Below are 56785 nucleotides of genomic sequence, written 5' to 3'. Positions count from 1 at the left end.
ACGGTAAACCCGCCACGCTGGTAGCCAAAAAAGTCGATATTGGCCTGAGCAGCCGCCAGATAACCGATCCGCTGCATATGGACACCATCACCCTGTTCGACGGCACGCTGAACCTCTCTCCGCAAACCGCGCCGCTGCCTTTCCAGGCGGATCGCCTGCAGCTGAACAACATGGCCTTTAACAGCCCGAATACCGAATGGGACCTGAGCGCGCAGAAGGTCACGGGCGGCGTCAGCCCGTGGCAGCCGGAAGCGGGTAACGTGCTGGGGAACAACGCGCAGATTCAGATGAGCGCAGGCTCGCTGACCCTGAACGGCGTACCGGCCACCAACGTGCTGATCGAGGGCCAGCTTAACGGCAAGGAGGTGGTGCTGAAAACGATTGGCGCCGATATGGCCCGTGGCTCACTCACCGGCTCCGCCCTGCGCAACGCCGACGGGAGCTGGATTATCGACACCATGCGCCTGAACGAGATCCGCCTGCAGAGCGATAAAACGCTGATGGCGTTCTTCGCGCCGCTGGCCACCATCCCCTCTCTGCAGATTGGTCGTCTGGATGTGACCGACGCCCGGCTTCAGGGCCCGGACTGGGCGGTTACCGATCTCGATTTAAGCCTGCGCAACCTGACGCTCAGTAAAGGCGACTGGCAGAGCCAGGAAGGTCGCCTGTCCATGAATGCCAGCGAGTTTATCTACGGCTCGCTGCATCTTTTCGACCCGATCCTGAATGCGGAGTTTTCCCCGCAGGGCATGGCGCTGCGTCAGTTCACCTCTCGGTGGGAAGGCGGCATGGTACGCACCTCCGGCAGCTGGCTGCGTGACGGTAAAGCGCTGGTGCTGGACGATGTCGCCATCGCCGGGCTGGAGTACACCCTGCCTGAAAACTGGAAAACGCTGTGGATGGATCCCCTGCCGGAATGGCTGAACAGCGTGACGCTAAAAAAATTCGGCCTGAGCCGCAACCTGGTGATCGACATCGATCCCGCCTTCCCGTGGCAGATCACATCCCTGGACGGCTATGGCGCAAATTTACAGCTGGTGAAAGATCGCCAGTGGGGCGTGTGGGGCGGTAGCGCAACTCTGAACGGCGCGGCGGCAACCTTTAACCGCGTGGACGTGCGCCGTCCGTCGCTGGCGCTGAACGCCAACGCCGCCACGGTGAACATTACCGACCTGAGCGCGTTTACCGAGAAAGGTATTCTGGAAGCGACCGCAACGGTTTCACAGCTTCCGCAGCGTCAGACAACGGTGAGCCTGAACGGGCGCGGCGTGCCGCTCAACGTGCTGCAGCAGTGGGGCTGGCCTGCGCTGCCGATTACGGGCGACGGCAATATTCAGCTCACCGCCAGCGGCAGCGTGCAGGCGAATGTCCCGCTTAAGCCGACGGTGAGCGGCAAGCTGAACGCGGTGAATATGGATAAACAGCAGGTGCAGCAGACGATGACCAACGGGATGGTGTCGGCGGTGGCTCCGGCACAGTAAATAGCCGGGTGGCGGCTTCGCCTTACCCGGCCTACGATCCCATGTAGGCCCGGTAAGCGAAGCGCCACCGGGCATTTTTACGGCTCAGAAGTGAACCACCACCTCATTCCCGTCCGCTTTCACCACCACACCCCACTCGCTGCCCGAGTGTGAACCACCTTTTACGCCGCTCACCTTCTGCACGTTGCGCAAGCACACCGACCAGTTTTGCGCGTCTCCCGCGCCGGTAAAGGTCACGATGTCGCCCCGACGTGACGCCTTCAGCGTGAACGCCACGGAGCCGTCCGCCGCAGGCACTTCGCTCACCGCCGTTGCGCCGTCGTCCAGGTTAAACAGCTGGAAGGCCGTCCCCTCATTCCACGCGTAGTTCGGCTTCTGGTTATTGTTACCCAGCGCCAGCAGCGTGTTATCGCGCACGTAGACCGGCAGGCTCATGAAATCGTGCTGCTGCTTATGCCAGCGGCTGCCCTGAATTTCGTCGTTATGCCACAGGTGCGTCCAGCGACCTTCCGGCAGGTAAAACTGCACGTCCCCCGCCTCGGAGAACACCGGCGCAACCATCAATGAATCCCCCAGCATGTACTGGCGGTCGAGGTAATCGCACGCCGGATCGTCCTGGAACTCCAGCATCATCGCCCGCAGCATCGGCGTGCCGAACTCGCGGGCCAGCGCCGCCTGACGATACAGATACGGCATCAGCTGACACTTCAGCTGCGTGAAGTGGCGCACCACGTCGCAGGACTCGTCATCGTACGCCCACGGCACGCGGTAGGATTTGCTGCCGTGCAGGCGGCTGTGGCTGGAGAACAGCCCGAACGCGCACCAGCGCTTGTAGACGTGCGCCGGCGCGGTGTTTTCGAACCCGCCGATATCGTGGCTCCAGAACCCGAAGCCGGACAGGCCAATCGACAGCCCGCCGCGCAGGCTTTCGGCCATGGATTCATAGTTGGCGTAGCAGTCGCCGCCCCAGTGCACCGGGAACTGCTGCGCACCGACGGACGCCGAACGGGCAAACAGCACCGCCTCTTCTTCCCCCACCGTTTCTTTCAGCACGTTCCACACCAGCTCGTTATAGATGTAGGCGTAGTGGTTGTGCATCTTCTGCGGATCGGACCCGTCGAACCACTGCACGTCCGTCGGGATACGTTCGCCGAAGTCGGTTTTGAAGCAGTCGACGCCAATGTCTACCAGGTCTTTCAGCCTGTCGGCATACCACCGGCACGCCTCCGGGTTGGTGAAGTCATAAATCGCCAGCCCCGGCTGCCATTTGTCCCACTGCCACAGGGAGCCATCCGGGCGCTTGAGCAGGTAGCCTTTCTCTTTCAGCTCCCGGAAGATCGGGGATTTCTGGCCGATGTACGGGTTAATCCACACGCAGACCTTCAGCCCTTTCTCTTTCAGGCGGCGGATCATCCCTTCCGGATCCGGGAAGGTCACCGGGTCCCACTCGAAGTCGCACCACTGGAAGGCCTTCATCCAGAAGCAGTCGAAGTGGAAGACGTGCAGCGGCAGATCGCGCTCGGCCATGCCGTCGATAAAGCTGTTTACCGTCGCTTCGTCGTAGTTGGTGGTGAACGAGGTGGTCAGCCACAGGCCGAACGACCAGGCAGGCGGCAGCGCCGGACGCCCGGTGAACTGGGTATAGCGGTTCAGCACCTCTTTCGGCGTCGGGCCGTCGATCACGAAGTACTCCAGATATTCCCCTTCCACGCTGAACTGCACTTTGGAGACTTTCTCGGAGCCGACTTCAAACGAGACGTTTTCTGGGTGATTCACCAGCACGCCGTAGCCGCGATTGGTCAGGTAGAACGGGATATTTTTGTAGGACTGCTCGGTGCTGGTGCCGCCGTCGCGGTTCCAGGTTTCGACCGTCTGGCCGTTGCGCACCAGCGCGGTAAAGCGCTCGCCCAGGCCGTAGACCGTTTCGCCCACGCCCAGATCCAGACGTTCGAACACGTAATTGCGATCGGTATTGCTGTCCTGCACGTAACCGTTGTTTTTCAGCTGGCTGCCGGTAATGCGCTGCCCGTTGCGCAGGAAATCCAGCGCCCAGAACTCGCCTTTGGTGACGCGCACGCTGACGCTGCCGCTTTTCAGCTCGGCAAACTCCGCGTTGTTTTCAATCTCTACCTTCACGTCTTTCAGAACGTTCAGCGGATAGTGCGGGCCGTTATTCAGCGCGCCCTGGAAGTGCTCGATGCGCACCCCGACAATCCCTTCCTGCGGGGCAAACAGGCGCACCGTGAACATCAACGTGTCGAGCTGCCAGGTGCGTTCGCGCACGTCGCGCGGCGCAACAAACACCACCAGGTCATTGCCCTGCTGCTCCACGTCGAACACCTGAACCGGATACGTCACGTTCAGGCCCGGTTGAATGAGCCAGTTCCCATCACTGATTTTCATACTCTCGTCCTCTTAGTTCTGTAATTCTTTGCTGACCGGCAGTTTTTCAAACTCCTGCTGATTGCGGCGCGCGCCCTGCGCCAGCTCGCCCATGATTTTGGTCAGGAAAGGGGTTTTCAGCGTGTAGTAACGCTTGGCGATAATTGCGCTCAGCACGTAGCAGACCGCCGGGGCCAGGGTAAACAGGCCGATAATGATGCTGATGGTCGCGCTGTTCTGGGTTTTGGCTGCCGCGTCGTAGCCGCCGCCTGCCAGCATCCAGCCGATCATCGCCCCGCCCAGCGCCAGGCCAAGCTTCAGTACGAACAGCGTGCCCGCAAAGCTGATGCCGGTCAGGCGCTTGCCGTTGGTCCATTCGCCGTAGTCGACGGTATCGGACATCATCACCCACTGGATTGGCGTCACCAGTTGGTGCAGCACGCCGATGACGAAGATAAAGGCGAACATCAGCACGGTGGCATGCATCGGGACGAAGAACATCGCCACGCTGACCACCGCCAGCGCGGCGTTGGTCCACCAGAAAATACTGACCTTGCACCTCCAGTCGGTGAGCGGTTTCGCCAGCGCGGAGCCAATCAGGTTGCCGACGCAGTAGGTGGTGAGGAACGCGACGAACACCTCCGGCGAGCCCATGATCCAGGTACAGTAGTACATCATCGCGCCGCCGCGCACGCAGACGGCGAGGATGTTGAGGATGGTCAGCACGCCGACGATGCGCCACTGGTCGTTGTGCCAGATGTCGCGCAGGTCTTCCCGCATGGAGGTGGTGCTCGGCGGCACCTGGATGCGCTCTTTGGTGGTGAAGAAGCAGAACGCCAGCATCAGGAACGCGACCACCGACAGTACGGCGATCCCGCCCTGGAAGCCGAACGCCTTATCGTCGCCGCCAATCAGGTTCACCAGCGGCATCATCAGCACCGTGGAAAGCATGCCGCCCGCCGTCGCCAGCACAAAGCGCCAGGACTGAAGGGAGATACGCTGCGTCGGGTCGTTGGTGATCACGCCGCCCAGCGCGCAGTAGGGGATATTAACCACGGTATAGAGCAGTGTCAGCAGGGTGTATGTAACGGCGGCGTAAACCATTTTGCCGTTGAGGCTGAGGTCCGGCGTGGTGTAGGCCAGCACGCAGACGATACCGAACGGGATAGCGCCAAACAAAATCCACGGACGGAACTTGCCCCAGCGGCTGCGGGTGCGGTCGGCAATCAGGCCCATGCACGGGTCGGAGATCGCATCCAGCGCGCGCGCCAGCAGGAACATGGTCCCGACAAACCCGGCGGGAATGCCGAAAATATCGGTGTAGAAAAACATCATGTACAACATGACGTTATCGAAAATGATGTGGCTGGCAGCATCTCCCATGCCGTAGCCAATCTTCTCTTTTACTGACAATACTTCACTCATCTTTTTTTATCCTTCACGCTGTAGGGGGCGCTGAGACCGGTTACAAAGTTTTAAACCATTGTTTCAGGAGCGGGTATTGCGTTTTCTGGTTAGCAGATTACGTTTCTTGTTTTTTGTGATCGCGGTAAATGTTGAGAGCGCGAGGGGCTAACATGAGGATTTTCTTAGGAATTAACTGAAACAGGGGTGTACAGGTCAAAAGAGAGGTGAAAAAAGTGTGTCGGGGTATGTGGTAAATGCCTGAAAGTAGCTATAATGCGCCCCGCCTCCATGTAGCAATCGAGGCGCGGAAGATCGTCATCTCCGGTGAGGTGGCTGGACTTCAAATCCAGTTGGGGACGCCAGCGTTCCCGGGCAGGTTCGACTCCTGTGATCTTCCGCCAATTAGCCTCTACTGAACTCCACTGTCTCAAGTAAATCCCCTATAATACCCGAAATTACTGCTGATTATGTTCTCCTGAGGTCAACTGTCTCTACCAGAATCAAGTGCATTCTGGGGGCATAATGGGGGGCATGATTTATAGCCCCATTTTGAGATGCCCCCAATGAAGCTAACAGTCAGACAAATCGACACAGCCAAGCCCAAAGATAAGCCGTACAAGCTATCTGATGGTGGAGGCCTCTACCTTGAAGTAACCACCAACGGCTCACGCTACTGGCGTTTAAAGTATCGTTATGCAGGTAAAGAAAAGCGCCTCGCCTTTGGCGTTTATCCTGAGGTGTCTCTTGCTCAAGCCCGTGAAAAACGTGAAGCTGCGAAAAAGTTACTATCTGCTGGAAGCGATCCCGGAGAACTAAAGAAAGCAGAGAAAATCGCTCAAAAGCTCAACTATGAAAATACCTTCGAAGCTATTGCCCGGGAATGGCATCAACTGAGAGCGGATCGTTGGTCGTTACGTTATCGTGATGAAATTATTGATACCTTTGAAAAGGATATTTTTCCCTACATCGGTAAGCGTCCCATAGCTGAAATTAAGCCCATGGAATTGCTGGAAACTCTTCGCCGGATGGAAAAACGTGGCGCATTAGAAAAGATGCGTAAAGTCAGACAGCGCTGCGGTGAAGTATTCCGTCATGCGATCGTGACCGGACGCGCTGAATACAATCCTGCACCTGACCTCGCTACAGCCCTCGCTACACCAAAGAAAACGCATTTTCCTTTCCTGACTGCCGAAGAGCTTCCTCATTTTCTTAGAGATCTTGCAGGCTATACCGGGAGTGTTATTACCAAGACTGCAACTCAAATCATCATGCTTACAGGGGTACGAACTCAGGAATTACGTTTTGCCCGTTGGGAGGATATCAATTTTGAAAAGCGGCTCTGGGAGATCCCCGCTGAAGTGATGAAAATGAAACGACAACATATCGTTCCGATGTCGAATCAGGTTGTCTCACTTTTTGAGTCACTAAAGCCTATTACGGGGCTATACCCACTGGTTTTCGTCGGACGCAATGATCGAACGAAGCCGATCTCAAAGGAAAGCGTTAATCAGGTGATTGAGCTATTGGGATATAAAGGAAGGCTGACGGGGCATGGTTTCCGCCACACGATGAGTACTATCCTTCATGAAAAAGGCTTTAACTCAGCATGGATAGAAATGCAGCTTGCGCATGTGGATAAGAATGCGATACGTGGGACTTACAACCATGCTCAGTATTTGGAAGGGCGGAGAGAAATGATGCAGAAGTATGCAGATTATGTAGAAAGTTTAGCCTCTCGAGATATGTGAAAATTCAGCAGTATAAAGATTCTCAACCCCTATTAGCATTCTTATAATAGAGATCGAGAATCTTTTTTTTCCACCTAGCTTAAAAGCTAAATACTTTATATTTAACTTACCCGAGCCCTGGAACGCTCCTGCTCACGAATTCGTGCCTCAATTTCGGCATAAAGATTAGCTTCAGCGTTTTCTCTGTCCGTTGCAGTAACAACTAATGCATAAGGTTCATATTGGCTATTAAGTGGGGTGCCCCACTCACGATCATTTCTAGTTACAACCACAAACCACTTTTCATCTGGAGACCTTTGCTTAAAAGTCCAACTAGAGGATTGTACTGTACCATGATCACGTTGTTGTGCAGTAATAGAACGATTGCTTACCGCATCGTCATTCCTAGAATCCGTACCATCTTGTATATCATGATTAAAATATTGCTGAACATCTTGCAACGAAGAACCTTTAACAAGCCTGTAAGATATTTGTGTTGCTGTATAATCTAATCGCGTTGTCCTGACTGCTGGTGAATACGCTAAAGTAATGTGCAGTTCTCTTACTGCTCGCTGAGTTCTTAAAAAAGATGTAGGTAATGGAAGCTCAAAGAATTGATGAGTGTCATCAGAGATTTGCTCTTCACACATCATAACAACTACTTCCTCGGACGAGCGATATAAACCATCTTCCTCAACAATTCCATATCCAACGACATCTCGAATAACACTACGATTTCGGGTTGAAGGTTCAGATTTATAATGTTCTGTAACCTCTTCTGAGAATGTATTCTCCATCTGCGGTGTCAGCGCAGCGTGATTGACAAGCATAGCTCGCAACATATTAGCAGACATATCTGGATATTCATTGAGTAAACGTGCAGCAAGGTGCGTGATATAAGGTGCAGAAAAACTAGTTCCACTTTGTTCAGAGAAAAGAGTACTTCCTTGGAATTGATGGTGGCAGCTTAGCACACCAAGTCCTCTGGCATGTTGTCGCCATTGACCTCCAGCATTACGCATAGGTGCCGCAAAGTTTCCACCGTGCGCAACTATTTCTGGTTTAAATGCACCTTTTACAGAAGGTCCATGCCGCGTGAATGGCGAAGGTTGATATTCACCTGCAGGGCTTAAATGGCTAATTTCATCAGCACGACGTTGAGCGTCAAATGTTGCATTATGCCTTGCATAGCTTCCTGCCGTTAGAACATTGAGTGCGGGCGCTGGATCAATAATAACTGAGCTATCGTGCATTAAATAGCTGGGATACTCTGCCCGCCAACTTTCTACTGGAACATCAGGGTCACTGCTACCATTAAAATTACCTGCGGAAACTACGAAAAGAATATTGTGACGCCTCGCCAGCACATCTAGCACATAAGCAATACCTCGGATGTGCTTTCCATCGTAAGGCGCATTTGCATTGCCAAGTGATAAGTTAAAAATACGACATCCTAGACCAACGAAATATTCTACTGCTTCGGTCAAAGTTGTTTCAATCGTAGCAGTATCAAATTCCCCTTGGGCATTAAGAATTTTTCCATTATATAACCACATTGACGGTTGCCAGAAATTACTAGCATCGCAAGCCTCAACATCACCATATAGGGTAATACCTGCAACAGCAGTACCATGTCCAAAATGGTCAGATTCATCTTCATTATCCACGAAGCAGGCACTCTCAGCTATTGCACTACGCAATAGTGGATGTGCGGTATTAATTCCACTATCAAGGATGCAAACTTTTACTGCATTAGGTGATGGAGATGGGATATATTCGGGGATAAGATTGATATCCTTGTTCAGTTTCTCATACGAGATTCCACTGACAGGAAGATGGTCCACCATTCGAACATCACGGTGCTCAAGCAGTTTTTCAGCTTGCTCTAAATTTACTCTTACCCGGTACATCAGCAAACTATCAAGATTAATTCTATCCAAGCGAAAAATCATATTTTCACGGAGCCAGTTTTCAAATTCTCCGCAGATCCGAGCTCGAGAAGGATGTTGTGTCGTTTCTATCGGCCACAGCTCAACATCTAGACCGAAGGAATCTGAATCAGGAAACCCATACTGTTTCACTGACCAGCTTTTGCGATCCTCATTAGTCCAAACATCAACACTATCCAATGCGGTTAAAATTTGCTGGTAGGTTATATGAGCGTGACCAAGCTGTGAAAGGTGTTCCTCAAAAACAGCGATTCCTCGTTCATCAGCAAAGGCAATACATATTGTTTTATCTTCTTGACTGACGAACTCTATTCCATGCCTATCCATATGAGCAATATCTAACATCCCGGTATACTGTAACTTCAGCATATACCGACCATCATTATCCTTTCCTGGAATTTGTGGATTAGCTAATTGTGTAATACTTCGTAATTGCTCAGACAAAATGCGTCCATGTAAGCGCAAGTCAGCACGCTGTGTTCTCGGAATTTTGAACTGGCGTGTGCGTCTAGGGTTCTGAAGAGATTCTTTAGCAATACTAAGATGTTGATATTGTTCCGTCATTTATTATCCCTGACGAGTTTTGTTTATATTTTCCCGTAAAAGTGCATTCTTAAGATCTTTGAGAGTCAAAAACTCTTGGCTACGTAAAATCATTCTCTTGATTGCACGTCTTACAATCCGTTCTAAATCAGCACCACTTTTCCCAATGAATAGTGAGAGAACTTCATCGTCTTCAAGCTCAAACTGGCGGCGAATACCACGAAGTTTGAGTTTCATCAATTCTGACAACTGATGTTTATCGGGTAGTGGAAACTCGATAGCATCGTCAAAACGCCTCCAAATAGCACTATCCAGGATATGTTCATGGTTTGTTGCTGCAAGAATTAAGCTTTTTCCTTGGTATGCATCCATCATTTGTAAAACAGCATTCACAACTCGTCTTAACTCACCATGATCCCCACTATCCCCACGTTCTTTACCTATAGCATCAAACTCATCGAAGAGTACAACCATTGGGTATTGAGAGATAAAATCAAATATTTGGCGTAGGTTAGCAGCAGTTTCACCAAGATATGAAGAAACCAGAGTATCAAGCCTTACGATGGCCAACGGCATATCCAATTCACAAGCCACTACTTCTGCAGCAAGAGTTTTACCGCACCCAGGAGGACCAAAAAAAATAACTTTGCTGATAGCTTTCATTCCGTAAGTGCGTAACACATCAGCCCTACGATTTTCTTCAAGTATCTCTTCGACAGCATCTGAACTTGATTCAGGTAGTACGATTTCATCTAAAGAACGACTTGGCTGTCTAATATCTAGCAAGGGCAAGCCCCGCTCTTTGTCCACTGGCACTGGAGGTGCAGCGGGCACTCGAGAGGTTTGTATTGCGTGATCACCATAAAGAATATGTTCAAGATCATTGGCAAGAAGATGATGTTGTTTTTGTCGTTCTTCCTCAATGATCACTTCCGAAACACGACGGAAGGCCGCGACATCACCTGTCGCTCCAGCTTTTATAAGCTGTCTGAGAACCTTACCGTTAGCCATCTTTTTCCCCTGAGCATACCCATACAAATAAAACATTTGGTTCAGTTTAGCATCGGCATAACGCCATAAGAAGTTCGTTCTATCAACATTTCTTGAATCCCTGAAGATTTTATTTGTATATCAGAATGGGGGTTACATCCTTTAGGGAATATTATAAAAATATGAATATCAATAATTTTCTTAACTTATTGATATCATGATAAAAAAATCTACAACAAAAGTTATGTATGATTTTTCGAATGTGAGGTATTTAGAATGGAAACGTTAACGGTGTTTCACCCGGCAATATGTTGCAGTACCGGCGTATGCGGTTCAGATGTCAATCAGGTTCTGGTTGATGTGCAGTGGTTGAAAGGACGTGGTGTATAGGTTATCCGAAGCACACCAAAGTGCTTCGGTATGGCAAAAATTATTTCCAATTAGCCCTGTCTTCCCAGACGCTACGCAGCATTCCTGTTGTAGGAACTCTTACACTAAACCAGTCATAACTGAACACTGCCTTCTGATCGTCATCAAGCGAATTATCACCTGTCAACACGACTTCACTTCCCGGTACACGAGTACTTTTATTGACAACAATGCAGTTGATGGGCGGTAAGCCATTTTCAAGACACAAATTACCTAAGATGCCCAATTGTCTCGAAAGAAAAAAACCAGCATTCGGCTCCTCACGTTTCATGCGGGAAGCGACTTCACTGTATGTGATAGGTTGCACCCATCGTGGGCGAGGGTTACTGAGTTTGGAACTTTCGATATGGCTGACGAGTATTAGCCAGATTTGTTGAGCCTGAACATGAATCCTATCGCCTTTCACGAAATGTTTTAGTTCGTACAATTTATTCATAATAGCCGTACGCTCCCATTGAACCAACTGTCATATATGAGTCATTTTGTGCAATATTGCACAAAGTGTTTATTATCGCAACAAATGGAATAAGGCTCCTAAGGTTGTTTCTGACACGAAGGCTGCCATGCACCGGTATTGATTACATCTTCGTTCTTCAGCCCTTGTGTATATATAATATTTTCTGATTAAATCAATAATAAATGAGACTTTTACCTTATAAGATGAATTCCTTAACCTTGTGTTACAGCGAAGGAGAACACTCCTTTGACCATATAACCTAAGGATTAAGACCATGAAAATTATCAAAACTTTGTCAATCGTCGCCGTAACCACTCTTTCACTGATGTCAGCCTCAGTATCAGCGCAGAGCATTACCGCGACTGCGCTGACGCTCGACGAGGCTGAGGCTAAGATTGCTGCGCAGGCTCAGCAACAGGGTGCTCAATACACCATCACTGAAGCCAGCAGCAATGACGTCGTACACATGACCGCTAAGCTGCACAAATAAGGAATGGTCGTACAAGGAGGTGCCGGAAAGGGCCGCCCGACGGGCGGCCCTTTCTGCTTTTGAGACTGCGGTATAACTGTTTCTTACTGACCGGCTGCCAGGCAAGCACCGGTCCTGCCTGCGTCTGTCACTGTAAAAAGGCAGTTACCCGTTCAGCTGCGCGGAGATTTCTGCTGCCAGTTCAGTAAATGCTCGAGCAGCAAAGCTCTGATAAGCGTCCTTTCGACGCATCAGGACCGCTGTGCGCGTCAGGCGCTCGGGTTCCAGGGCGATCGCCACCAGATTATCCTGGGCCAGGGCCGTTCTGGCGGGCAGGAGCGTGGACAAAGATGTCCTGCGGACAATTTCTATTACCGCCCCGAGAGCGTTAGCTTCCATCAGCACCTTTGGATGAATACTGTGTCTACGGCAGTAACTGTCAATCTGTTCGCGGGTCGCGAATTCCTTGCTGAGTAATACCAGTGACTCGGTGTTCAAAGCCTGTAGCCCGACAGATTTTTCCTTCGCAAGCCTGTGCCCGCTGTTTACCACGAGGGCAAGCGTTTCGTCCAGCAACGGTATCGCGTCGATGTCAGGACTGTGAACATCCCCGAATGCTATCCCCACGTCCAGCTCCCCTTCCTGGAGAAGCTCTTCCATACTTTCCTGTGAAATCTCCCGTACATTGAGGGTGATCTCCGGGTAGCGAAGGTGGAATGCCTCGACCAGCGGCCCGACAAGATACGTTGTGAAGGTTGGCGTCACGGCTAAGCGAAGCGAACCACGGCTGAGATCGTTCACGTCGTGGATCGCGCGCGTGGCTTCCCGCAGCTCCTGAGATGCACGGCGTACATACTGAAGATAAGCGTGTCCGGTATCCGTCAGACGTGTTGTACGACCAGATCGGTCAAACAACTGGGTGCCGAGCTCTTCTTCCAGTTGCTTTACCAGCTGCGAGAGGGCTGGCTGAGAGACGTGCAGTGCAGCCGCAGCTTTGGTGAAGCTGAGATGTTCAGCAACCGCCTGAAAATACCGTATGTGACGTGCGAGCATAACTTACCATCATAAGATTATCTGAATTAATCCATAATAATATAGACTTTTACCTTATGCTACGGGTTGTTTAATCTCAGTCACACACAACCGACACTGAGATTGCAACCATGAAAGAGATTATTGAAGGTTTTCTGAAGTTCCAGAAAAACGCTTTCCCCGAGCGGGTCAAGCTGTTCAAAAGCTTGGCTAATCAGCAAAGTCCGAGAGCATTGTTCATTTCCTGCTCTGACAGCCGTCTGGTGCCCGAGCTGGTTACCCAGCGCGAACCTGGCGATTTATTCGTGATCCGCAACGCCGGTAACATTGTGCCGTCTTACGGCCCGGAACCGGGCGGGGTTTCAGCCTCAGTGGAGTATGCAGTCGCCGCGCTCCAGGTGAATGACATCGTGATTTGCGGCCACTCTGACTGCGGCGCCATGACCGCCGTTGCCACCTGTAAGTGCCTCGACCATATGCCCGCCGTATCGAGCTGGTTGCGCTATGCCGACTCTGCCCGTGTGGTCAATGAAGCCCGACAGCATTCCGACCAGTCAGCCAAAGTCGCAGCTATGGTGCGCGAAAACGTCATCGCTCAGCTGGCTAATATCCAGACTCATCCGTCCGTTCGTCTGGCGCTTGAAGAAGGCCGGGTGACCCTGCACGGCTGGATCTATGACATTGAGAGCGGTCGTATTGATGCTTTTGATGGCAGAACCGGTGCCTTCGTGTCCCTTGCTGAAAATCCAGAAGTTAACGCCGTTTCCTCACAATCCAGGCATGTTGCCTGAACCCCTTACCTACCAGGAGAAAAGACCATGATCCAGACTCAAGTTACCCAGGCCGCACGTCAGGCACTCACCGAAACCATCATTCTGGCTAAGGCCCGCAAGGACCTCTCTTTCGCCGAAATTGTTGACGGGACCGGCTTGTCGGAAGCCTTCGTTACCGCAGCTTTGCTTGGCCAGCATCCGTTACCTGCCGACGCAGCGGTCGTTGTCGGCAGGAAGCTCGACCTGAATGCCGATGAAGTTAAACTGCTGCAGTCGGTGCCCGTGCGCGGCAGCTTTGCCGATGGCATCCCGACCGATCCGACAATCTACCGTTTCTACGAGATGATGTCAGTGTACGGTCCAACCCTCAAGGCACTGGTTCACGAGAAGTTCGGCGATGGCATAATCAGCGCCATTAACTTCAAGCTGGACATCAAAAAAGTTGAAGATCCGGACGGTGGGCACCGTGCCGTGATCACCCTGGACGGCAAGTACCTGCCAACCAAGCCTTTCTGATCCCCTCATCACCCAGCCCGGTAACTGAAGTGCCGGGCTGCCTGCGTTTTCAGTCGCGATGCTGTGCTGCCGCTCCCTCGTTGAGCGCCTGAAAGCTTCTGTGTCAGCATCGTCACGGTGCCGGATAGCGGCAATGCCCGGTGTGCCGTCGTACCCCGGCTAATCCCGTCAAAACTCACCGGGTGTTACCCCCATAACTGCGCGGAATGCGGCTGAAAATGCGGCAGGCGAAGAAAAGCCAAGCTGCCAGGCAACCTGTTTAACTGATACGTTTTCGGAAAGAAGATCCAGTGATGCGTATATTCTTGCCCGCTGTTTCCATGTCCGGAAGCTGAACCCCGTATCGTGTAAAAACAGGCGGGAGAAAGACCTTTCCGACATGTTTGCTATGTCAGCCATATCAGATAACGTGGTTTCCCAGCGATGGCTGAGCATCAGCTCCCCTGCTGCACGTAATAATCGGTCATCCTGCGGCATCGGTAGCTCTGCGGGTACGGAGGGCGCTTCGCCGATGATTTCCAGAAGTAAAAGCGCCATTTTTCGCTTCGTGAGCGTGTGGTAATCATTGTTAAACAGACCAGCTATTAACTCCTTGACCAGCGGGACCACGTCGATCACGTGTACCCGGTTATTCTCTGAGAAATGTGTGCACTCAGAAATCAGGCTGCCGCTGAGGTAAACCGCGCGCAGCTCCGTATACGACAGAAGTCTGTAAGAGTGTTCCATCAACGGTGGGAGCCAGAGCGCCCGCTGAGGGGGAATAACCCATCGCCTGCCTGCAGCCTCAACCAGCAGAACGCCACTGCTGGCGTATAAAAGTTCTCCTTCCAGGTGATAATGAGGGGGATCCTCTTCCCCGCGCTGGTAGGAAATGGCCGTGGCTGACCAGCCCGCTGATTCATCGTGTCTTGGCGCTTTATCGATGCTTACTGGCATTTCAGATTCAAACCTCACGTCTATCATGATCCGACTGGCGTCACCCGACCGGTATTTCGCGGGGGGAGTGCACCTGACCTATTACTCAACAGGACTCAGAAGGATATAAGCCTATGCAAGTACATTTTATTGTGCATGAAGATTTTGAAGCACCCGGGGCGTTTGAAACCTGGGCTATGGCTCGTGGCCACAAGGTAACCTTTTCGCGCGTGTATGCGGGTCAAAAGCTTCCTGGTGATGTACGGGATATCGATCTGCTGGTAGTGATGGGAGGGCCACAGGATCCGTCCGTCACCCCTGATGAATGTGCACATTTCGATTCCCTTGCCGAACAGGCGCTTATTGCCTCTGCAGTTCTTCTGGGTAAAGCCGTCATCGGCGTCTGCCTGGGCGCCCAGTTGATTGGGGAAGCCCTGGGGGCTCCGTTTGCCCACAGTCCGGAAAAAGAAATCGGTAAGTTTCCGGTATTTATGACCGCTGCGAGCGAGCACAACCCGTTGTTTTCTCACTTCGGCCATCAGCTTGACGTCGGGCACTGGCATAACGATATGCCGGGACTTACGACGGGGGCCGAAATTATCGCCTGGAGCGAAGGCTGCCCGCGACAGATAGTGGCTTATTCTGATCTGGTCTACGGGTTTCAGTGCCACATGGAACTCACGCGGTCCGTTGTTGAATTACTGATTGCGCATTCCGGCGATGACCTGAGCCGGGCGGCAGACTATCGGTTTGTCCAGTCAGCGGAAGAGTTAAGGACCCACGACTACACAAAAATGAATAATGTGTTGTTCACTTTTCTCGACAAGCTCGAGTCACGCTACCGTCGGACCGGGTTATGATTTCATGACCTGCAGCAGGATCACGAGCCGGGTTGATGACTGACAACGTTACTGAGTCGAAAAAAAAAGCCCCCGGCAGGCAACAGGTCGCAAGCTTAACGGGGGAAGTACAAAAAATGCTAAATAGTCCGGTTTCATAAAGTTCGTGCGGCAGTCCGGACAGTGGCAGAGGGCAAAAACTACCGGCCGATGAAACCGGCCGGTCCAGGCAGTTATTTCAGGTGTTCTTTGAGCTCATCGCCGGCCTGAGCAAGAGCGGTCCGCACAGCAGGCACGTTGCTCAGCGCGTTCAGCAGGCCGTAGTCATGAATTAACCCGTTGTAGCGTGTCACGGTCACGTCGACACCTGCGGCATCAAGTTTGCGGCCAAACGCCTCACCTTCATCGCGCAGCACGTCAAATTCGGCTGTCTGAATCAGAGTAGGAGGCAGCCCCTTCAGTTGTTCAGGCGTGGCGCGCAGCGGCGATGCCAGGATGTTGTTACGATCGCTTTCTTTAGTGGTGTAAGCATCCCAGAACCATTTCATCATATTACGCGACAGGAAATACCCGTTCTCATACTGGTTGTAAGACCCGGTATTGAAGTTCGCGTCAGTTACAGGCCAGAGCATGACTTCGTAGCGGATCGCGGGCGCTTTATGCTGTTTGGCCTGGAGCGCTACGGCTGCAACCATGTTACCGCCGACGCTGTTACCTACCAGCGCCAGACGACTGCCGTCAACGCCAATTTCGCTACCGTGCTCGGCAACCCAGCGGGTTGCTGCATAAGCCTGATTAATCGCAACCGGGAAATGCGCTTCCGGTGATGGCGTATAGTCGACGAAGACGGCCGCTGCACCGGACTCAGTCACCAGGTCACGAACAAGACGTTCGTGCGTCGCAAAATCGCCCAGTATCCAGCCGCCGCCGTGGAAGAACATAAAGACCGGCAGGGTACCCTGTGCGTTGTGAGGCTTCACAATGTGAAGTTTGATGGAGCCGCCATCAACGTTGATCGTTTTATCAGTGACGTCAGCAGCAGGCAGTTTCGCACCTTTCTGGGCGCTGACCAGCACCTGACGCGCGTCCTGCGGAGACAACTGTTCAATAGGCTTGCCGCCGGCACCGTTCAGGGCATTGAGAAATTCCTGCACGTGACGCTCCGGCTGAGACGCGTCGGCAAAGCTGTTGGCGGAAACGGCTGCCATTGCGGCAGTCAGCAACACAGATTTCATATTCATAGTATGACCTTAATAATATTGTTCGCTATAAAATAGTGCGCTATATAAATGGGCAAAGCACACCGGCTTTACCTGTTTCTGAATACCACGCACCGAGAAAAACTTAAGAGCCCCCGCCTCAACCAGCTCGCATTTTTACATCGACCGGTCGAGAAAAGCCCCGACCAGGACAGTGGTCGCGGGCCTTACGCGGGATAGCTGAATAACTTACAGGCCCAGGTCAGACAGGCTCGGATGATCGTCAGGACGGCGTCCCAGCGGCCAGAAGAACTTGCGCTCGCTTTCCTGGATAGGCATGTCATTGATGCACGCGAAGCGGCGCTTCATCAGGCCATCGGCCTCAAATTCCCAGTTTTCGTTGCCGTAAGAGCGGAACCAGTTACCCGAGTCATCATGCCACTCGTATGCGTAACGGACGGCGATGCGGTTCCCGGTAAACGCCCACAGTTCCTTAATGAGCCGGTACTCGTGCTCTTTTTTCCACTTACGGGCGAGGAACGCTTCGGCTTCATCACGATTATTCGCGAACTCCGCACGGTTACGCCATTTGGTGTCCAGCGAGTAAGCCAGCGCGACTTTTGCAGCGTCGCGACTGTTCCAGCCATCTTCAGCCAGGCGAACTTTCTCGATAGCCGTTTCCAGTGTAAACGGCGGAAGCGGCGGACGAACTTGTGTATTAGTCATGGTAAAACTCCTGTTAATTCGGGTTTGTAGTTAATAGCAATACTCTTCACTCAGGCCCCGGCGGAGACCCGTTCCAGCAAAATCTTCGCAACGTCCCGTGCGTTGTCAGCGGCATCCCGGTCGCCCATCACGTATGTTACGGTGATAGCCCCCTCCATCAGAATCAGCAGTTGCCTGGCCAGTTCCTCAGCGTGTCCGGTGTTCAGTTGCCCACTGAGCTCGAGCGCATAATCCAGCAGCTTCTGCTTATGCACTTTCGCTATCAGGCGCACGGGGTCATCCGGATCTCCCACTTCCCCGGCTGTGTTGATAAAGGCGCAGCCACGGAAGCCTTCGGACTCGAACCAGCTTTTCAGAACAGTGAACATGTTGAGAATGCGATCCTGAGGCGTTTCGCCTTTATCAGATTCGGTTCTGAACCACTGCATCCAGCGCTCGTCGCGCCCATTCAGCGCGGCCGATGCCACGTCCTCCTTGTTCGAGAAATGGCGATAAATACTCTTCCTTGCGACGCCTGAGGTCTTCACCAGAAGGTCCATGCCCATGGCGTGGATTCCGTTCTGATAGATCAGTTGTTCAGCGGTAGTGAGGATTTTTTCTCGGGTATCCGTTGGCTTCTTGTTCATGACCTTCTCGCTAGCCTCTTGTTCATGCCTTAAAGGTAGAACGATCGTTCTACCTGGTCAAGCACTAATTGGTGATTATTTTTTTTACGGGTGGAATAGTGGTTAAATAAGTCTTATAAATCATTAAATTGCCAATAAATTTATTTTTGCGATCGGCTGTTTTTTTGAAAAGAAATTGTTGACGGGGAAAGAGTATCCGGAATGAGGGCCCGGATTAGGCGGGGTATATATAACAAGGCAGCTTCAAGCTGCGCTGCTGGTTAACTCTGTACGATGGTTCTTACCTGATAAACCCAGATGCTTCCTGATAGCTCGTTCCATCTGAGCGCGGTCGAGAGAAATACTGGTGCGCTCACTGGCTACCGTCAACCTGTACCCGCCATTTAAGGGCATCAGGTTTATTACATAGCGTTTGTTATTAAGGATAATCCAGTTCACGTTACATTCATTGCGCGGAGAATAATGTGTCCGCAGACCCGGACACTGATGTTGTTACCTGCGTGTCCTGAAGCCGCACTTTCAGAGGTGCGGCCTGAGTTGCTATGTAGCTTTCCTGTTTCGGAATGCGGCCACTTTCATGCGATTGCCGCAGGTGGCCATGCTGCACCAGCGCCGGCGATGGGATTTACTCAGATCGTGAAAGAGTAAAATGCAGTTATGGGCTTCACACTGCCGCACATATTTGAACTTTTCATCCGTGACCAGCTTCACAAGTGCATCGGCTATGGGCCAGAGGAGGCCTGCCGGGCTGCCAGCACCTGAATAAACATCCACACGATAGCGTTGTGTATCCTGATCCCATTTCAGCCGCGTTTCAGGGCGTCCTATCTCGAGAATTCGGTTAACCACCGTCAGGTCTGACTCACTAGACTTCATGGCAGCATGCACGACCGCGCGGGCTGCACCGCGCAGCTGGCGAGCCTCCTCGAGTAGCCCACGCGGAGCCATAGTTCCTTTCGGCACAAGGCCCACCCTTTGCAGCCAGTCGATAACGCTCCGGGCGTCATCAAAGCAATCATGCCGGTCTTCGCCCGTCCCGTATTCACTGTTGATGAAGTCCAGCGCGAGATTATCGGCCAGGAAGAGAGGCGGGGAAGAAAGATTTTTGATTTCCATACGCACCTGTAACCCATTAAATAATTTTGACAGGTTACCAGAATTGTGTGTAACCTTCAATTAAGCACTTTAATGGTTACGCGATGATTGCTATGTCGCCTTCACATTCGGGATTATCGATAGCAGATAACACGACGGCGCAGATGCACTACCCCGACAGGCGGGCAGGTAACGTTAATGTCTTTTACCGCGAGGCCGTCCGGGAATTTCCTGACCGCCATGTCCGTCAGTCGAGTTGATCCACTTCAGGCATTCAGCAGCCCGGAGCCGGGCGGGCAGTAATGGCGAATAGGCTCGCTTAAAGAAATGGGTAGTCACTGTTTTCCCGATGAAAGGCACGGCTGTTCGAAGCTAAACAGAAATTTCACAAACCACAGGCGCGCTTGCCGGTTGACGATCGGGCCTAAACAGATCCATTAACAAGAGGACAGGAACAATGCCATTAACTCATGGTGTACAACATGTTGGTTTAGCCGTATCAAATCTTGAAGAGAGCGCAGCGTTCTTTACTGATTTACTGGGCTGGCAGGAAGTCAAACGACGCGACGATTACCCGGCCATCTTCGTGAAAGACGGTGCTGTGATGCTCACACTCTGGAAAACGCAAACAGAACAACCCATTCAGTTCAATCGTAAAAACAATGTCGGACTCCATCACTTGGCTTTGCAGGTGGAGACTAAAGAGGGCCTTTACCAGATCCTTGAAGTGTTGAAGGCAAATCAGGTTGAAATTGAATTTGAGCCCACCCTGCTCCGCGAGGGGCCGTCTATGCACATGATGTGCTACGAACCGAGCGGCATACGGGTTGAATTCTATTACCCGGGTTAAGTAGTTTCTGATGCCCTGTGCCAGGGACATTACCGTGATGCTATATCAGGGTAATGCCCCTGGCGGCTGTTGCCTGTGCGATTGCCGTCCTGTTAGCCGGATTGCTCACCGCAGGACGGGGGGCCGGGCTGCTCCTCTGCATGAGCCATACATTTAGAATGATGTGGCATGGGATCCGTGGGGCATTTGACAGGCTTTTTACGCCTACAGTGAAGGCAATTTTCTCGCTTCAGGTGCCAGTGATTATTTCGCTTCGTCGAAGCGGGTTCTGGCCTTACAGCAACGGTAAACGATCCCAAGGGGTGCCCCATGCAGCAGACACGCAGTGTCTTTCATGACGGTGAACGTGCAGTACAGGCACGTGCCGAAGTGCCAGAGGAATGGCTTAAGCAGGTGGAAGGTTTTGTACGCACCGAGATGCCTCTGCAACATCGTAACTTCTTTGAAAATCTCCAGATGCTGATTCTGGGACTGCTCGATTCAGACGGCCGGCCGTGGTGCGTTCCGGCTCTCGGATCGCCAGGTTTCCTGATTTCCCCCACTCCGGACACACTCGAGATCCACCGGGACCCCGCTCTTTCGCGTGAACTCGGCCTGGATCTGTCACCCGGCGCCAGCGTTGGCGCACTCGGGATTGACCTGTTCAGCAGACGGCGCAATCGAGTGAATGGCCGGATACAAAATGCCTCGACTGGTGTTATCACCATCGGGGTCGATCAGAGCTTCGGAAACTGTCCGCAATACATTCAGGCCCGGCAGCTGCCTCCTGGCAAGGGCGAGCCGGGAGATGTGAGTCGCCGGCGCGGCAGCCTGACCGATCCGGAAGTTCGTCGGATTATTGAGGCCGCTGACACTTTCTTTATCGCCTCCCGTGCGGCTGGTTCGCTGGATGGCGGAAGCGCCGGTGTCGATGCCTCGCACCGGGGCGGGCGTCCGGGATTTCTCGGTATCAACGGGGACGGCACGCTCTCCTTTCCCGATTTCTCCGGCAATCGCTTTTTCAACACGCTGGGGAACATCGAGAGCGACGGTCGGGTCGGCCTGTTCGTACCGGATTTTGAAACGGGTGAGGCAGTGGTACTCACGGGGCGCGGTTCCGTCGACTGGGACCCCGACCGTATCAGGTCGTTTGAAGGTGCCGAGCGCATCGTAGACGTGGTACCGGAAGAAATCTGGCATGCCAGTGCCGTGGTGCCGGTTATCGGGCCCGAATCCGAGCCGTGGCCCGGACTTGTTGCCACGGGTACCTGGAACGATGCGCGTCTGGCCGCACTCACAACAGGTGGCTACAGGCATTTCCGGGTAGCGTCGAAGATTAAAGAGAGCGATAACATCACCTCTTTCTACCTTACACCTGCAGATGGTGGTTCGGTTGAGATGCATCAGGCGGGACAGTTCCTGCCGGTACGGCTTCGAAGCAATGGTGAGGTAATTCAGCGTAGTTACACAATTTCGCAGGGACCAAACGGGCAGAACTATCGCCTTTCGGTCAAGCGGGAAGAATACGGGGTGGCGTCCCGGCTGCTGCACGACCATTGTGAAGCCGGGGACGTCATCGAGGTAGGGTCACCTGCGGGCAGCTTCGTGCTGGATGACAGCACCCAGCCGATCGTCATGCTTTCCGGGGGCGTGGGTATAACACCCATGATGGCCATGCTTGATGCGCAGATACTGGCCCTTGAAAAAGGGGCATCCCGGCGCATGGTTTACTTCGTCCATGGAACGCGGAACAGTGCCAGCCAGGCGTTTCGTCGCGAGCTCAGGGCTATGGCCCAAAGATACGACTGGCTTCGCCTCTTCACGGCATACAGTGCTCCCGGCCCGGAGGACAAACTGGGGGATACACACGACACTGAGGCGCGGCTCAGCGTGGGTGCTCTCAGCAGGCTGTTACCCTTTGGCGGCTATCAGTTTTACTTGTGCGGGCCGGAAAGTTTCATGCGATCGCTTTATGCGGGGTTACGTGAAATTGGCGTGGATCCTTCGCATATCCACCATGAATTCTTCGGTGCCGGCGAGCTCGGTGAACCCGGGGAGGTATTCCCGGCTGCAGTACTCCCTGAGAGTGCACAGATCACTTTTACCTCATCGGAAGTCAACGCCGAATGGACGAGTCAGAGCGGGACTCTTCTGGACGTTGCTGAGGCTGCGGGTCTCAGGCCCGGCTACAACTGCCGCTCAGGTAAATGTGGCTCGTGCGCCGCCCGGCTGGTTTCCGGAAGCGTGCACTATCCATGCCAGCCGGCGATCGCTCCCGCCGACGGCGAGGTGCTGGTTTGCTGTGCTGTTCCTGCGGAAGGGCACGTAGAAATAGAACTGTGAACGGTTCCGGTTTTTCGGGGACGGGTTTTGAGCGAGTCGGGCAGCCCCGCCTGACTCACTCAGGCGGTGGCAGTCTTCCTCTGTCCGTTTTGTGTGTATCTGCACAGGATGCGGGCCGGCCTGCTCGTTGACAGTGGCCGGTCACGTTTTTACACACCCTGAACCGAAAGCGACGGCACGCCGGCGGCCGGACTTGACCCAACAGGTTCCGTAATCCGGCGGCTTTGAATCCCCCTCAGACGGCCAGCGACCTCGCGCGCAATTCATCATTAAGGATCCGATCGTTCTCGCCGTAGTCGACCGGGCAGTCGATTACGTGAACGCCTGGGGTCTTAATGCAGCGTTCCAGCAGGGGGAGCAAGGCTCCGGCGCTTTCAACACGGTAACCACTGGCGCCGTACGCTTCTGCATATTTCACAAAGTCCGGATTGCCGTAGCCCACACCGAATTGGGCGTAACCCATTCTGGATTGCTTGCAGCGGATCATGCCATAACCGTCGTCACGCAGTATGACGACGGTTATGTGCATGCCTAAGCGCAGGGCGGTTTCAAGCTCCTGGCTGTTCATCATGAAGCCGCCATCGCCGCACACGGCAATCACCGGTCGATCCGGATAAACCAGATGCGCGGCCATTGCTGACGGCAGGCCAGCTCCCATGGTCGCCAGGGCATTGTCGAGCAGGACCGTATTCGGTTTGTGCGCCTTGTAGTTGCGGGCAAACCAGATTTTATAAATACCGTTGTCCAGTGCCACGATGCCTTCAGACGGCATTGCACGACGAATGTCGGCCACCAGACGCTGTGGGTACACCGGATAGCGGTCATCATCTGCGCCTTCGGCAATCTGCACTTCATTAGCCTCCCGAATCGCCAGAAAACGGGTGAAATCCCACTGTACAGTGTTGTTCAGTGCATCGCCGATCCTCCGCACAGCGTCAGCGATATCACCGGTCACTTCGAGCTGCGGAAAATACAGGGCATCGGCTTCGGCGGACCGGTAGTCAATATGAATGACTTCGGTACTGCCGCGAACCATCAGAAACGGTGGTTTCTCGCTCAGGTCATGACCTACATTGACGATCAGGTCAGCAGATTCGAAGGCCCGATGGACGAAGTCTCCGGTGGACAGTGCAGCGTTCCCCACGAAGCGCGGGTGACGCTCGTCCACGACCCCCTTGCCGAGTTGTGTGGTAACGAACGGGATGCCGGTCTTGTCGATCAGCTGCTTCAGGGCCCTTGCAGCCATTTTGCGGCTGGCCCCCGCACCGATCACTAGGATCGGGCTGCGGGCCTTCCGCAGTTTCTCTACGGCCGCGTCAATAGCGGAATGTTCTGCCAGTGGCCAGCGGTTGAGGCTGCGCGGGATCGGTATGCTGTCAGTCTGCTCAGCGGCGATGTCCTCCGGCAGCTCCAGGTGCACGGCACCCGGTTTTTCTTCTTCAGCCAGGCGGAACGCTTCACGCATGCGTGAAGGGATATTGTCTGCCGAAGCAAGCTGGTGAGTGTATTTGGTGATGGGGGCCATCATGCTGCATACGTCGATAATCTGAAAGCGACCCTGTCTGGGTTTTTTGATCGGTTTCTGACCGGTGATCATAAGCATCGGCATGCCACCCAGATACGCGTAAGCACCCGCAGTAGCCAGGTTGGTTGCGCCAGGGCCGAGAGTGGACAAGCTCACTCCTGCCCTGCCGGTCAGGCGGCCGTAGGTGGCCGCCATGAAACCGGCGGACTGCTCATGACGGGTCAGCACCAGCCTGATCGGCGACTTACGAAGAGACTCCAGCAAGCTGAGGTTTTCCTCACCGGGAATGCCGAACACATACTCAACGCCTTCGCTTACCAGGCACCGCACAACAATATCGGAGGCCTTAGCCATCTTGTTTAACCTCGGAGTCAGTTGTCAGGAACGACATTCAGGCTGCACCGCGCCAGTCTGCCGATATCTTTTCTCGTGTATAGGGCATAACCTGTAACATGAGCTTAATGTAGAACGGTCTGTCTACACCTTAACTCAAAGGTAGAATGATCGTTCTACATAGTCAATATTTTTACTGATTCATGAGAATGAAAAAGCTACTACGGGCCAGTTTCGTTCACCCGGGGATACTCCATAAATCACCCTGCGGTGCATGTAAACATGTAAAATCGTTGGCGATTCGGGGCGTAAGAGAAAGATCGATAAAATACCTGAATAACATCCCTTTCCTCTTGTTGCTGAAACAGTCTTATTTAGACTTGAATTTTTCTTTTTCTGCAGAGACTCCATTGGTGCAATAAAAAACGTTATTTATTGCGTTCAGTGCACTTATTTATCTTCTTCGCTCCGGAGATCCGAAAAAGGTAAAAACGGTTCTGTTGAGGTGGGTGGGCTGGTGAAATGAAGGAGGAGGCATCTGGTAAAAAATATCCTACGAAGGGGATGACTGCCTGGGCAGGTAGACTGTCCACCCTGAGCGAGGAGCGGACATTGCTAACAACGTTCTGTGTCAATCAAAGGGGTGCAGGTCACTTCACCCGTTGTCCCGGGAAGGCAAAGCGTAGGGGCGGGTATCTTGTGTTTGCTGAGGGCCGTCACAACAGCCATCTGCAGCCATAGTTATGCTGGTTGCCGCAATTATAATCCTCAGCGACAACCAGCACATTTGAGCGTTTTAATAATCGAAAGAATGCATGATGCTAATCAGACTAATACCGTTTTGTAGCGTTCAGCCTGTGCCGCAATTTCTCCGTCGGTGATCGTCGCACTTCCGCCGGTAATGAAAGGCTTGAGATAATGCATACCCAGATACCCGGAGATGGTTTCAAAGGACAGCAGATATTCGCTTACCGTATGACCGGCTGCGCCATCTGGCTGATACGCAGACTCAGCACCACCGAGCGAAACTGCCAGCATGAGTTGCTTGCCATGCAGCGCCTGTGTTTCGCCACCATGTGACCAGCCGTAGGTCAGTACATCATCAAGCCACAGCTTGAGAAGTGGCGGCGTGCTGTACCACTGCATCGGGAACTGCAGCACAATACGATCGGTATTTTCCAGCGCAGCCTGTTCAGCGGCCACGTCGATTTTACCATCCGGATACATGTCATACAGATAACGTACATTAATATCGGGCAGTGATGCTGCACTTTTTGCCAGCGCCGAGTTAACACGGGACAGATGAATGTTGGGATGTGTAACAAATACCGTTGTTTTCATTTCGATCTCTTATTTTTAAAAGAATGTTTCGTCAATTTGAATCCTGGATAAAGCTTCATTGATGTCATTTAATTCGGCATCACTGAGCTGAACATTTGCAGCATGAAAATTCTCTTCCAGCCGGTGTAATTTCGTTGTTCCCGGGATCGGCACGATATAAGGCTTCTGAGCCAGTTCCCATGCGAGGACAACCTGTGCCGAAGTTGCGTTGTTTCTTTCGGCAATGTCAGCGATTAGATTAAGAAGCGACTGATTATTTTCCATAACCTCAGGTTTGAAGCGCCCCATCATGCCCCGGTAATCGCCTTCCCCGTAGGTGGTATTAACTGTCACCTGACCACTCAGGAATCCATTACCCAGCGGGCTGTATGCCATAAAGCCAATATCAAGTTCATCGCAGACTTTAAACAGATCCTGCTCAGGCTTACGCCACATCATCGAATACTGATCTTCAACTGCGGTAACCGGGCAGACTGCATGGGCACGCCGTATGTAAGACGCTGGCGCATTGGATAGGCCCCAGTACTTTATTTTGCCTTCGGCGATCAGCTCTTTCATTAATCCCGCCACGACTTCCGGCTCAACTTTTGGATCAACGCGATGCTGATAAAACAGGTCGATATGGTCGGTTTGAAGGCGACTGAGTGAACCTTCCAGTTGCTTTCTGACAGACGCCGGACTGCTGTCTAACACTGGCACCAGTTGACCATCAATAGTTTCCATCCCGGTTACGCCGAACTTGGTCGCGATGACGACGCTGTCCCTGTGTTTTTTGAGCGCAATGCCCAGAAGTTCTTCATTTTCAAAACCGTAAATAGGGGCAGTGTCGAAGAGGTTGCAACCCAGCTCCACAGCCTTATCTATCAGCTTAGTTCGTTCACGGATTTCAACTGAATAGCCATAGCCATGATCCATGCCCATGCACCCCAGTCCCATTTCCGATACGAGAAGCCCCTGGCTCCCCAACCTTCTCATTTTCATAGTGAATCCTGACTTTTCTTAACGCTGTGATGATTTTGAGCGGTTAAGTATATGGCTGGATTTGTTGCTTAAAAATTGTTAGTTTTGAAAGTCAGAATTGCTAAATTGACAACAATCATGAATAAACTAGATGCGCTGAAATTTTTTGTTGCCGCTGCAGAAACGATGAATTTTCGTGAAGCAGCGGTCAGACTGGCCATTTCTCCTTCAGTGGTGACGCGCACTATTGCTGAACTGGAAAATCAGCTCGGCGAGCCACTTTTTAAGCGGAATACCCGATCTATTGTGCTGACCAGCTTTGGTGAGCTCTTCCTGCCGGGGGCCATGCGTTTGCTTGAGGATTCAGAAGCCCTGTTTCAGACGGCAAGAGATGACAATGAGATGAAGGGAATTGTGAGGATCACCCTGTTTCGCTTTCCCGGGCACGAACAGGTACTCTATGAGCTTCTGACTGCGCTTCGTCCTTATCCTGAGTTGTTTATAGACTGGCGGCTGGACATGATGAAGCTGGATACTGTTCAGAACCGCATTGACATGGGGATCCGTATTGAGCGGGAGCCAAATCCGAACTTCATTATCAGGCCCATTACGCTTGTTCATCACGCGCTGATGGCATCACCCGGGCTCATTGAGAGGCTGGGTGCGCCGGAAAATTTCGACGATCTGCGCCAGCGCTATCCTTTCAGTGGCCTGTTGAATCCTGAAACCGGCAAAGTATTCGAATATATGCTCGATGGCGTCGATACTTTTGTACCACGACATCTTGAATTTATGACTACCGACTCCCAGTCTGAGATTCAGGCTGCATTAGCCGGTAAAGTAGTGATCCAGTCGAGTAATCTGGCCTGCAGGGAATATCTCGAAGACGGCAGGCTGGTGAATGTTTTACCGGAACTAAAACTGGAAACCTGGCAGCTTTATCTTTACCGGCCCTATCAGACCCTTGTACCGCAACGCATCAGGACCGTTTTTCACATCCTTGAAGATATTTTACTCAGACATTTCAGTTAAAAGAGGCCCCGGATGCGGCTGGCGTTCTTAGCCGGAGGCGTTACTTTTAAAACGGAGAATTGAATTTTTGGGTACAGCTCTTTACCGGTGAAGCCGCCGTTCCGGAATGGACGCATCCGCGAAGCAAAGCCTGCCGTCCTGCCAGGTATCCTGAATACTGCTGACTTTTAATGTGCTCCGGGTGGCTGTAACAGACATATCAACTAAAGATTTCATCTACCCAGTCTGCAAATGCGCGTACGGCGGGTGAAAGAAAACGCTGATGGGGATAAAGCAAAGTGACAGGAACAGACGACGGCTGCCAGTCGGCCAGGACTTCAACCAGCGTTCCTTTTTGCAGGTGTTCTGCTACAACGTTTTCAGCAAGCTGCGCCAGTCCGAACCCTTCGAGGCACATTTTTATATAGAGTCCCGTCTCATTGACGGCTGCCTGCCCGCTGACGGATACAGACAGTGTTTCTGTTCCCTGTACAAAACGCAATTCGTCTGTACGTCGGCTTTGCCCTGAAAAATAATGAATAGCTTTGTGATGAGATAAATCCTGAGGTGACTGTGGAATACCATACTTTCTGAGATATTCAGGAGAGGCACAGGTGATCCAGCGGAACTGCCCAAGCGGACGGGCAACAAGTGTTGAGCTAAGCAACTCTCCGGTTCTGATCACGCAATCCACCCCCTCCTGAACCAGATCAACTTGCCGGTCACTGACACCGATCATCAGGTAAATATCAGGATACCGGCTGTAGAATTCTTTCAGATTTGGCATAACGATGAAATGGGCTATACCGCCGGGCATATCAACGCGTAAGCGGCCCCGGGGGCGCCTGTTCGAATCAGCCAGACTGGCTTCAGTATGTTCAATTAAGGCAAGGATTTCCTTGCATTGCGCCAGGTATTGCAGACCTTCAGACGTAAGGCTGACCCGCCTTGTGGTCCGGTTGAGCAGACGCACCTGCAGATATTTCTCCAAGTTTTTGATGGTGCTGGTAACAGTAGAGGAAGGCAGGGACAGTGTTTCCGCTGCCCTGACAAAGCTTCCGGCTTCAGCCACCCTTAAAAAAACCTGCATAGCCTGAATGCGATCCACCTGACTGCTCTCCTGAATATCGTGTAACGTTGTTAACCATTATTATTCGTTAATTCTGAATTATGAAAACACGTTAGTCATCTTTTTCATCTTAATCGGGAGGCGTATCGTTTTCCTTCTTAATCTGAAAGAGACGATTACAATGACCAATTACAACAGAAATATTGTTAAGAAACAGACGGAAAACCCGCCGGTAACGCTGATTCGCGGCGCAACCATACTGAGTATGGACGATAGCGTCGGTAATATTGAGCGCGGTGACATTCTCATCAACGGCTCAATCATTACCGCCGTTGGTCAGAACCTTGACGCGCCAGGTGCTCGTGTTATTGATGCCAAAAATATGATTGCCATGCCTGGGATGGTTGATTCTCATCGTCACGCCTGGGAAGGTCAGCTACGCCGCATCAACCCCAACGCCACCTGTCTGGACGACTACAGCAACGCCACGCACTTTTCGTTCGCTAAATATTACCGTCCTGAAGATATCTATGTCGGCAACCTGCTGACGGCGCTGGGCGCGATTGACGCGGGTATCACTACGATGATCGATAACTCGCATAACAGCCGTACCGCAGCGCATTCCGACGCTGCAGTCGAGGCTCTGCTTGATAGCGGCATTCGCGCCATTCATGCTTCCGGCGCACCGGTTGCGGGTGAATGGGATCGTGCACACTGGCCAGGTAACTGGCAGCGTCTGCAGGAAAAGTATTTCAGGGATAACCCAGAGGGTCTTGTGACTTTGGGGGTTATGGCTCAGCTGGAGCCAGAATTATGGGCTGAAGCGCGCAGGCTGGGGTTGCCGATCGTGACCGAATTCTTTGGTGCTGAGATGGCCTCCGGGCTTGAATCTCTGCATCGGCAGGGTCTGCTTGGCCCGGACAATATATTCAACCACTGCACGGCACTGCCTGATGAAGGCTGGGAAATCCTGCGAGAAGCCGGTGTCCGGGTGAACGTCTGCCCGCGCTCAGATTCCCACTATGGTATCGAAAGTGGGATGTTTGCAATAGAGGCCGCCCGGCGTCATGGCATCACCCCGGGCCTGAGCGTGGATAACGAAACGTCCTACAGCACCGATATGTTCATGGAAATGCGCGTCGCGTTCTATCTGCAACGAGTAATGGGTATGCATCAGCAGCACTGCTGTGATTCAGCGCATTCGCTGACCACACTCCCCGCTGCGCAGTTGCTTAAATCGGCAACCGTTGATGGTGCGGTTTGTGCCGGACTGCAGGACAAAACAGGGAGCCTGACGCCAGGCAAACAGGCTGACCTGATCCTGATTAACGTGGCTGACCTCAACCTCTATCCAAACGGGAATGCGTTTGGCACGGTGGTACATGCTGCTGAACGCAGCAACATCGATACCGTGATGATCGGTGGGCGCATCGTCAAGCAGAACGGCAAAGTGCTGGGTGTGGACAGCGAGCGCCTTCGCGCAGCCATTGATGAATCACGTGAACACCTTTTTGCGGCGGCAGGATATGAACCAGACATCTTTGCGGAAAAATTCCTGCCGATTATTCAGGCAAACTGATAGAGACGAACAGCATGAGCGCGATTTATTACGTGATAGCTTTTGCAGCAGGTCTGGGTATTACCCTGCAGACGACACTGAACAGTCAGCTTGCAAAAGGGCTCGGCGGGGATCCAGTCACCGCCGCGTTGTTTTCCTTTACGGCGGGGGCATTCAGCCTGGGAATTTACTCGCTGCTGCGAGGAGGGTTATTTACCTCACTTGCTGCCATTCCTTCTCAGCCTGTATGGAGCCTGGCGGGCGGACTGATCGGTGCCTGTGCGTTATTTAGCTATGTCGTACTCGCACCGAAAATCGGTTTTTCAGCCCTGCTCGGGCTGGCGATTGTTGGACAGCTACTCTCATCTCAAGTGATCGACCATTTTGGCCTGCTGGGCGCGGTAAGGCGGCCAGTCTCGTTGCTGAGACTGGGAGGTATGCTGGTCATGTTGGCCGGTCTGGCCATCATGCTTTTCGGCGAACGGCTATCTTCACGTTTTCTCCAGTAACATCTTTCCTCCCGTTTGCTACCACGCGGGCGGGGGTGATTTTGGCCTTGCGCAAAGTACGACCTATATTTATCTGAAGGATTAATATGTTTTCAATCGCAGCTGATATCAGGAATACGCTGGGGGAGTGTCCCCTATGGTGTGAAAGAACACGAAGGCTTTACTGGACTGACATTGAGGCCAGTGAACTGCTCGCATTAGAAGAAGGTAATGACGCTGTAATACGCTGGTCGCTGCCTGAACGCCTTGGTTCCTTTGCTCTGACTGAAAGAAGTCATATTCTGCTAATGGGGCTTGCATCCAGACTGGCTTTTTATGATCTCAATACCGGCTTACTTTCCACGGTGGCAGCCTCACCGGGAGGCTCGGGAAGCCGCATTGGGGATGGACGATGTGACCGTACCGGTAATTTTGTCTTTGGAACAATGGATGACGATTTTCCCGTGAAAGTTATCGGTAAGTTTCACCGGCTTAATGCTGCAACGCTGAAAGTTGAGACGCTTGCACTGCCAGATGTTGCCATTCCTAACAGCATCTGTTTCAGCCCCGATGGCGGCACCCTCTATTACTGCGACTCAATGCAGGGTCGGATAATGTGCTGCGATTATCCCTCGCTGCAAAACCAGCGCGTATTCACTAAAATCGAAGGTGAAGGTGCCCCTGATGGTTCCTGCGTGGATGCCATGGGCTATTTGTGGAATGCTGAGTGGGGAGGGAGTCGTGTTGTCCGTTACCGTCCGGATGGGAGCACGGACGCAATTCTGTCGTCGCAGGGAATTCAGAGTACCTGCCCGGCACTGGCAGGTGAGAACTTCACCCGCCTTTATTGCACCACAGCTTCTGTAGGACTTACTACGCTGTCTGAATATGATGGTAAATTACAGAAAGCTGAATCTGCTGTCAGTGCAGGGTTACCTGAAAGCCGCTTTGCAGCGCATACAATTTAACGGCTTAAAATTGGATGGCATCATATCTGCTTCAGCTCGTAAGGTGACGTTTGCTTTTGTCACAAAGTGACTATATGCAAGTAGACGTCCGTCATGAGCGCGATGTACACAACAGATGGTGAAATTGTGCTCAGACGACTGGAGTCGGAATGGCTGTTAACGCTTCGGCTGTCTGCCACAGGCGTGCCAGGTCGGCTTCCCTTACGGTTTTGGGTTGTTTTGCTATATGGGGATCTCCAAAAAGCAGAAAGCGCGGGCCGTAAAAATTTCCCTGCGTCGCCGAAGGATCAACTGCTGCTCTCAATAGCGATTCTGTTGCCCACTCTACACGCACTGAAGGCACGAGATAATACATCAGTTTTTTACGGGTCGATGCTGTTCCCAGGTTCGGGCCACTTGTCTGCAGATTAGTACGCGTATGGCCAGGATGCGCACTCGTACTGAGTAACGGCCAGTTACGCGTCCGTGCGATATTGCCAAGCTGATTAGCAAACAACAAACAGGCCAGTTTGGACTGTGCATACGCCGCAATGGGTTTGTAAGATCGCTCACAATGCAGGTCATCGAACTGAATTTTTCCCATCATTGCAGCGCTGCTGGTCATGGTTGTGACGCGGGGATTTTTTGCTTCCAGTAAAAGCGGCAGCAAAAGATTCGTCAGCGCGAAGTGGCCAAGGAAATTTGTCGCAAACTGCAGTTCAAAGCCATCTGCGGTGAGCTCACGACGAGGTGGTGCCATAATCCCCGCATTGTTCACGAGCAGATCCACCGGGCGTCCCTCTTTCAGTAGTTGTTGGCTGAACATACACACGCTTTCAAGACTGGAGAGATCAACGATACGAACTTCAAGCGAGGCCCCAGAAACTGCCTGACAAATTTCCCGGCGCGCCTCTTCCCCTTTCGCCTCATTTCGTACGGCCATGATGATATCGGCTCCCGCTGCCGCCAGCCTCTTTGCTGCTTCCTTACCCGTGCCGCTGTTGGCTCCGGTGATAATGACCCTGCGGCCCCGTTGAGTGCTGATTTCATACATCTGAGTTGCTCCTGTAGTGGATTGTAACAGGGCTGGCCCTGCTTCGACGCTATCCACTACCAGCCTAACCGGTAATGCCGGCCAGTACGCCTGCAATTGGCGCCACAGTTAATGCAATCAGCGCCATTTCGACGCTCACATTCCGTTTTCCACTTTGAAGCCATTGCTTACGGGTCAGAATATTATTTCCGGGGAAGACTCTGACGAGCGTGCCCGATCGTTTGTCCAGTCCAGTCCTGAAATGCGCGGTAAAAAGAATTGGGATCTGCAAAACCGAGCAGAAATGCGATTTCTCCACCTGACATTGTAGTGGTGCTGAGGTAATGGCGTGCCAGACGCTCGCGGGTAGAGTTAACCAGTTCGCGAAAATTGACGCCTTCTTCTGCAAGGCGGCGCTGGAGCGAGCGCTGACTCAGTCCGAGGCGGGTTGCCGCATTCTTTATCGTGGCCGTATTTCCCGGTAGCAGCTCCAGCAGGACGGCCCGTACCCGTTCTGCTGTTGCGGCGGTTGCTTCAAGTTCACTTAGTCTCTGTCGGAGATCAGGCTCGAATACGCGCCACATACCTTCACTGACGGTAAGAAACGGCCTTAATGCATCCCCGGCGGTGAAAGTGATGGAAGGTACGCTTCCTTTCATGATGCTGGTACCGAAGAATTTCTCATAGCGTCGGGCATGGGATTCGGGAAGACTGTCTGGCAGTACCACACGATGTGCGCGGACAGGCTCGCGGGTTGCGAGTCTGGCAAACCACAAAAAAAAGGCGATTTCCGCGATTTGTAGTGACAGCGGAGCCTCGGGCTGAAGCGTCAGCCAGTGAGGAGATACCGTCAAATCTCCCTCTCGTCCAACATCCAGTATTAGTTCCATTGGACAGACAAGCTTTTTGTACGTGGCGAGGCGCTTTGCAGCCTGTATAAGGTTAGGACTGCAAAGGGCGGCAAAAAGTGGTGGGCTGAAAGTTTCGGTCGTCAGGGTTTCGATAACACGTAAGGGAAACATTGCGTCACCTGACTCAATTTCCAGCGCGCGCCAGAAGCTGAAATAGTCGTGTGCAGAAAGGGGTTGTTTTCCTCTGGAAAGTAAATCTTCAGGAAGTGCGGCCCGACGCAAAACATGTGCAGGCCTTAGGCCCAGGTCTTTCAGTAAAGCCTGCCAGCCCACATCCACCGGAAAGGTTGCGCTCTGTACCATCAAATCTCCGTCGTCACGTTCTGGTATGAGTGACCAGGCTTTTTAATATAATGGCTGCAAAGCCAGACTAACAGACACGTAGCTACCAGATCGCACACCAAGTTTAATAATCTTATTAAGGTGCGTCTTTGGAACGTATATCCTCAATAATCACTTCTGCGACTACTTTTTACTTTGTCAGGATTAATACAGTGCATGACAAGCCCTGGTTTTATCACAAAGCGTCAAATCCCAGTCATGTTTTAAATTGTCAATATCCGCTTCTGGCACATAGCAGTCGATACAGCATCTTACGCATCAGTTGTATAAATCCAGTCAGCACATTGAGGACATATCTTCTCTCCATGCCAACAAACGTAGCACCAGCAGCATTGCCATTGCCGTATAGACGTGCTAACTGGTGGAAGGCGCTTTTGTGAAGGCGGTATAGTTTTTGATGAGGTTTGCTCTTGCACTGTCTGGTGCTTGTTGAATCGACATTTATTGAGTCGAGCGACATTGTTGATATGCCCCAGCTGGTGCACAAACTTTTTGGTCGCTGTCAGAGGGTCAAACTGAACACCGATCTGCAGTTTGCAGTAAATGCAATGCAATGAATCAAAATCACCCTGTTGAGCAGAGTCTGGTGTAACCCATTCACCATATACGGTGACGGCGTGAGTGGCTAAAACAAAGTAATTCATCATGAACTCCGAAAAAATAAAAAAAAGCCAGCATGGTTAGCTGGCTTTGTAGATAAATGGGGCAAGGAAGTAAGCGTCTGGCACAGCGGGTTAGATTTACCGGCTGCTTTTTGTTCTCCTCCTGTTTTTCAATGAACGTACTTCTCCGCGCCCAAAGGTCCTGGCATTTCCAGGGAGAACCAGCCGGGCGCAGGCATCGATCTTGGTAATGTAGCTTAGCGCCTTGAGCAACCCCTTATCCTTACTACTGTCTCCACGCTCCAGTTTGCCGAGGCCGCAGTCCTCATAACGCGTTTTGTTCGCGTTGCAGTTGTAGAAGATGCCTTTACCTTTAGTGATGGTGTCTTTCCAGTATTTCCCGAAAGCATGAGCAATCACGCCATCCTGCTGTGCCTTATTGCCATTTAGGATAAATAGCATGTGGTAATGAAATTTACGCTGTGGGCCGTATTCCAGTTTCCACACGGTCCCGAGAACATGGCGAAACAATGGATTTTTTTTAATGTTGCGAAATAGCTGTTGACGATGCTTACGAGCTTCATCAGCAGTGATGTCAGCCTTATGCTCATTTGCCCATGATAAATCAATCCGCAAGACCAGCAGTCGAGAATGACGCTCCTGCAGGTGACTGATGTAATTCATCACTCCCTTCAGGTTTTTAACCGAAGCTCGCTGGTATTTTCTGTAGGCCTGTTTAAACCCGGCCTGACTCACAGCGAACCGGTAATCTTGTACCAGTTTGTTCAGCATTTCTGCCGTGGTAACAGTATCTGCTCCTACTATTTTCCCGTTATGGATACGGGCATGTAAATCAGTGTTATTAAATAAATTCCGAAGTGTAGCAATACGTGGATTAGCTATTCGTACTTTCATCGCTTCTTGCGGCAGTACATTAAGATAACGGATTGCATCAAGAATGATGGCTGACTCTGCACTCTCTTTATAACCTGATCGGTTATACAGAATAGTGAAAGGTAACTTATGTCCTCTACTGATATTTTTAAGGCAACTATCAAGTTGTTCTAACCTGAATCTGAATTCATTGTCATCGGATATGGTGAGATAGGGAGTGTTATTCTCAATGTGATATTCAGCATGAGATAACAGGAATGATTTTGGTAAGTCCATAATGTATTTCTCTGAAGCCAGTCAGTAATGACTGGCTGGCAATGTATAAAGGTGGTTATTGGACGAGGGGCTTCATCTGATATGAAGCATGAATAGTAATATCAGAAATAGTGTCTGTGTGATAACAAAGTCTAAGTGTATGACGCCATTAATGAGTGTGATATAGCGTGTTTATATGAAGTGATATTGATTGGTGATTGAATGTGTTAATTAATCATTGGTAATGCATTAAATACAATAATAAATAAACCGACTATACAAATCACATTAAGGCCATGTGCCATAAGGCACGAGAGCATAAAATCATGGTGTGAAGTTAGTGACCTTTTCATCACTATCTTTGGAGTCTTTTATGCTCTTGACTCATTGACACGGGCTTCTAACCATTCTTTTATCTCACGTTCAATCCAGCGGGAACTGCGGCCAAATTTCACCGGTTTTGGGAACTTACCGTCCTGCGCCATTTTATAAAACCACTTATCGGACAAACCGGTTAGTTCAGTAATAAACTGCATGCTGACAAATTTATCCTCGTGAATATTAATCGTACTCATGACATGTCTCCAAAAATGTATCAGGAGGACACCGGATGGCATCCTTTCATGTCATAGGCCTCATATGTACAGATTTACTTTTCCCTGACGTTATTTCATAAGAAAAGGATTACCGGTCGAGACGGGGATAACTATCAACCACACATCAAAAATCTGGCGCAGCTACACTTTCACACAGTCAATTCATGGTGTTCTCAGAGGCAGTTTTTCACTAAAAAAGTGCCTAATTACAGGGGTTGCATTAGACTTCCACCCTACGATTTACACTATGATTATTGCTATGAATTACCCTATGAATTACTATACATGCATTGCAGTTCACATAATAAAAAGAGGTAATTCCTTGTGAGTGATGAGTTATGGATCGACATTAAAAGCTCGCGTGATATCAGGTTATTTCTGTGGCTAAACGGGGATGACGTCGCTATTTACAATTATCGTTTGAAAGATAGCAGCAAGAAATACAGCGCAGATCTGATTTATGGAGAAGATTATAGATTAGCAGCAGAGGCAATAAATAACGCGTTTCGTCTGTTTTATAAAGACCCAGATATACTTCGTGCGTATGCATCTAATTTTAAAAAAGCCAAAGATGCAATGTTGCCATTAAAAGAATTCAACTGGTTTAAACGCTGCAAGGATGCCTGTTACTTTACCTGGGTGTATATAAGGGCTCTCAGTAATAAAAATAAAGCACTTGGTAGTTTTAATATAAATGAACCGTGCACTGTTTATACCCGGACGTATTATCACCGGCTGATTAAAATTCAGTATCCTGTAAGCCATAGTGAACGCCTTGAGTGCATAAAAGATTTTTTTGACAGGTCATCGATGGATCTTTCATCAAAACTATTGATAATGTCGAAGATAAGATACGAGTGGGACAGACACTCTCCTTTAGTAAATAACCTCCCCCTAAAGAAATCTGAGAAAGTAAAAATACAATGGGCGTGGGACTATATTTCTAAGGACAAGGTTAACGTTATCATTGGTTCAATAAAGAGAGCGCAAGCTAAGATAGCAAAAGGAACTCAACCCCATCAGGACAATATACCTTCTGAGCATATTTTTAATGAGGCGTACAAAGCAGCTTTACAGGGATACGTCCACAACCCTCATTTCGTTAGCCTTTTCAGGCCATCAACGACAACTGAGAAGTATCTTGCACTACGTTGTATTTATATTTGCATATATTGTTACGACAATAAATTTTTATCCAGATTTAAGAAATCGTGGGAATCATCGGTTTACAGGAAGACAAAGAAGAAAGTCACGGTTCGCGAAAAATCAACGTCAGAACCAGTAGGGCGGGAATTCAGTAATGTAACTGATGCAGAGAAAATCATCGCAAAAATACCTTCAGAAGCTGAAAAGCTTCATGATAAATTACTCTTACAAACATCCAATGAAAAGCTAAATGAAATTACGCCTACTCCTGAAATTGATGCCGGAGAAAACAAAGAAGTCAAAGATGGCTCAGTAAATAACTGGTATGGCATTCCTTTTTAGAGTTTTCTATTTATAAATAAAAAAGGCCACGATGAAAGTGGCCAATAATTGTCAACATCACTCACTCCAGATTATTTCAAACCTATATCACCCCACTGAGAACACCGGCATATCTTTGTCTAGACGAATATCTCATTGATCATCAATACCGATCGATACTCAATTAAAAGATAGTATTCACCTATCAATAGGTGGGTAATTGATCGTTTTTATTATAGATAATAACGATCAATTTGTTGAAACTGATCTGTATTAACGATTATCCCATTCCCTCTCAAATGCATACGATCAGGTGGCCTTTTGTTCAGCAAAGGGCCATTTTTCGTTTGCAAAACAACAGCAAGGATTCTCTATGTTGAAGATAAGCTCCGCATTCTTTTTCAGTACGGCACTGTTCAGCGCAGCGGTGCACGCCATGGGCCAGGAGCAACAATGGGGCAACTGGTTTGGCACTGTTAATGCGATGGAGTTTGAACTGAATACCGACAATAGCGCCGGAGAACGCATGACGCTCACCTGCCGGGACAGTCATCTGATATTGAACTACAGCGGGTCTGATAAGAAACCCTTGGGTGTACCAGATGAAGGTCAGGAAGGCATGGGGATTAATATCAACGCTGTACATTACCTGCCAGGCAAGGCGGCTTTCATCGCACTCAAAAACACAGACAGCCATGGGCAGATTGAAATCACCCGAATCAATAAACCCTTATCTCACCCATTCAGTACCGCAGGACTCAAGGACGCTCTGGAGGACCTTAACTGGGAAGACTGCATCAGCCATTAATCACCCCATCCGGTAGCTCATGCTCCCACATTGTTAATCATCAGCAAGGATATCTGTATATGGCGACATTCCTTTCACGCCTGATTTTGATCTGTACCCTTTCAATCCCGGCCTTCAGTTTTGCCATCACCATTTCCGGTAACATTCATCCAGAGCGATACACGTTCTTTCTGACAGATAACGGCGGTGAAATGCTTCGCGAAATGAACGATGCAGCAGTCAGCGTAAAACTCAACAACAGAGTTGGTTTTAGCGCTGAGGCACAAAACAAGGCTGCTGCTGCGAACATATCTCCTTTGCTGTACGCAGCATCACCCCTTGAACAGAACTTTATCCGCTACGACAGTAAACCGGTTAAGGCTCTGACTTGTCTCGTAACGACCCGCACTATTCCGGGCCAGAATAAAAATTACACATGGGAGGAAACCTACTGCCTTGATGAAACCGGTGCTGCTTACATCGGCACAAAAGGCTGGCCGTCACGTGCTATCGTCGAAAAGAGTTGCGAGGTGGGTGTCCCCAGTTGTCCTGTATATCTTGGTCTGAACAATGATCCACCGACCATGCGGAATGATGCTGCGCAATATATTCCTTACAACAGCAAACGCGTAAGTAGGAATAAAGAAAGTAACTCTGAGCCAAAACCAGCAGCTGGAGAAATGGTCGCAGAGCAGGACGGTTATGTGGTGAATTATGTAAAAGGTAGCAGTTGTGCTGACAACAAACTGGTTGTTAAAAACACAAGCTCCGGGAAAACAGCCGAAATTGCAGGATTAAATGGTTGCTCTTTTGACCCGAAGAAAAATGCAGTAATTATCTTCCCTCAAAATGAATACGTCGGCGTTTACAGTGGCCCCACAAACGCTTCTGAGGAAATAGCCTCAGTCGATCTCCCCTAATTTCACTTCCAGTCCGGTATAAGCTTGCTGCGATACCGGACGCCTTTTGGATCAACCTATGAAAACTAAAAAATCCCCGGACGATACAACGCCAGATGCAGAATCATTTGGGTTGACCTGGCCCGTTGTTTTCAGCGTCGCAGGCCTCACTCTGCTGAGAAGTAAGTCGGTCGTATGCCAGACAATGGGAGCCAGCCTGATGACCTATAGCCTGATAAGACTCATAAAAAAACTCGCCACGCTTGCCTGAAAAGTCCCAATCAGGCAACACGGTTTGTGTTCTAACACCTGTACCAGACGTACTATCACCTTCCGAAGCTCGCCGGGAAGCTAACTCTCGACAAAAGCTGAAGCGTTCCTTTATCAAAGGGCTGGCTGCAATAGCAGAGGACAGAATCAATGATGATGCCTTTGTTTTATCGGTGTGCAGCAAAGCGTATGAACGCTTACCTCTGAACATAAGGCGAGTCGTTAAATACGAGTGGTGTCTTCGATACTTCCAGTACAGTAAACCCTTTATTCTGCAGCGATTACAACATCACCAGGCCGAAAAGCTAATACCATCGGCATTACCTGACAGAGAACTCTCGCCACAGCAGAGCCAGCCACCAGCCTCTCCCTGAACATTTTATCTTCCATCCAATGCCACTCTACTGGAGTGGCTTTTATGCCCATTTTAAAAGGAATCAACTATGACCCGTTTAGCCAGCCGCTTTGGTGCAGTCAACCTTGTTCGTCGTGACCGCCCGTTAACTCGCGACGAACTGGCCCATTATGTGCCCAGTGTCTTCAGCGAAGAAAAGCATGAATCCCGTAGTGATCGCTATACCTACATCCCGACAATTACCCTTCTCGATAACTTGCAACGCGAAGGCTTCCAGCCATTCTTCGCGTGTCAAACCAGAGTCCGCGACCAGAGCAAACGAGAGCATACGAAGCACATGCTGCGCCTGCGTCGTGAAGGCCAGATTACTGGCAAACAGGTTCCCGAAATTATTCTGCTGAACAGCCACGACGGCTCAAGTTCATATCAGATGCTACCGGGGTTATTCAGAGCAGTTTGCCAAAATGGGCTGATTTGCGGTGAGAGTTTTGGCGAAGTGCGCGTGCCGCACAAAGGCAACGTAGTAGAGAAAGTCATCGAAGGGGCCTACGAAGTACTGGGAATATTTGACCGGGTAGAAGAGAAACGCGATGCCATGCAGTCGCTTTTGTTGCCGCCGCCCGCTCAGCAGGCTATGGCGAAAGCGGCGCTGACATATCGCTTCGGTGAGGAGCACCAACCGGTGACAGAGACGCAGATACTTTCCCCACGCCGCTGGCAGGATGAGAGTAACGACCTGTGGACCACTTATCAGCGCATTCAGGAAAACCTGATTAAAGGCGGGCTATCGGGGAGAACAACCAAAGGAAAGCGCGCCCATACCCGAGCAGTGAAAGGTATTGACGGTGATGTGAAGCTCAACCGGGCCCTCTGGGTGATGGCTGAGAATATGCTGCAGCTTGCTTCATGATCTCTTCCACTATTTTCCTTTAAAGCCTTCCGAAGATTCGGAAGGGCTTTTCTTTCTAAGGAGCAACCATGTCTACGATCAATTTATCCCCGGTATTTCCTGCAAACGAGCAGCGAGTCATCCAGCGAGCATTACGTCTGCTGGAGAAATACCAGCGTCAACCGAGTGAGTCATTTACCTCTACCAGCCTTACAAAAACCTGGCTGCAACTGCAGATGGCTCACCTGGAGCGGGAAGTCTTCATCGTAATGTATCTCGACAATCAGCATTGCCTGCTGGAGCGAGAAATACTGTTTACCGGCACGCTCAGCCATACCGAAGTGCATCCCCGCGAAGTGGTTAAATCAGCCCTGAAACATAACGCTGCTGCGGTCATTTTGGCGCATAACCACCCGTCCGGCACGACAGAAATCAGCCAGCAGGATAAACATGTCACTCAGCGAATTGCTAAAGCCTTGGCTCTGGTGGAAGTTCGTGTGCTAGATCATCTTGTGGTCGGGAACGAAGTGGTGTCTTTTGCTGAATGTGGCTTGTTATGAGGTGCAGAATGAAAATCATCAGTAAGCGCCAGGCGATGCATATTTATCGTCAGCATCCCGAATCCAAGTTATCTGCCTTCTGTACAGGTCACTACCAGTGGCATGGCAGTGTCTGCCATTACTACGGACGTGAAGTTCAGGATATCAGCGGCGTTCTCGCTGTTTTTGTTGAACGTCGTCAGGACCGGGCAGACCCGTACGCAATTCTGCGCAGCGTGACAGTGAACTAATCAACCTACTCAGTCATTAAGGAATATATTAATGCAGTCGACCACCTTATCCGGCACATCGGCGGAGAACGCATCCTGCCTTCAGTGGGGTTTAAAACGTAATATCACGCCATGCTTCGGCGCTCGCCTGGTACAGGAAGGCAACCGCCTGTACTTTCTGGCTGACCGGGCAGGATTTAATGGCTCATTCAGTGACGATGAAGCTTTGCGTCTGGACCAGGCATTTCCACTGATGATGAAACAGCTTGAGCGGATGCTGACGACTGGCGAGCTTGATCCTCGCAACCAGCACTGCGTCACACGGCATCACAACGGACTTACTTGTGAAGCTGACACTCTCGGCTCTCATGGCTACGTTTACATTGCCATATATCCCCAGTCAGCTTTAACCAGATAACACCTTCCTCTTCTTTTATCAGGGACTCAACTCATGCATATTTCAACTGTACCGGCAACGGTGACGGTTTCGTCACGACTGTCTCCTGTCCAAGTTTGGCAAAAACTATTAATGTATATTTTAGAGCATCATTACGGCCTCACGATCAACGACACACCGTTCAGTAACGATACGACGATTCAGGAACATATAGAGGCGGGAGTGAATTTTACTGATGCTGTTAATTTCCTTGTGGAACGATTCGAGCTTGTGCGCATTGACCAGAAGGGTTTCTCCTGGCAGGATCAAGAACCCTGGATAACATCTTTGGATGTTCATCGGGCACAGTTCAACCTTGGGTTGAAACGCTCATAAATCAGCCAACTGATCATTAAGGAAAAACATGTGGGGGCATAATCGGGGGCATGTCAGTAAAGCGCATAAGAAAATAATCAATAAATTCAACATGATTAACAACCAAATGCGACTCCTGTGATCTCCGCCAGATTTTCTCTCTATTAACTAATTAAAAATTAGTTTTCAATCAAATATTCAAAGTAATCAACTCTCTGTCGTCACTTTGGTTTTGCTGCTCATCAGGGCTGATGGACTTTAGATATTGCATTACGGAATCATTTTCCAGAAGTGAACGATAAAGTACAAACTCCCAATTACTTCGTGCCTCATGCAAATCATGCTCCGAATATCGTGCATGAAGAACTTGCTCAATATTGAAGTTTGTGTTTTTTAACTTCCTAATCCATTTTTTTATTTCTTTATCGCAATAAACGAGGATTCTTTCTTTAACTTTAAGAGATATTATATGCAATATGATCGCTCTTTGTTCTTGCACATTATCCGTTCTAGTTGAAAATTTCACCTGAAAATTAACCTTACCCTCATCCAGTGAAGAAATTATTTCTATAATAACATTATCAAGAAGTGTTGAATAAAATGGATGGGCAAACATAACTAAATCATTTTCTTGGGAAAAGTATTTATTACTTTTTATCGGTGCACATGACCGACATTGTGGAACTAAATTATTTGGATATATAGAATATTCAGCAAGCTTATCTTTTGGTATAAAATGGTCTAATGTATCCGGAATAGTTGGATTTCCACAGTATGGGCAAGATGTCAATGCATGCTCACGTCTTTTAGAAATCAAAAGCTCTTTGAGCCTTGAAGTGGGATAGTTGTATAAATCAATAAAATGTTTTTTTAGGTCGCTATTTGCTTCAGATGAAAACATACTTTCGGGTAGATTGTTATCCAATCCATTGACAATATAAACATAATCATTATATTTTTCGCATATTTCTTTTTTTAATGTAGGTAATGAGACCTCTCTAGCCTTCTTACAAGCAAGGCCTAAATTCAACCATATTTTCTCGTCCTGCGTCAGTAATGCTTTAATAATTTTCATTTGCACCACCTTAATTAGAACTGTTTATCTTAGAAGCTAAGTATACCAACCCTTCGTCACCAATCTTATGCGATAACTTATCCAAATTTTCATTAAGACTTAACTTTTCATCCATAATATCATCAATCTCATGTTGATATGGTTTCTTTATGGAATAATCATCAAAAATCTCTCCAATTATTTCTTCTAAGGACTCTCCGTATGTTTCTATATTAGGACGATCAATCATCGTGCCAAAGGTAGCTTCTTTTAAAACATGAACACAATTTCTCTGAACTTCTCTTGCTATCAATGAAGAATGAGTAGCTATAATTGCATATGATTTTCTGTTTTTAAGTATAGTTTTCAACATTTCAATTAACCCAATCTCTAATGCTGGATGTAAATAAAGCTCAGGCTCATCTATTATAATTAATGTTTCATCTTGAATTTCTGACACTATTGATGGAATCATAAAAGAATAAATTTGTTGACCAGAGCTTAGTTTTATTTCTTCCCCATTATTTAGAAAACTGGCTCCTGCTTGGTAATTAATTTCTTCATCTTCATTGTTAAAATTAATTTTGTCACCGCTCATAGTTACATCTATATTTTTATTTTTTATAGTTTTAAATCTTATGGTGTCAAATTTCATTGATAATGAGAGTGTTGAAAAAATCGTTTTAAGTTTTCCTTGCCCACCTTCCGCCCACCACGCTACATCTCTGTCATATTCAATAGAGTTTAAAATAGATTTGGCTGAAAACGAAGTCGGCCATTCTCTATCAAATTGCCCTTCAACATTCCTAAAGCCTATGTAAGTATAATCATTTATTGATAATGGATTGTCATGGATATTTATCGGGTTTTGTAAACCATATTTGACAGATAAAAGTTCAGATAACTCTCTATTCGTATTGAAACTCTCAAAAGGAGAATAAGAGACTACGATTAATTTATTAAACAATGGCTTAGATCTTGCTGATTTTAGACCAGTAATGACATCACAAACCTCTTTAAGTATGTGTGTTTTTCCTAACCCATTTTTACCTATAATAAGATTAATATCTCTAGGTATATCATTCAATTTATTAAATGAAAGAGTAAATGGCTCAAAAGAATCGCCTAAATCATTTAATGCGATTTCAATAACCCCATTAATCTCATAACTACCCATGGCAATTTTTGTGCCGTTTTTAAGTATAGACTTACTGCTTGAATTATCCCTATAAAAACGGCTAGTAAACCCATACCAATTTTTATAGAGATTCAAATTATCCTTGTAGTAACTAACATCACACAATCTTTTTAAAATATTTATTGCTTGTTGTTCTTCAAAAAGACTGGCTATAGCCTTGTAATATTCAATGTTATTCGGCATTGATACTATCATTTTGGGTCGAAAAAGTTTTGTCACATCGTAAATTTTATTTCCTTCAATATGGTTACCTTCCTGTTCGAAAAACTCCCTCATATTTCGACTGTCTGGAGATAATACCATTACATTTCCAATCTTTTTTGCTAAATTCTTAGATTTCACATAATATAATTGGAAGTTTATAGCCAAACCACCTTCTTTATTTCCTTTTTTCTCAGGATATCCTAAATTATCAGGAAGAAAGTGCAGACCTATATAATATTCAAACCCATACCAATTGGAAAAATAAATTTTCATTCATTATCCTTAACATTTTATAAAAAGCATTAATATCTAATTATAATTTTGGAACAATACCTTTCCTAATCAACTCATTTTTAGCAATAGTTTTTATCCAATTCCCCAAACTCATCCCTGCATCCTTTGCTGCAACCTCAAATTGCGCCTTCAACTCAGGCGTAATACGAATCTGAAAAGTAGGTGCTTTGCCGGATTTAGATTTATTAGGGTCACGTTTAGCAATTGACATGTACGTACCTACAAGAGCAAGATATCTTCACTGAGGTACGTACCTTAACATACGAAAACCTCAAATTGAAACGCTCTCGCCAGGTACTCGCAATACCGGACGAGAGCTAACCTCACCAACTATCAAGGAGTTGATTATGGCTGATTCGCATTCTACCCCAGACACCGACCAATCCGGAACCGAGCGTTCGGTAATTGTGGGATATCGCCCGAATGTTTTCGACAAGTCCACGCCGAAAATCATCCTTTCCGGCAAGTGGCTGCGCGCAGCGGGTTTTGATACCGGACAGCAGGTTACGGTAAAGATCATGAAAGGATGCATCGTTCTGGTGGCCTATAACGAGCAGGAACAAAGGATTCTGGACGATTACAAACGCACTAAAGCAAAGTTATGCCAGATCGAGAGCACGCTGGCGAGCCTGCAATTATCATGACCGTTCCCGTTGTTATCAAGTTGGCTGCTGCATGCAGTCAACATAAAAAACAATATGGAATGCCAGATTTCTTCCATAACATCCAAAAAGCAATCGAACCCAACATGTAATGCTAACTTACAAGTTCAATATTTGATGACATTCATCATTTCAATACCTGATGCTATGTTAACTAACGATGGCAAAGAGATCATAATTCAACGTTATAATTTCAAAAAATCTATCCAAGAAACTAATACATCGCAAAGAGCAATGTTAAGTCCCACTCCAATATTTTATTTGCTTTTCTATTTTGAAATGAAAGTCACAATTTAAATCCATAATGAAGAGTAGTTTCCCTCAGTCTATAAAAGGAGATTGAGATGGCTATACCTGTTTACTTATGGCTCGAGGATGATTCAGGCCGGAGGATTAATGGATCTGTCGATATTAAAGATCGCGAGGGTTCAATAGAAGTGATTGAATTTATGCATTCTATAGAACAGCCTATAGATAAATTCTCCGGAAAAATTACTGCAAAACGTATTTATAGTACCTATGCATTCATGAAAGAGATTGATTCATCATCCTCTTATCTATACAAAGCCTTGTGCACTGGGCAAACACTAAAAAAGGCAGAATTCATATTTTACAGGATAAACCATAACGGTCTTGAAGAGGCTTACTTTAAGACAACTTTAGAAAACGCAAGAGTTGTTCAAATTGAACCTATCATGTTTGATATTAAACATCCGCAAAACGAACACTATACACACCATGAATATGTAGATATGACATATGAAAAAATCACATGGCACTACATTGATGGAAACATCATTCACTCTGATACCTGGAAAGAACGCGCTTAAGGAGAAAGTATGTCCTGGGAATATGATGTAAAAGAGCATAAATTTTATCTGGATGGTGTCTACCAATTTGATGCAGATTACGCAGGTGCAAGTGGTTACAAAAACGATCCGTCACAAGAATGTGTAAAAAACAGCGGACCGCTGCCACGAGGTACCTACACTATTGGGTCCCCTCATAATTCAGCCCACACTGGGAAATATACTCTCAGCCTCACACCCTATTCGACAAATGATATGTGTGGTAGGGACTCATTTAAAATACATGGTAAAAGCAGTTTGCACCCTGACGACTCTTCAGAGGGCTGCATCATTGCTCCTCTGAGTGCCAGAAGGAGTATCTGGAAAAGCAACGATACGGTATTGATTGTCAAATGAAGCGTGTATTTTGTTTATTGCCATTACTCGTTGCAGTCAGTTCGCACGTCTCAGCAACTGAAATGACCGGCTTCGCGACCCAGTATTACGATGAAGACGGATCGCTGACGGAAATTTCAACAACAATGCCCCTTACCCCAATCATCACCATCGGTAAGAAAACCGTGCAAATGGAGGTTACTCATCTGGCAGACATCTCCAGCACACCAGTTAACAAAGACAGTTCCGCACGCTGGGTCTGCCTTCATGACGACGATGATACGAATTACTGGTTCATTTCTGATAACGAAATGGGTGCAGGATTGTTAACTGCGCTAGTTATAGCCAAAGATGGCATCCATGAAGAGTGTGCTAAAACAACGGAACCTGTCAGAGTATCAGTCGCTAATGTTCCATTATTAAATGCGACGCATGGCAATTTAGTCGCATTGTTCGGCGAGAAAGAGACCGCCAAAAAGAAAGCGATGCTTTTTTATCAGGAGACGCCAGCACAGAATGGATTCATCCAGAGCAATACGGTCTCTTATTACTTCGATGGCGAAAAAGTGCGTGGCGTAATCATCGGGCAAATTACCAGTAACTAGCTTGCAGACTCCCTCTCCAGAGGGAGAGGGCGTTAAACCTGCCCACCCAACCGCATGTGCAACAACGGAAACGGATTCCCCTGCCCGTCCAGTTCCGAGCGTCCGACCTGCTCAAACCCCATATGGCGATAAAATCCAACGCCCTGCGGGTTCTGCTCATTCACGTCCACCTCGTTCGCGCCGAACTCTGCGATGGCGTGTGTCAGCAGCAATTTCCCAACGCCCTTCCCGCGGCTCGCGTCGTCAACAAACAGCATTTCAATGCGGTTTTCATCCACGCCTAAAAAACCGTGAATAACGCCTGCGTCATCGCGAGCGATCACAACCTTGAGGTTAGGCAGGTAGGCGTTAAGCAATAACGGGCGCAGCGCCGCAATATCGCTTTCCTGTAAAAAGTGATGGGTGGCGCGGACGGAGGATTCCCAGATCGCGACCAGACGTTCGAAGTGTGAAGGGAGTGCGGTTTCTATTTTCATGGGGGGATCATGTGCGGTTTAGGACGTTAATTCAAGTCACTCCTTGCGCTCTGTTCCCCCTCACCCTAACCCTCTCCCTCAGGGAGAGGGAACTGACCGTGCGGTTTTTCATCCCCTACCCTAATCTCCATCACCGCGTACACCCCGTCCTTCGGCACTACCACGGTGACGTTTTCCACCGGCACGCCCGCCGCGAGGTGGATATCCTGCAGCTGCTGTAACGACCTCGGGTGAATATCCTCCCAGCCGATACCGCGCAGCACAAAGTCAATTTGCGGGCTGCTGGTGAGCATGTTCGACACAATCACCGCGCCGCCGGGTTTGACCAGCCGCAGCGCGCGCTGGAGAAAAATCACAGCATCGGTATCGTTGAAGTATTCGAAAATCCCCAGCGCGTCGACCAGTTCGGCCTGATGCTCGCCCAGCTCCTGCAGCAGGTCCTCGTTACGCACCAGCGTATGGAGCAGGTTGCGCCTGAGAAGCGTCAGCTGTTCGCCCACCACAATGCCTTCCTGCGCCGCCATGGTTTCGGCCCAGCTGAGCGCCACGGGGTCTTTGTCCACCAGCGTGAGATACACCTGCTGGCCGTCGAGCTTTGCTTCACGCAGCGCCTCCAGCACCGGGATGGCGGCACCGCTCGCGAGGCTGACCCAGTTGTTCTCGCTCTCATTATGAATGTACTTATCCACCAGCGCGGCCAGCACCCTGGCGCGGGAGCGCACGCCAACCGCATCGTTAGCGTGGATAAACCACTGGCGGCTGTCGCTGTCCATTTTGGTGCCGTCGGGCAGGCGATCTTCCAGCGGGTTTTGCACCACAAACAGCGCCAGTGCGGAGGGCACCAGACGGGTTCGCCACGCGGCAAGCGCCGGGCGGTTGCGGAAGGCCTGTTCGGAATAGCGGTTCTGGGGAACCAGCACGGCCCGCCCCCCTTCGTCGTATTCCACCCTCGGAGGCCGGAGCGCTGGCTCGGCTTTCAGGGCGCGGTCAAGGGAGGCGATCTCGCGGGCAGCATCGTCTTTCATCGGCCACTGGTCGCTGACGTCGGGAAATGACGCGCTGAAAATCGTCATATTTTCCGGTGCATTGCCGCGAAAAGGCTGCCAGTTCATGTCGTCTTTCCTCCGTTAGGCTTTTAACGGAAGTCTATCCAGGCAGGCCAGTAATGCCCCAGGAAGAAAGCACGATTTTTACTGCTTCACCCACACCAGCTGATCGGTTCGGAAGCCCAGGCTGCGCGCGGTGTTCAGGTAATCCTGCTTTACCGCATCCGGGATGGTCGGCGTGCGCGACAGGATCCACAGGTAGTCGCGGTTCGGGCCGCTGACCAGCGCGTACTGGTACTTATCGTCGAGCCTGATCACGTTATAGCCGCCGTAGAACGGACCGAAGAAGGACACTTTCAGCGCGGCGGTGGTCGGCTCGCCGGTAAAGTACGCTTTCCCTTCGCTCTCGTTCCACTTGTTCTTCACCGGATCGTAACCCCGGTTGAGCACGCTAATGCCGCCGTCGCTGCGCTTGCCGTAGGTGGCGGTTACCTGCTCCAGCCCGCGTTCAAAGCGGTTTTCCAGACGGGCGACCTCATACCATTTGCCGAGATAGCGGCTGGCGTCAAAACCGGAAATTGGCTGCACGCCCTTCGGCGGCGTGGGAGATTTACAGGCGACCAGCGTCAGCGCAATGGCAACACCGGTCACAACAGGCCATAGCTTCATGAGAATTCCTTTCATTTGCACGGTTGGACGTTAAGTGTAGTGCACCGTTTCGGCGCTTCATCCCGTTCGGGAAAATTCGTAGTATATTGAGAGTATTCCTCCACTCTGGACACGGACATGGCTTACTCCATCGGCGAATTCGCCCGACTCAGCGGCATCACCGCCACCACCCTGCGGGCGTGGCAGCGTCGCTATGGTTTACTCAAGCCACAGCGCACGGAAGGCGGCCACCGCCAGTACAGCGATGCGGACGTCCAGCAGGCGCTCAAAATCCTCGACTGGGTAAAAAAAGGCGTCCCCATCGGCCAGGTCAAACCGCTGCTGGAACGCCCGACGCCGGGACGGACCAACAACTGGCAAACCCTGCAGCAGAACATGCTGCAACGCCTGCAGGACGGCAAAGTCGAGTCCCTGCGCCAGATGATTTACGACGCCGGACGCGAGTACCCAAGGCCGGAGCTGGTCGCGAACGTCCTGCGCCCGCTGCGCAGCCAGGTCTCGGCCAACGTCGCCGCCGCCATGACCCTGCGCGCGATCCTCGACGGCATCATCATCGCCTACACCTCGTTTTGCCTCGAAGGCGATAAAAAAGCGCCGGGCGATAATATTCTGCTCAGCGGCTGGCACCTGAACGACCCGTGCGAGATCTGGCTCGAAGCCTTAACGCGCACCGGGCAGGGCCACCGAATCGACATCCTGCCGGTTCCGCCTGACGCGCTGGCACCGGAAATTTTTCCGGAGCGTAAATGGCTTCTGGTCACCAGCGGCAAACTCACCGCCGGGCGGAAAAAGCAGGTGGAGCAGTGGCAGCAGCAGGTATCGCTTGAAGTGATTATCCTCTGATAATTTTCTCCTGCGGGAATCTTCACGAAAAGTTGAATATTTTCCCGCGCCACAGATGCTAACGTTTTCCTGTGACGAATAACTCCACAGGAAAACACCATGAAAAAAACTGCCCCTCTGCTGATCCTGGCCTCGATGGCCTTTTCCCCTGCCGCCTTTAGCGCCCCTGCCGGCACCCTGAGCGTCCACATTCTCGACCAGCAAACCGGGATGCCGCCATCAGACGTGACCGTGACGCTGGAGAAGCAGCAGCAGGACAAATGGACCCAGGTTGCCAGCGGCAAAACCGACCACGACGGCCGTATCAAATCGCTCTATCCGCAGGATCAGGACATGCAGCCTGGCGTGTATAAAGTGACCTTCAAAACCGCAGATTACTTCCACGGCAAAAAGCTGGACTCCTTCTTCCCGGAGATCCCGGTGCTGTTTACCGTGACCCGCACCAATGAAAAGCTGCACATCCCGCTTCTGCTGAGCCAGTACGGTTACTCGACCTACAAGGGCAGTTAATACGCATTGATTCTAAAGGAATAAAAAAAATAGTTCCGCGAATACTTGGACAAATTAGTCATGTTGTGTAAGTTTTAATTATATGAACGGGAGGACCACACCATGACAACGAAACCTGTACTCGGTATTAGCGGATGTTTGACCGGCTCCGCCGTTCGCTTTGACGGCGGACACAAGCGTATGGGCTTCGTCATGGATGAGCTGGCCCAGTGGGTGAATTTCAGGCCCGTTTGCCCGGAAATGGCCATCGGTCTGCCGACGCCTCGCCCGGCCATACGCCTGACGCTGACGGACAGCGGTGAAACGCAGCTCCGTTTCAGCAAGCCGCCTCATGATGATATTACGCAGAAAATGGCCGATTTTACGGCGGACTATCTGCCAAAAATCGGCGATCTGTCGGGATTTATCGTCTGCGCAAAATCCCCAAGCTGCGGCCTGGAACGCGTGCGGCTGTACGATGAAAACGGCAACCGGGGCCGCAAGGAGGGCGTCGGGCTGTTCACCGCCGCCCTTCTTGAAACCTACCCGTGGCTGCCCGTCGAGGAAGACGGTCGCCTGCACGACCCGGTGCTGCGGGAAAACTTTATCGAGCGAGTATTTGCCCTGCACGAACTGAACACGCTGCGTAAAAATGGCCTCACGCGCCGCGCGCTGCTGGACTTCCACAGCCGCTATAAGCTTCAGCTGCTGGCGCACCATCAGGCAGGCTACCGTGAAATCGGCCCGTTCGTTGCCTCGCTGCACGAGTGGGAAGACCTGGACACCTTCTTCTTGGCGTACCGGGAAAAGCTAATGACCATCCTGAAAAAACCCGCCTCGCGGAAGAATCACACCAACGTGCTGATGCATATTCAGGGGTATTTTCGTCGCCAGCTGAACACCCGCCAGCGCGGCGAGCTGCGCGACGTGATCCTGCACTATCGCAACGGGCAGTTGCCTATTCTCGCCCCGATCACGCTGCTGAAGCACTACCTGGCCGAATACCCCGACCGGTATCTGATGACGCAAAACTACTTTGATCCCTATCCTGATGATTTGGGTCTGCGTCTGGCAGTCAAGTGATCAAAAAAATGCGAAGGCCCCATTAACCCGTAGAGGCCCAAAGCAGTACCCCGTTTAGACGACATCCTCACTGTCGTCTCTTTTTTGCATTTCATCTCAAAGACTGTGATTATATACAGGCTTATTCTGCAAAAGGGGCCTGCCTGTGATCAACACCCTGCACATTCAAAACTACCGCTCCATCCGCGATATGTCGCTGGAGCTGGAGCAGCTCAACATCGTCTTTGGGCCGAACGGCACCGGTAAATCCAATATCTACAAGGCGATACATCTTATGCACAGCGCCGCCCAGGGGCAGTTTTCCCAGGCGCTGGCGAATGAGGGCGGCATTCTGAAGGTGTTCTGGGCAGGCAAAACCCGCAGCGACCAGCTGCGGCGGATGAATCTGGCCGTGGAAACCGAGACCTACGAATACGAGCTGCAGGTCGGGTTTGTGGAGAAGCTGCCCTATCCCTCGCAGTTTCAGCTCGATCCGGTAATCAAAGAGGAGTCCATCTGGCTGAGCGGCCAGCACCGTCGGCCTTCGTCACAGCTGATGAAGCGTAAAAATCAGGCGGTGTTTCTGAACAACGTGCATCACGAGAAAGTGACCCACAGCGGAACGCTGTACGAGAACGAATCGGTATTTGGACAGCTCGGCGAACCGCATCTTTACCCGGAAGTGTCGCAGATGCGCGAGTCCCTGCGTAACTGGCGCTTTTATCATGAGTTTTCCGTCTCATCCGGCTCGGCGATGCGCGCCCCGCAGGTCGGTTTCCGCTCCCCGGTGCTGGCCAGCGACGGCGCCAACCTGGCGGCGGCGTTTCAGACCATCGTCGAGATTGGCGACGAGCTGCTGCTGATGCGCATCCTCGACCAGGCCTTCCCCGGCTGCGTGTTTTACAGCGACAACACCGGCGGACGTTTTCGCATGATGATGCAGCGGGAGGGGCTGAGCAGGCCGCTGGAACCGGCGGAGTTCTCCGACGGCACCCTGCGCTTCCTGTGCCTGGCGGTAGCGCTGTTAAGCCCGCGCCCACCGGCGTTTATCGCGTTGAACGAACCGGAAAACAGCCTGCACCCGCAGATGCTGCCTGCGCTGGCGAGCTTAATCGCCGAGGCCAGCCGCTACTCGCAGATCTGGCTCACCAGCCACTCGCCGGAGCTGGCGACGTTGATAGAAAAGCATCGTTCGTTCTCGCTGTATCAGCTGTCGATGGTGGAGGGAGAGACGAGGGTGGAGAGGCTGGGGTAGTCTCCAGAGGCACGGAGACTGTTTTTCCGTATCTCGCTTCAGTGAAGCATGCCAATAAAGAACCCCAAATACCCGGCCCTGCTTAACCATAAAAAGGGGCTAGTGAGGCTGGACAACCTGATACTGGTCAATTCTCTCATGGGTGCAAGCCCATCATTTTTGATAACGACATTTTTTGCGCAATAGCGACAGTGCATAATTAGAAACAAAATCCCGGCGATCACGAGGCCAAAAAAGCTTTCTCGACTCCCCCAAAAATGTGCGCTTAATTTTAAATAAGTTAATCCCCATACGCTTAGTAAAAAGACGATAAATGAACATGCTGCGATATTCATGTCTCGCTTACTGCCCAGCCCAAAAAAGAGGGCATCAAAGAAAGACATAGAGGTAAAAGGTGACTGGACGCTTCTTCCCGTCACTTTACTAAAGCGAAAAAAAACGGCCGTTCCAACTACAAAAGCGAAAAGTGCAATTCCTAATAATACGTAAATCATTTCAAGAATCCTTTTTGCCGCCTCATTCAGTACACCTATCAGTTCTTCGACAGGTAAGAAAGTGTATTATCGGCATCAGGTTTGTTTGGTTGAGACTTAGTACGCCACACATTTTCTTCTTCCGCTATGTGCTCTCCTGTATCAGGCTCCTCACCCTGCCTGGTATCATTAGAACAGCAGGTACGCCCGAAGGTGCATTAGCTCACGCTATCGTCTGGTTGGCATCATTCATGGCATCACCGGTTTTGTTGCCTGCAACCGAGAGTGGAGAGGCTGGGGTAGCTCAATCTCTTCATACCCAACTTACCGGGGTGGGTCTTCGGATCGGTTCTTTTCCTTTGCCATAACACACTGTATTCCTCCAATGAGGATCCCACCACTAATGGCAAGGGTAGTAGCTTCAACAAGATCGCTGACTGGAAAATCAAATTGTCCGATGAAAAAGAAGCTGACCAGGGCAATCAACAAACGTCCAAATAAAAGCGTGGCAAATATTCCTGCTATCCAAACAGTGGCCAGTAACAAGAATAATTTTACCCTTGCAGTAATCATTATTTTTCCTCTATATGAATGCGGCAAACTGGTGAAGGACTGTAATCACTAGCTTCTGTAGGTTCCTGAATGCTCACATTTCTTAACCTGTCATTATTACAGAACTTTCACGCTAGTTCTGCAGACGGAACGTCCTACGCCACTCCGCCGGGCTGACCCCAAAACGCGTCTTAAACTGCTGTCGCCAGGTGACGGCGGAATTAAACCCCACCAGCTCGGCCACGCTTTCAACGGGCATATTTCCGGCTTCAAGCAGGATCTGGCTGCGCCGCAGGCGCTCGGCGGTAAGCCAGTCGGCGACGCTCATCCCCGTGGCTTTAATAAAATGACGGGTCAGGGTGCGGCGGCTCATCGAAACCACCTCCGCCAGCGAGTCCAGACTATGCGGTTCGGTGATGTGCTGCTGTAGGTAGTCGATCAGGCAGTTAATGCGTCCGTCGCGGGTATCTTTAGGTACCGGCTGGGCAATGAACTGCGCCTGCCCGCCCTCGCGGTGGGGCGGTACAATCATCCGACGGGCAATCTGGTTCGCGACCACGCTCCCAAAGCGCTGGCGAATGATATACAGACAGCAGTCCAGCGCGGCGGCAGTGCCTGCGGAAGTGATGATATTGCCGTCATCCACGTAAAGGGCATTAATATCCAGCCGGACGTTCGGGAAGAGCGACTGAAACTGGCGTTCGAACTCCCAGTGGGTGGCCGCGCGTTTGCCGTCCAGGATCCCCGCATAGGCCAGCACAAACGATCCCAGACACAGCCCGACGATTTCCGCGCCGTTGTCTCTCGCATGCACCAGGCTGTCGAGCAGCGCCTGAGGCGGGCGTTCAAGGACGTGCTGCCAGTAGGGAACGACGACAATATCGGCCTGACCAATGGCGGTGTAATCCTGCGTGGCGTTGAGGGCAAATCCGTCTTTTGAGGTGAGAAACCCTGGCGTTTCGGCGCAGATCTTCACGTTAAAGCGCTTTTCGCCAGAGACCGAATCACCAAACAGAATGCAGGGAACGGAGTAGTGGAACGGGCTGAACCCGTCTACCGCGACAATCGCGACGTTGATTAGCGACATCTGTCTCTCCTTTCCCTTTAACGCACTCAGAATATAACGGTTTCGCCATCCTGGGGAATGGTCACTGCATCACTCACCTGATTGGCTTCAACGTACTCACGCAGCGCGCTGCGGGTCAACAGGCAGTGGTTAATCGCCTCCATATGGCTCGCCACAATGCTGGCCTGCGGCAGCAGGAAATGAACGTTGAGCACGTCCTCCTGCCCCATAATAATGGGCCCAAAACCAATGACGTGGGCATAGCCCGCGTTCAGCACCACCACGTCCGGCTGGTGCTTTTGCAGATCGGCCGCCACCTCGTCACGCCAGACGGTATCCCCGGCAAGATAGAGCGTCTTCTCATCGGGATGACGCAGCACCACGCCACAGGCCTCGCCCAGCCGCTCCGCCAGCTCCGGCACGGCATAAGCGCGATCGGTACCGTGCTGTCCGCCACGGGTTTTCGTAATCTGAATATCGCCGAAGAAGGTCGCTTCGGTCATGACCGTCAGGTTGCTAAACCCCTGGCTGCGCAGCAGCGCGGCGTCACGGTCGTTTTGCACGTAGATCGGTTTGTCTTTAGCGATCAGCTCCGCCGCGGCGCGATCCCAGTGATCGTCATGGGTATGGGTAACGATCACCGCGTCGGCGTCCAGCAGCGTGTTGACGTCAACGGGGAGTTCGACCGTCGGGTTACGGCGTTCGGCATGCGCCGTGCCGGGAAAGCCCGGATAAGCGCCCTTCGGGGCCAGCATCGGATCGATTAAAAGACGTTTTCCGGCGTAGGAAATAAGCTGGGTGGCGTTGCGAATGTGGGTAATGTTCATGGGCTATCCTCCGGTTGGTGTGATAAGGAGGATAGCCAGCCGTCACT

Annotated in this window: 57 protein-coding genes, 1 tRNA gene and 1 pseudogene (1 of these 59 cut by a window edge); 30 read left to right on the top strand and 29 right to left on the bottom strand. The window is 50.6% G+C overall.

Features of this window, described 5'->3' with window-relative positions; all coding sequences use genetic code 11:
- Positions 1 to 1481, top strand: the 3' portion of a protein-coding gene (locus tag AB8846_RS12715; RefSeq protein WP_370732846.1) for an AsmA family protein. The gene continues 214 nt to the left of window position 1, outside the view; only the last 1481 of its 1695 coding nucleotides appear in the window; the start codon falls outside the window, past its left edge; its stop codon occupies positions 1479 to 1481.
- 84 nt (positions 1482 to 1565) lie between these two features.
- On the opposite strand, the gene yicI is transcribed toward AB8846_RS12715, so the two are convergent.
- Together yicI and AB8846_RS12705 are read right to left on the bottom strand one after the other, a co-directional pair.
- Positions 1566 to 3884 carry an alpha-xylosidase gene (yicI, locus tag AB8846_RS12710; RefSeq protein ID WP_370732845.1) on the bottom strand — a complete coding sequence of 773 codons (2319 nt, stop codon included), beginning with the start codon at positions 3882 to 3884 and terminating at the stop codon, positions 1566 to 1568.
- 12 nt (positions 3885 to 3896) lie between these two features.
- The gene (locus AB8846_RS12705; RefSeq protein ID WP_370732844.1) at positions 3897 to 5288 is read right to left on the bottom strand and encodes a glycoside-pentoside-hexuronide family transporter; all 1392 of its coding nucleotides are present in this window, start codon (positions 5286 to 5288) and stop codon (positions 3897 to 3899) included.
- A gap of 288 nt (positions 5289 to 5576) precedes the next feature.
- On the opposite strand from AB8846_RS12705, the gene AB8846_RS12700 reads away from it, so the two are divergent.
- Positions 5577 to 5671: transfer RNA gene (locus tag AB8846_RS12700), tRNA-Sec, on the top strand.
- A gap of 162 nt (positions 5672 to 5833) precedes the next feature.
- Positions 5834 to 7018 (top strand): tyrosine-type recombinase/integrase, encoded by a 1185-nt coding sequence (locus AB8846_RS12695; protein WP_370732843.1) that lies wholly within the window; start codon positions 5834 to 5836, stop codon positions 7016 to 7018.
- A 101-nt stretch (positions 7019 to 7119) separates the two neighbouring features.
- Here the strand turns inward: AB8846_RS12695 and AB8846_RS12690 are convergent, their stop codons facing one another.
- Both AB8846_RS12690 and AB8846_RS12685 read right to left on the bottom strand, forming a co-directional pair.
- Positions 7120 to 9510 carry a S8 family peptidase gene (locus AB8846_RS12690; RefSeq protein WP_370732842.1) on the bottom strand — a complete coding sequence of 797 codons (2391 nt, stop codon included), beginning with the start codon at positions 9508 to 9510 and terminating at the stop codon, positions 7120 to 7122.
- A gap of 3 nt (positions 9511 to 9513) precedes the next feature.
- A complete protein-coding gene (locus AB8846_RS12685) occupies positions 9514 to 10500 on the bottom strand; it encodes an AAA family ATPase (RefSeq protein ID WP_032294507.1) in 987 nt (328 codons plus the stop codon).
- Between the two features lie 255 nt (positions 10501 to 10755).
- On the opposite strand from AB8846_RS12685, the pseudogene AB8846_RS12680 reads away from it, so the two are divergent.
- Positions 10756 to 10866 (top strand): annotated as a pseudogene (locus AB8846_RS12680) (arsenic metallochaperone ArsD family protein); the annotation flags it as partial.
- 43 nt (positions 10867 to 10909) lie between these two features.
- Here AB8846_RS12680 and AB8846_RS12675 read toward each other — a convergent pair.
- Positions 10910 to 11344: a hypothetical protein gene (locus AB8846_RS12675; protein WP_074439267.1), complete on the bottom strand. Its 435-nt coding sequence runs from the start codon at positions 11342 to 11344 to the stop codon at positions 10910 to 10912.
- Positions 11345 to 11639: 295 nt separating this feature from the next.
- Here AB8846_RS12675 and AB8846_RS12670 point away from each other — a divergent pair, with 295 nt between their 5' ends.
- Positions 11640 to 11855: a YdgH/BhsA/McbA-like domain containing protein gene (locus AB8846_RS12670; RefSeq protein WP_101744661.1), complete on the top strand. Its 216-nt coding sequence runs from the start codon at positions 11640 to 11642 to the stop codon at positions 11853 to 11855.
- Positions 11856 to 11999: 144 nt separating this feature from the next.
- Here the strand turns inward: AB8846_RS12670 and cynR are convergent, their stop codons facing one another.
- Entirely contained in the window at positions 12000 to 12887 is an 888-nt protein-coding gene (cynR, locus tag AB8846_RS12665; protein ID WP_370732841.1) for a transcriptional regulator CynR, read from the bottom strand.
- A 110-nt stretch (positions 12888 to 12997) separates the two neighbouring features.
- Between cynR and AB8846_RS12660 the strand changes: the two genes are divergently transcribed.
- Together AB8846_RS12660 and cynS are read left to right on the top strand one after the other, a co-directional pair.
- The gene (locus AB8846_RS12660; protein WP_048268850.1) at positions 12998 to 13657 is read left to right on the top strand and encodes a carbonic anhydrase; all 660 of its coding nucleotides are present in this window, start codon (positions 12998 to 13000) and stop codon (positions 13655 to 13657) included.
- 27 nt (positions 13658 to 13684) lie between these two features.
- Positions 13685 to 14155: a cyanase gene (gene cynS / locus AB8846_RS12655; RefSeq protein ID WP_032650464.1), complete on the top strand. Its 471-nt coding sequence runs from the start codon at positions 13685 to 13687 to the stop codon at positions 14153 to 14155.
- A gap of 168 nt (positions 14156 to 14323) precedes the next feature.
- Here cynS and AB8846_RS12650 read toward each other — a convergent pair whose 3' ends face one another.
- Entirely contained in the window at positions 14324 to 15091 is a 768-nt protein-coding gene (locus AB8846_RS12650; protein WP_370732840.1) for a helix-turn-helix domain-containing protein, read from the bottom strand.
- A gap of 113 nt (positions 15092 to 15204) precedes the next feature.
- On the opposite strand from AB8846_RS12650, the gene AB8846_RS12645 reads away from it, so the two are divergent.
- Positions 15205 to 15930, top strand: coding sequence for a type 1 glutamine amidotransferase (locus tag AB8846_RS12645; protein WP_370732839.1), 726 nt, complete (start codon positions 15205 to 15207; stop codon positions 15928 to 15930).
- A gap of 212 nt (positions 15931 to 16142) precedes the next feature.
- Here AB8846_RS12645 and AB8846_RS12640 read toward each other — a convergent pair whose 3' ends face one another.
- From AB8846_RS12640 to AB8846_RS12625, 4 genes are all read right to left on the bottom strand, one after another.
- On the bottom strand, positions 16143 to 17150 hold the full coding sequence (locus AB8846_RS12640; protein ID WP_370732838.1) for an alpha/beta hydrolase: 1008 nt from the start codon (positions 17148 to 17150) through the stop codon (positions 16143 to 16145).
- Positions 17151 to 17357: 207 nt separating this feature from the next.
- Positions 17358 to 17834: a DUF1348 family protein gene (locus AB8846_RS12635; protein ID WP_370732837.1), complete on the bottom strand. Its 477-nt coding sequence runs from the start codon at positions 17832 to 17834 to the stop codon at positions 17358 to 17360.
- 50 nt (positions 17835 to 17884) lie between these two features.
- Positions 17885 to 18460, bottom strand: a complete 576-nt coding sequence (locus tag AB8846_RS12630; protein WP_370732836.1) for a TetR/AcrR family transcriptional regulator — start codon at positions 18458 to 18460, stop codon at positions 17885 to 17887.
- A gap of 540 nt (positions 18461 to 19000) precedes the next feature.
- Positions 19001 to 19576, bottom strand: a complete 576-nt coding sequence (locus AB8846_RS12625; protein WP_370732835.1) for an ABATE domain-containing protein — start codon at positions 19574 to 19576, stop codon at positions 19001 to 19003.
- Between the two features lie 436 nt (positions 19577 to 20012).
- Here AB8846_RS12625 and AB8846_RS12620 point away from each other — a divergent pair, with 436 nt between their 5' ends.
- Positions 20013 to 20405 (top strand): VOC family protein, encoded by a 393-nt coding sequence (locus AB8846_RS12620; protein WP_221553243.1) that lies wholly within the window; start codon positions 20013 to 20015, stop codon positions 20403 to 20405.
- Between the two features lie 309 nt (positions 20406 to 20714).
- Complete coding sequence (locus AB8846_RS12615) at positions 20715 to 22727, top strand: pyridoxamine 5'-phosphate oxidase family protein (RefSeq protein ID WP_370732834.1); 2013 nt, start codon at positions 20715 to 20717, stop codon at positions 22725 to 22727.
- A 235-nt stretch (positions 22728 to 22962) separates the two neighbouring features.
- Here AB8846_RS12615 and AB8846_RS12610 read toward each other — a convergent pair whose 3' ends face one another.
- From AB8846_RS12610 to AB8846_RS12600, 3 genes are all read right to left on the bottom strand, one after another.
- Positions 22963 to 24606 (bottom strand): acetolactate synthase large subunit, encoded by a 1644-nt coding sequence (locus tag AB8846_RS12610; RefSeq protein ID WP_370732833.1) that lies wholly within the window; start codon positions 24604 to 24606, stop codon positions 22963 to 22965.
- Between the two features lie 804 nt (positions 24607 to 25410).
- Positions 25411 to 25926, bottom strand: coding sequence for an NAD(P)H-dependent oxidoreductase (locus tag AB8846_RS12605; RefSeq protein WP_370732832.1), 516 nt, complete (start codon positions 25924 to 25926; stop codon positions 25411 to 25413).
- A gap of 15 nt (positions 25927 to 25941) precedes the next feature.
- Positions 25942 to 26907 carry an aldo/keto reductase gene (locus tag AB8846_RS12600; protein WP_370732831.1) on the bottom strand — a complete coding sequence of 322 codons (966 nt, stop codon included), beginning with the start codon at positions 26905 to 26907 and terminating at the stop codon, positions 25942 to 25944.
- A 117-nt stretch (positions 26908 to 27024) separates the two neighbouring features.
- On the opposite strand from AB8846_RS12600, the gene AB8846_RS12595 reads away from it, so the two are divergent.
- Positions 27025 to 27918: a LysR family transcriptional regulator gene (locus AB8846_RS12595; protein WP_370732830.1), complete on the top strand. Its 894-nt coding sequence runs from the start codon at positions 27025 to 27027 to the stop codon at positions 27916 to 27918.
- Between the two features lie 199 nt (positions 27919 to 28117).
- Here AB8846_RS12595 and AB8846_RS12590 read toward each other — a convergent pair whose 3' ends face one another.
- Positions 28118 to 29005, bottom strand: coding sequence for a LysR family transcriptional regulator (locus AB8846_RS12590; protein WP_370732829.1), 888 nt, complete (start codon positions 29003 to 29005; stop codon positions 28118 to 28120).
- 142 nt (positions 29006 to 29147) lie between these two features.
- On the opposite strand from AB8846_RS12590, the gene AB8846_RS12585 reads away from it, so the two are divergent.
- From AB8846_RS12585 to AB8846_RS12575, 3 genes are all read left to right on the top strand, one after another.
- The gene (locus AB8846_RS12585; protein WP_370732828.1) at positions 29148 to 30545 is read left to right on the top strand and encodes an amidohydrolase family protein; all 1398 of its coding nucleotides are present in this window, start codon (positions 29148 to 29150) and stop codon (positions 30543 to 30545) included.
- Between the two features lie 14 nt (positions 30546 to 30559).
- Positions 30560 to 31033, top strand: coding sequence for a DMT family transporter (locus AB8846_RS12580; RefSeq protein ID WP_114455274.1), 474 nt, complete (start codon positions 30560 to 30562; stop codon positions 31031 to 31033).
- A gap of 86 nt (positions 31034 to 31119) precedes the next feature.
- On the top strand, positions 31120 to 31980 hold the full coding sequence (locus tag AB8846_RS12575) for an SMP-30/gluconolactonase/LRE family protein (protein WP_370732827.1): 861 nt from the start codon (positions 31120 to 31122) through the stop codon (positions 31978 to 31980).
- 130 nt (positions 31981 to 32110) lie between these two features.
- Here the strand turns inward: AB8846_RS12575 and AB8846_RS12570 are convergent, their stop codons facing one another.
- The 4 genes from AB8846_RS12570 to AB8846_RS12555 all read right to left on the bottom strand — a co-directional run bounded on the left by AB8846_RS12570 (position 32111) and on the right by AB8846_RS12555 (position 36571).
- Entirely contained in the window at positions 32111 to 33013 is a 903-nt protein-coding gene (locus AB8846_RS12570; protein ID WP_370732826.1) for an SDR family oxidoreductase, read from the bottom strand.
- 182 nt (positions 33014 to 33195) lie between these two features.
- The gene (locus AB8846_RS12565) at positions 33196 to 34206 is read right to left on the bottom strand and encodes an AraC family transcriptional regulator ligand-binding domain-containing protein (protein WP_370732825.1); all 1011 of its coding nucleotides are present in this window, start codon (positions 34204 to 34206) and stop codon (positions 33196 to 33198) included.
- Between the two features lie 779 nt (positions 34207 to 34985).
- Positions 34986 to 36017: an inovirus-type Gp2 protein gene (locus tag AB8846_RS12560; RefSeq protein WP_370732824.1), complete on the bottom strand. Its 1032-nt coding sequence runs from the start codon at positions 36015 to 36017 to the stop codon at positions 34986 to 34988.
- 350 nt (positions 36018 to 36367) lie between these two features.
- Positions 36368 to 36571, bottom strand: a complete 204-nt coding sequence (locus AB8846_RS12555; RefSeq protein WP_023315141.1) for an AlpA family transcriptional regulator — start codon at positions 36569 to 36571, stop codon at positions 36368 to 36370.
- Between the two features lie 345 nt (positions 36572 to 36916).
- Here AB8846_RS12555 and AB8846_RS12550 point away from each other — a divergent pair, with 345 nt between their 5' ends.
- The 8 genes from AB8846_RS12550 (at position 36917) to AB8846_RS12515 (ending at position 42800) form a co-directional block, all read left to right on the top strand.
- A complete protein-coding gene (locus AB8846_RS12550; RefSeq protein WP_370732823.1) occupies positions 36917 to 38080 on the top strand; it encodes a hypothetical protein in 1164 nt (387 codons plus the stop codon).
- Positions 38081 to 38432: 352 nt separating this feature from the next.
- A complete protein-coding gene (locus AB8846_RS12545; protein ID WP_068795348.1) occupies positions 38433 to 38867 on the top strand; it encodes a hypothetical protein in 435 nt (144 codons plus the stop codon).
- Positions 38868 to 38926: 59 nt separating this feature from the next.
- Positions 38927 to 39766 carry a hypothetical protein gene (locus tag AB8846_RS12540; protein ID WP_370732822.1) on the top strand — a complete coding sequence of 280 codons (840 nt, stop codon included), beginning with the start codon at positions 38927 to 38929 and terminating at the stop codon, positions 39764 to 39766.
- A 692-nt stretch (positions 39767 to 40458) separates the two neighbouring features.
- On the top strand, positions 40459 to 41280 hold the full coding sequence (locus tag AB8846_RS12535) for a DUF932 domain-containing protein (RefSeq protein WP_068795350.1): 822 nt from the start codon (positions 40459 to 40461) through the stop codon (positions 41278 to 41280).
- A gap of 68 nt (positions 41281 to 41348) precedes the next feature.
- Positions 41349 to 41819: a DNA repair protein RadC gene (gene radC, locus AB8846_RS12530; RefSeq protein WP_370732821.1), complete on the top strand. Its 471-nt coding sequence runs from the start codon at positions 41349 to 41351 to the stop codon at positions 41817 to 41819.
- A gap of 8 nt (positions 41820 to 41827) precedes the next feature.
- A complete protein-coding gene (locus tag AB8846_RS12525; RefSeq protein ID WP_370732820.1) occupies positions 41828 to 42049 on the top strand; it encodes a DUF987 domain-containing protein in 222 nt (73 codons plus the stop codon).
- Positions 42050 to 42080: 31 nt separating this feature from the next.
- A complete protein-coding gene (locus AB8846_RS12520) occupies positions 42081 to 42446 on the top strand; it encodes a type IV toxin-antitoxin system YeeU family antitoxin (RefSeq protein WP_370732819.1) in 366 nt (121 codons plus the stop codon).
- Between the two features lie 33 nt (positions 42447 to 42479).
- On the top strand, positions 42480 to 42800 hold the full coding sequence (locus AB8846_RS12515) for a TA system toxin CbtA family protein (RefSeq protein ID WP_370732818.1): 321 nt from the start codon (positions 42480 to 42482) through the stop codon (positions 42798 to 42800).
- Between the two features lie 169 nt (positions 42801 to 42969).
- On the opposite strand, the gene AB8846_RS12510 is transcribed toward AB8846_RS12515, so the two are convergent.
- The 3 genes from AB8846_RS12510 to AB8846_RS12500 are packed head-to-tail and all read right to left on the bottom strand — an operon-like array spanning position 42970 to position 45740.
- Positions 42970 to 43854, bottom strand: coding sequence for an HNH endonuclease (locus tag AB8846_RS12510; RefSeq protein ID WP_370732817.1), 885 nt, complete (start codon positions 43852 to 43854; stop codon positions 42970 to 42972).
- 10 nt (positions 43855 to 43864) lie between these two features.
- Positions 43865 to 45508, bottom strand: coding sequence for an AAA family ATPase (locus tag AB8846_RS12505; RefSeq protein WP_370732816.1), 1644 nt, complete (start codon positions 45506 to 45508; stop codon positions 43865 to 43867).
- A gap of 40 nt (positions 45509 to 45548) precedes the next feature.
- Entirely contained in the window at positions 45549 to 45740 is a 192-nt protein-coding gene (locus AB8846_RS12500) for a toxin-antitoxin system HicB family antitoxin (RefSeq protein WP_370732815.1), read from the bottom strand.
- Positions 45741 to 45876: 136 nt separating this feature from the next.
- Here AB8846_RS12500 and AB8846_RS12495 point away from each other — a divergent pair, with 136 nt between their 5' ends.
- The 4 genes from AB8846_RS12495 (at position 45877) to AB8846_RS12480 (ending at position 47980) form a co-directional block, all read left to right on the top strand.
- Complete coding sequence (locus tag AB8846_RS12495; RefSeq protein ID WP_370732814.1) at positions 45877 to 46173, top strand: SymE family type I addiction module toxin; 297 nt, start codon at positions 45877 to 45879, stop codon at positions 46171 to 46173.
- 362 nt (positions 46174 to 46535) lie between these two features.
- On the top strand, positions 46536 to 47021 hold the full coding sequence (locus AB8846_RS12490; RefSeq protein WP_370732813.1) for an Hcp family type VI secretion system effector: 486 nt from the start codon (positions 46536 to 46538) through the stop codon (positions 47019 to 47021).
- Between the two features lie 9 nt (positions 47022 to 47030).
- Positions 47031 to 47396, top strand: coding sequence for a tlde1 domain-containing protein (locus AB8846_RS12485; protein WP_072051083.1), 366 nt, complete (start codon positions 47031 to 47033; stop codon positions 47394 to 47396).
- On the top strand, positions 47393 to 47980 hold the full coding sequence (locus AB8846_RS12480; protein ID WP_331413893.1) for a hypothetical protein: 588 nt from the start codon (positions 47393 to 47395) through the stop codon (positions 47978 to 47980). Before AB8846_RS12485 ends, AB8846_RS12480 begins: the two co-directional genes overlap by 4 nt.
- Positions 47981 to 48012: 32 nt before the next feature.
- Here the strand turns inward: AB8846_RS12480 and AB8846_RS12475 are convergent, their stop codons facing one another.
- The 3 genes from AB8846_RS12475 to AB8846_RS12465 form a co-directional block, all read right to left on the bottom strand.
- Complete coding sequence (locus tag AB8846_RS12475; RefSeq protein WP_370732812.1) at positions 48013 to 48456, bottom strand: acetyltransferase; 444 nt, start codon at positions 48454 to 48456, stop codon at positions 48013 to 48015.
- A gap of 65 nt (positions 48457 to 48521) precedes the next feature.
- On the bottom strand, positions 48522 to 49568 hold the full coding sequence (locus AB8846_RS12470) for a class I SAM-dependent methyltransferase (RefSeq protein WP_370732811.1): 1047 nt from the start codon (positions 49566 to 49568) through the stop codon (positions 48522 to 48524).
- 78 nt (positions 49569 to 49646) lie between these two features.
- On the bottom strand, positions 49647 to 50171 hold the full coding sequence (locus tag AB8846_RS12465) for a lipocalin family protein (RefSeq protein ID WP_029740779.1): 525 nt from the start codon (positions 50169 to 50171) through the stop codon (positions 49647 to 49649).
- A gap of 117 nt (positions 50172 to 50288) precedes the next feature.
- On the opposite strand from AB8846_RS12465, the gene AB8846_RS12460 reads away from it, so the two are divergent.
- From AB8846_RS12460 to AB8846_RS12445, 4 genes are all read left to right on the top strand, one after another.
- Positions 50289 to 51014: a MerR family transcriptional regulator gene (locus AB8846_RS12460; RefSeq protein ID WP_331413905.1), complete on the top strand. Its 726-nt coding sequence runs from the start codon at positions 50289 to 50291 to the stop codon at positions 51012 to 51014.
- Positions 51015 to 51113: 99 nt separating this feature from the next.
- Positions 51114 to 51524 (top strand): hydroxyisourate hydrolase, encoded by a 411-nt coding sequence (uraH, locus tag AB8846_RS12455; protein WP_370732810.1) that lies wholly within the window; start codon positions 51114 to 51116, stop codon positions 51522 to 51524.
- A 102-nt stretch (positions 51525 to 51626) separates the two neighbouring features.
- Positions 51627 to 52586 carry a YbgA family protein gene (locus AB8846_RS12450; RefSeq protein ID WP_370732809.1) on the top strand — a complete coding sequence of 320 codons (960 nt, stop codon included), beginning with the start codon at positions 51627 to 51629 and terminating at the stop codon, positions 52584 to 52586.
- A gap of 145 nt (positions 52587 to 52731) precedes the next feature.
- Entirely contained in the window at positions 52732 to 53820 is a 1089-nt protein-coding gene (locus tag AB8846_RS12445) for an AAA family ATPase (RefSeq protein WP_370732808.1), read from the top strand.
- Between the two features lie 38 nt (positions 53821 to 53858).
- Here the strand turns inward: AB8846_RS12445 and AB8846_RS12440 are convergent, their stop codons facing one another.
- The 4 genes from AB8846_RS12440 to AB8846_RS12425 form a co-directional block, all read right to left on the bottom strand.
- Positions 53859 to 54314 (bottom strand): hypothetical protein, encoded by a 456-nt coding sequence (locus AB8846_RS12440; protein WP_370732807.1) that lies wholly within the window; start codon positions 54312 to 54314, stop codon positions 53859 to 53861.
- A 303-nt stretch (positions 54315 to 54617) separates the two neighbouring features.
- Positions 54618 to 54866, bottom strand: a complete 249-nt coding sequence (locus AB8846_RS12435) for a hypothetical protein (RefSeq protein ID WP_063145158.1) — start codon at positions 54864 to 54866, stop codon at positions 54618 to 54620.
- 112 nt (positions 54867 to 54978) lie between these two features.
- Positions 54979 to 55932, bottom strand: a complete 954-nt coding sequence (locus AB8846_RS12430) for a GlxA family transcriptional regulator (protein ID WP_370732806.1) — start codon at positions 55930 to 55932, stop codon at positions 54979 to 54981.
- A 26-nt stretch (positions 55933 to 55958) separates the two neighbouring features.
- Positions 55959 to 56738: an MBL fold metallo-hydrolase gene (locus AB8846_RS12425; RefSeq protein ID WP_370732805.1), complete on the bottom strand. Its 780-nt coding sequence runs from the start codon at positions 56736 to 56738 to the stop codon at positions 55959 to 55961.
- Positions 56739 to 56785 lie beyond the last annotated feature (47 nt).

It is taken from the genome of Enterobacter sp. KB-221C9, assembly GCF_041320715.1.
Classification (GTDB): Bacteria; Pseudomonadota; Gammaproteobacteria; order Enterobacterales; family Enterobacteriaceae; genus Enterobacter; species Enterobacter asburiae_D.
This window is presented reverse-complemented; position numbering and strand designations above follow the sequence as displayed.

Bases quoted from the DNA above. Each gene is read 5' to 3' on its own strand.
- yicI (WP_370732845.1), bottom strand. From the start codon at position 3,884: ATGAAAATCAGTGATGGGAACTGGCTCATTCAACCGGGCCTGAACGTG.
- AB8846_RS12705 (WP_370732844.1), bottom strand. From the start codon at position 5,288: ATGAGTGAAGTATTGTCAGTAAAAGAGAAGATTGGCTACGGCATGGGA.
- AB8846_RS12695 (WP_370732843.1), top strand. From the start codon at position 5,834: ATGAAGCTAACAGTCAGACAAATCGACACAGCCAAGCCCAAAGATAAG.
- AB8846_RS12690 (WP_370732842.1), bottom strand. From the start codon at position 9,510: ATGACGGAACAATATCAACATCTTAGTATTGCTAAAGAATCTCTTCAG.
- AB8846_RS12685 (WP_032294507.1), bottom strand. From the start codon at position 10,500: ATGGCTAACGGTAAGGTTCTCAGACAGCTTATAAAAGCTGGAGCGACA.
- AB8846_RS12675 (WP_074439267.1), bottom strand. From the start codon at position 11,344: ATGAATAAATTGTACGAACTAAAACATTTCGTGAAAGGCGATAGGATT.
- AB8846_RS12670 (WP_101744661.1), top strand. From the start codon at position 11,640: ATGAAAATTATCAAAACTTTGTCAATCGTCGCCGTAACCACTCTTTCA.
- cynR (WP_370732841.1), bottom strand. From the start codon at position 12,887: ATGCTCGCACGTCACATACGGTATTTTCAGGCGGTTGCTGAACATCTC.
- AB8846_RS12660 (WP_048268850.1), top strand. From the start codon at position 12,998: ATGAAAGAGATTATTGAAGGTTTTCTGAAGTTCCAGAAAAACGCTTTC.
- cynS (WP_032650464.1), top strand. From the start codon at position 13,685: ATGATCCAGACTCAAGTTACCCAGGCCGCACGTCAGGCACTCACCGAA.
- AB8846_RS12650 (WP_370732840.1), bottom strand. From the start codon at position 15,091: ATGCCAGTAAGCATCGATAAAGCGCCAAGACACGATGAATCAGCGGGC.
- AB8846_RS12645 (WP_370732839.1), top strand. From the start codon at position 15,205: ATGCAAGTACATTTTATTGTGCATGAAGATTTTGAAGCACCCGGGGCG.
- AB8846_RS12640 (WP_370732838.1), bottom strand. From the start codon at position 17,150: ATGAATATGAAATCTGTGTTGCTGACTGCCGCAATGGCAGCCGTTTCC.
- AB8846_RS12635 (WP_370732837.1), bottom strand. From the start codon at position 17,834: ATGACTAATACACAAGTTCGTCCGCCGCTTCCGCCGTTTACACTGGAA.
- AB8846_RS12630 (WP_370732836.1), bottom strand. From the start codon at position 18,460: ATGAACAAGAAGCCAACGGATACCCGAGAAAAAATCCTCACTACCGCT.
- AB8846_RS12625 (WP_370732835.1), bottom strand. From the start codon at position 19,576: ATGGAAATCAAAAATCTTTCTTCCCCGCCTCTCTTCCTGGCCGATAAT.
- AB8846_RS12620 (WP_221553243.1), top strand. From the start codon at position 20,013: ATGCCATTAACTCATGGTGTACAACATGTTGGTTTAGCCGTATCAAAT.
- AB8846_RS12615 (WP_370732834.1), top strand. From the start codon at position 20,715: ATGCAGCAGACACGCAGTGTCTTTCATGACGGTGAACGTGCAGTACAG.
- AB8846_RS12610 (WP_370732833.1), bottom strand. From the start codon at position 24,606: ATGGCTAAGGCCTCCGATATTGTTGTGCGGTGCCTGGTAAGCGAAGGC.
- AB8846_RS12605 (WP_370732832.1), bottom strand. From the start codon at position 25,926: ATGAAAACAACGGTATTTGTTACACATCCCAACATTCATCTGTCCCGT.
- AB8846_RS12600 (WP_370732831.1), bottom strand. From the start codon at position 26,907: ATGAAAATGAGAAGGTTGGGGAGCCAGGGGCTTCTCGTATCGGAAATG.
- AB8846_RS12595 (WP_370732830.1), top strand. From the start codon at position 27,025: ATGAATAAACTAGATGCGCTGAAATTTTTTGTTGCCGCTGCAGAAACG.
- AB8846_RS12585 (WP_370732828.1), top strand. From the start codon at position 29,148: ATGACCAATTACAACAGAAATATTGTTAAGAAACAGACGGAAAACCCG.
- AB8846_RS12580 (WP_114455274.1), top strand. From the start codon at position 30,560: ATGAGCGCGATTTATTACGTGATAGCTTTTGCAGCAGGTCTGGGTATT.
- AB8846_RS12575 (WP_370732827.1), top strand. From the start codon at position 31,120: ATGTTTTCAATCGCAGCTGATATCAGGAATACGCTGGGGGAGTGTCCC.
- AB8846_RS12570 (WP_370732826.1), bottom strand. From the start codon at position 33,013: ATGTATGAAATCAGCACTCAACGGGGCCGCAGGGTCATTATCACCGGA.
- AB8846_RS12565 (WP_370732825.1), bottom strand. From the start codon at position 34,206: ATGGTACAGAGCGCAACCTTTCCGGTGGATGTGGGCTGGCAGGCTTTA.
- AB8846_RS12560 (WP_370732824.1), bottom strand. From the start codon at position 36,017: ATGGACTTACCAAAATCATTCCTGTTATCTCATGCTGAATATCACATT.
- AB8846_RS12555 (WP_023315141.1), bottom strand. From the start codon at position 36,571: ATGAGTACGATTAATATTCACGAGGATAAATTTGTCAGCATGCAGTTT.
- AB8846_RS12545 (WP_068795348.1), top strand. From the start codon at position 38,433: ATGTTGAAGATAAGCTCCGCATTCTTTTTCAGTACGGCACTGTTCAGC.
- AB8846_RS12540 (WP_370732822.1), top strand. From the start codon at position 38,927: ATGGCGACATTCCTTTCACGCCTGATTTTGATCTGTACCCTTTCAATC.
- AB8846_RS12535 (WP_068795350.1), top strand. From the start codon at position 40,459: ATGACCCGTTTAGCCAGCCGCTTTGGTGCAGTCAACCTTGTTCGTCGT.
- radC (WP_370732821.1), top strand. From the start codon at position 41,349: ATGTCTACGATCAATTTATCCCCGGTATTTCCTGCAAACGAGCAGCGA.
- AB8846_RS12525 (WP_370732820.1), top strand. From the start codon at position 41,828: ATGAAAATCATCAGTAAGCGCCAGGCGATGCATATTTATCGTCAGCAT.
- AB8846_RS12520 (WP_370732819.1), top strand. From the start codon at position 42,081: ATGCAGTCGACCACCTTATCCGGCACATCGGCGGAGAACGCATCCTGC.
- AB8846_RS12515 (WP_370732818.1), top strand. From the start codon at position 42,480: ATGCATATTTCAACTGTACCGGCAACGGTGACGGTTTCGTCACGACTG.
- AB8846_RS12510 (WP_370732817.1), bottom strand. From the start codon at position 43,854: ATGAAAATTATTAAAGCATTACTGACGCAGGACGAGAAAATATGGTTG.
- AB8846_RS12505 (WP_370732816.1), bottom strand. From the start codon at position 45,508: ATGAAAATTTATTTTTCCAATTGGTATGGGTTTGAATATTATATAGGT.
- AB8846_RS12500 (WP_370732815.1), bottom strand. From the start codon at position 45,740: ATGTCAATTGCTAAACGTGACCCTAATAAATCTAAATCCGGCAAAGCA.
- AB8846_RS12495 (WP_370732814.1), top strand. From the start codon at position 45,877: ATGGCTGATTCGCATTCTACCCCAGACACCGACCAATCCGGAACCGAG.
- AB8846_RS12490 (WP_370732813.1), top strand. From the start codon at position 46,536: ATGGCTATACCTGTTTACTTATGGCTCGAGGATGATTCAGGCCGGAGG.
- AB8846_RS12485 (WP_072051083.1), top strand. From the start codon at position 47,031: ATGTCCTGGGAATATGATGTAAAAGAGCATAAATTTTATCTGGATGGT.
- AB8846_RS12480 (WP_331413893.1), top strand. From the start codon at position 47,393: ATGAAGCGTGTATTTTGTTTATTGCCATTACTCGTTGCAGTCAGTTCG.
- AB8846_RS12475 (WP_370732812.1), bottom strand. From the start codon at position 48,456: ATGAAAATAGAAACCGCACTCCCTTCACACTTCGAACGTCTGGTCGCG.
- AB8846_RS12470 (WP_370732811.1), bottom strand. From the start codon at position 49,568: ATGAACTGGCAGCCTTTTCGCGGCAATGCACCGGAAAATATGACGATT.
- AB8846_RS12465 (WP_029740779.1), bottom strand. From the start codon at position 50,171: ATGAAGCTATGGCCTGTTGTGACCGGTGTTGCCATTGCGCTGACGCTG.
- AB8846_RS12460 (WP_331413905.1), top strand. From the start codon at position 50,289: ATGGCTTACTCCATCGGCGAATTCGCCCGACTCAGCGGCATCACCGCC.
- uraH (WP_370732810.1), top strand. From the start codon at position 51,114: ATGAAAAAAACTGCCCCTCTGCTGATCCTGGCCTCGATGGCCTTTTCC.
- AB8846_RS12450 (WP_370732809.1), top strand. From the start codon at position 51,627: ATGACAACGAAACCTGTACTCGGTATTAGCGGATGTTTGACCGGCTCC.
- AB8846_RS12440 (WP_370732807.1), bottom strand. From the start codon at position 54,314: ATGATTTACGTATTATTAGGAATTGCACTTTTCGCTTTTGTAGTTGGA.
- AB8846_RS12435 (WP_063145158.1), bottom strand. From the start codon at position 54,866: ATGATTACTGCAAGGGTAAAATTATTCTTGTTACTGGCCACTGTTTGG.
- AB8846_RS12430 (WP_370732806.1), bottom strand. From the start codon at position 55,932: ATGTCGCTAATCAACGTCGCGATTGTCGCGGTAGACGGGTTCAGCCCG.
- AB8846_RS12425 (WP_370732805.1), bottom strand. From the start codon at position 56,738: ATGAACATTACCCACATTCGCAACGCCACCCAGCTTATTTCCTACGCC.